This window comes from Bacteroides faecis MAJ27, from assembly GCF_900106755.1.
GTDB lineage: Bacteria > Bacteroidota > Bacteroidia > Bacteroidales > Bacteroidaceae > Bacteroides > Bacteroides faecis.
In genome coordinates, this window is record NZ_FNNN01000018.1 from 57,672 (window position 1) to 115,342 (window position 57,671).

Below are 57,671 nucleotides of genomic sequence, written 5' to 3' on the forward strand. Positions count from 1 at the left end.
TAATGATAGTTGCGGCTTTAAGTCTTCAGTCTTATTTGCTACCACTGCAAAGGCTTGGAATGAACAGCAAACAACTGATTTTGTGGATGACAAACCGGAAATCAATCCGGAAACAGGTGAAAAAGCTGATTCTATTCCTTTGGTGGTGCGTTTGATTCGCCAAGTAGGTGATAAAGAACAGCGTATCTATGTATGTGGTGATGCTGATTGTATGGCGAACAGTGAATTGACTACTAATCGGAATGATTTGAGCACTTCTAACTTTACGCTGATTACCGAAGCTTTCCGTGAATTGTCTTATAATCAATTCCCCGTAAATGATGATCGTCCTCATCCGTATGACGATAAACTGTCTATTTCTGGTCAGGGAGCTTTAGTTTTGGTTCGCATCTTATTTATGGGAATTATTCCTGTAGGATTGTTAGCGGGATATATCATCACTTGGTGGCGTCGTCGTAAAAAATAATAGATAAAATAAATTTTGTTGGATTACAATATATAACTAAACACAACACAGCATTTATGAAAAAAAAGCGAAGTTTTATTATGGGCTGCTTATTATTGGTAGCTATGCTTCCGTACACTTTCTTTGCTAGTGCACAGACTAAGGTTACTGTTAAAGTAGAGGACAATAGTTACCGGGTTATTAGAGGTAAGGTTACAGATGCGGAAGGCCATTCCTTACCCGGTGTGAATGTAAGGGTAAAAGGTGTGCAGGGAGGTACAGTTGGTGACATTGATGGGAACTTTATGCTTAGTGCCCCACGGGAAGATGTCGTATTGATAGTCTCTTATATCGGAATGGTAACTCAGGAAGTTACAGTAAAGGGTAGTCAGAAAAAAGAGATTCAAATTCATATGAAGGAAGATGTGAATGAGGTGAATGAGGTTGTAGTAACAGGGTATGCAACTTTGAAAAAGGAAAGTTTTACCGGAAATACTATAACTGTTAAAAAAGAAGAATTGCAAAAGGTTTCCAAAACCAATGTGATTGCTGCACTTCAGGCTTTTGATCCATCTTTCCGTATTGCGGAAAATAGTATGTGGGGATCTGACCCTAATGCTCTTCCTGAAGTATATTTGCGTGGTAAGTCTGGGATTGGAATTAAAGAATTAGATGTGGATGTAACTTCTAAATCCTCTTTGAAAAACAATCCGAATCTTCCGACTTTTATAATGGATGGTTTCGAAATTAGTGTTACAAAATTGTATGACATGGATCCTTCTCGTATAGAAAGTGTTACAATTTTGAAGGATGCTGCAGCTACAGCTATGTATGGTTCACGTGCCGCTAATGGGGTTGTAGTAATAACAACTGTAACTCCTAAACCGGGGAAATTGAATGTTGCTTATAGCTTAACTGGTGAGGTGGAAATGCCAGACTTGAGTGATTATAACCTGATGAATGCAGCGGAGAAATTAGAGGCTGAAAGATTAGCTAATTGTTTTGTTGATAACGAAGGTGAACATAAGTTTCAGGACTTCTATAATAAAAAATTGTATAATGTAAAGAATGGTGTAGATACATATTGGTTAAGTAAGCCATTACAGACTTCTTTTAATATGAATCATAGTCTTTATGTTGATGGAGGTTCTGATAAATTACGTTTTGGAGTGGAATTGAGTTTGAACAAAAACGATGGTGTAATGAAAGGCTCCAAACGAGATGTATGGGGGGCCGGTGCATATATACAGTATACAATCGGAAATCTTGTTGTTCGAAATCATTTTACGTATGATGTGAATAGCTCTAAAGATTCACCTTATGGTTCGTTTTCTGATTATACCACTCAATTACCATATGATGTTTATGAGAATGAAAATGGTGAGTATATGAAGGAATTGACTAGATGGGGGAATAGGACAGTTACTTATAACCCATTATATGAGGCAACTTTAGGTAGCTATAGTAAATCTTCTTATGAACAAGTTATAAATAATTTGAGTGCACAGTGGAATATTTCTAAATATTTATTGTTTAAAAGCACACTTGGGCTTACACGTCAGTTTAGTAACAGTGAAAATTTTCTTGATCCCAATTCAATGAAGAATGATCCGATTTTGAGTAATACAAATCTTTCTGCCGGTACATTGGCTACTGGTTCCGGTGATAGCTTTGTTCTTGATTGGCAGGCATCTTTAGCTTATAACCGCTTCATTGGAAAACATAATATCAATACTTCAGTTGGGATGAATATTATGGAAAGTAAGGAAAAGAGTCTTTCTGCTAATTATAAGGGTTTTCCTTCAGGTAGTTTACATTCACCTAATTATGCAGAGGAGATTGTAAGTAAACCAACACAGAGTGAAGAACATTCGCGTCTGATGGGTTTGATCGGTTTGGTGAATTATAGTTATGATAATATTTATTTGTTTGATGCTAGTATTCGTATGGATGGCTCATCCAAGTTTGGTACTGATAGAAAATATGCTCCATTTTGGAGCTTTGGTACCGGTGTGAATTTACATAATTATAAATTCTTTACGAACATGGATGTTTTTGATTTGTTGAAGCTCCGTGCTAGTTATGGGCAGATTGGTAAGGTGAATTTTGCATCTTATGATGCAAAAACAACATATCGTATTCTTTCTGATCAATGGTACAAAACGGGTTATGGGGCTGTATTATATGCTTTAGGAAACAAAGGGTTGACTTGGGAAACAACCAATACATTAGATGTGGGTATGGAAGTCAGTTTGTTTAAGCGTTTGTTGTATTTGAGAGGTAGTTATTATATTAAGAGAACTGTTGATTGTATTAACTCTGTTACTATCCCTAGTCATTCTGGTTTTACTACTTATATGGATAATATTGGTGAAATTGAGAATAAAGGATTTGAGTTGGATGTACGTGTCAATTTTATTCGTACAAAGGACTGGAATCTTACTCTCCTTGCCAACTTGGCACATAATAGGAATAAAATTGTGAAAATTGCAGAGAGTTTAAAAGCCTATAATGATAAAGTAGATGCATTTTTTAGTGATCCAGCTAATTCCAATACCCAAGTGGCGTCAAAGAGCTATAAAAAATATTCGGAAGGTGTATCGCAAAATGCAATTTGGGCGATGAAATCACTTGGCATTGATCCTGCTACTGGAGAAGAGCTCTTCCAAAATCCGGATGGAACTGTTACTAAATATTGGAATTCTGCTAATCAGGTTGTTGTTGGTAATGAAGAACCTACTGCGCAGGGGACTTTTGGCTTAAACTTGACTTGGAAACGTTTTAGTCTCTACACTACTTTTATGTATGAGTTTGGAGGACAACGTTATAATAGAACTTTGGCTGATAAGATAGAAGGTGTAGATATTGCAAATGATAATGCAGACAGAAGAGTATTGACTGAACGTTGGAAAGAACCGGGAGATCTGGCCTCTTTCAAGAGAATTCAAGTGAGTAACCGGGAAACTGTTGAGGTAACCAAGCCTACTTCACGTTTTGTGCAAGACTATAATTGGGTGAGTCTTAATTCTATAGCATTGGAATATGATGTCAATCCAACGTTAATCAAACATATTGGATTAAGTATGTTGCGTTTTGGTGTTGGCGCTAATGAACTGGCACGCTGGTCCTCCGTTGAGTTGGAGAGAGGATTGAGTTATCCATATTCAAGAACTATTAATTTTTCATTAAAAGCAAGTTTCTAATAGATTATGAAGGAAATGAAAATATATAAATTAATAATATCTATTTTTCTGTTTGTCGGGCTTAGTTCTTGCAACGATTGGTTGAATATTGAGCCTAAAGATACCACAACAGAAACAGATCTTTTTGCGACCGGTGATGGATATCGTGTAGCTCTGAATGGTGTATACGCACAGATGGCTGAGTCAAGTCTTTATGGACAACAATTAAACTGGGGATTTCTAGATGTAATTGCTCATATGTATATGCTTTCTGAGTTGTCTAGTGAATATGCACTTTCTGCAAAATATAGTTATACAGATGAGAAGGTTAAAAGTATCATTGAGGGTATTTGGTCCAAAGCATATAATAATATAGCTAATTGCAATAATATAATCCAGCGTATTGACAATGAACCTGCTGGAAAGTTTGCTGAGGGAGAAATAGAGAAAAATGTGATAAAAGGTGAAGCGCTGGCATTGCGTGCCTACCTTCATTTGGATATACTACGATTATTTGCTCCTTCTATGATGAATGTGGAGGAAGATAAGCAATTGTATATACCTTATGTGACAACTTATCCATGTACATTTCAACCTTATACCAGTAACCAAGATGTGCTTAATAAAGCAATTGCCGATTTAAAGATTGCCAAAGAGTTGGTAGGGAGTTATGATTTAGCAAATATAGTTCAATTAAGTCCTATAAATCGCATAGAGAATGGAGGAGCGGATGATATCTTTTTTGCTTACAGAGGGTATAGAATGAATTATTATGCCGTTTGTGCTTTGTTAGCAAGAGTTTATAATTATGCAGGTATGCATCAGGAAGCTTTCAATGAAACAGAAATTGTTATTAATGCTTTGTGTGATAGCTATGGAAGTAAATGCTTTACTTTTACTCCTTCTTACACTCTTCGTAATGGCAATACAAAATTGTATGAAGAAATAATATTCTGTTTGTCTAATGATCAGCTATGGACAATTTATAAACCTTATTATGGTGGTGAAATGTCCCTTTATTTAAATGCTTGGAGTGCAGACGATTTATTTGATGATAATTCGGATATTCGTAAAAAATTAGTTACGACATTAAATTATTATCCGGTTAGTATAAAGAATGTTGAGGCTAGTGGAACACTTGCAAATTATTCGAAAGATATAATTCCTATGATTCGTTTAGGGGAAATGTATTATATCCGAGCTGAGTATTATAATAGTAAAGGACAGACAGATGTTGCTTTTGAAGAGATGGATGTTTTGCGTGCGGGACATAGTTGTACGAAGGGAAGATTATCAGGTGATTTTAATCAGGCTTTAGTCAATGAGGCACGTCGTGAATTTATAGGGGAAGGACAATTGTTTTTTTATTTTAAGAAATTCAATATCTATCCAAATTCTAAGTATATGACGTCAGAGTTGCAATTTGTTTTGCCGCGTCCGGATAATGAAAACTTATAACTACAAACCAAATATTAACGATATATGAGGAAATACATATTTATATTAGGTATAATCATTCTTTCTTTATGCGCTTGTAGCAAGGAAGGATTGACACAATATGATGCTGCAAAGAATTATCTTTATATTCCGAATGATAAATATATGGATACTACCTTCGTTACATTTAAACATCACCCTGGAATAGATGATTATGATGTTTTTTTTGAAGTACGATTAGTTGGAATACAACTCATTGAGGACAAATCGTATTCTATAGAAGTTGTGAAGGATAAAACAACCGCCAAGGTTGAAGACTATACTTTGGATACCGAACAGATATTTCATGCTGGAGTATTGAAAGATCAATTAAAAATAACCTTGCATAATACAGCTCATCTGCTTAATGAAACGGTACGTGTTACACTTCGTTTGACTCCCAATGAGAACTTTGGCGTAGCTGATTATTTAGGAGAAAGTGAGTCACGTGCTCAGAGTCTAACGGCATCTGTTACTTTTGATAACCAAATCAGTAAGCCAACTTGGTGGAATAGCGATATTGAAATGAATTATTTAGGTGAATGGACACCTATTAAATATGAGAAATTCATTGAAAGTTGTGGTGGAGAGGTGCTTGATTTATCAGAATATGAAGGGTATCAGATAATGGAGTTAGCAGTAAAGTTCAAAAATGATATTGAGAAATATGGTTGGAAAGATAAAGATAATGAGTTGATAGATCTTCCTATTTATTAAAATTGAAAGAATATGAAAAATAAGATATTTCTATTTATATGCTGTGTCACTTTTTTATGCTCTAGTTGTTATGAGGATAAAGGAAACTATGACTATAAAAATCTGTCAAAGATCGAAGTTGAAAAATTTTTGAAAGAAGATGGTACTAGTATTAATGTAAATTCCAGTATGAGTGTAACTATAGGAGGAATGGTGTCTGTTCGTCCTGTATTGACTATAGTAAATGAAAGACCTAATATGAATTTTAATTATACTTGGACTTTCAAAGATCAGATAATTGGAACTGATGAAACGCTAAGTTGGAAAAGTGATATATTGGGCAGTGGAGCTGTATTGCTTGATATAGAAGATATTGAGAATGGAACTCATTTTATTACAGCTTTTTATCTTACAGTAGGCGAACCTTATCAGGCGGAAGGTTTCTTAATCTTAAGTGAGAAAGATGGAATACCTTGTCTGAGTCTTTTAAAAGGAATATATTATGACGATGTTTCTGATTATGAACTTTTGACAGGATTGTATCAAAAAGAAAATGGGAAATCACTGCCGAATGATGTGTTTAAGCTTCATGAGCATTTCTGTAAAGGGAGTTATGGTTCTCAAATAATGGCTGTTTGTAAAACTGATCTAGTAGATATTAATGCCTATACTTTTAAAGAGGCAATGAGAGCTGAAACCATTTTTTCAGGTGAAGTACCTCAAATTAGTGATGTAATGTTTATGCAATGGCTTGATTTAGTGACTGATAAAGATGGATGCCTTTACCAACGTAGAAAAACAACCAATGAATTATTTCATTCTCAACGTTTTCTTTCACAACCAATGATGTTTAAGGGTGAAACGTTGAAGAATATTCGTATCATACCGGATGATTTTTCTAGCTATAGAAATTTCTTGTTATTATATGATAATCATAAGAAGCGCTATCTAGTTATATCAGACTTAGTCGGTACTAATTGGTCGGCTAGTTCAGATGTTACTACCATTGGCAAAATAGAAGAAGCTAATTATTCAGGCGATGAATGGCCGGAAAAATTTACTCCATTGAATAATATGAAAGAATGTAATGTGATCCACACAGGATTTTTCCGGGATAATCGTAACACATATGTCAATTGGTTCTTTTCTATTTTTGAAAAGAATAGTAACTATTATTATCAAAAATTTATGATAGAGCGAGCGTATACAAGTGATGGTACCTTTAAAACTAGTGTGAATGAGGGGCAAGAAGGAAAAGTACCAGCTTTATTTGGAAATATATTCAATGAGAAGAGTATTATAGCGGTTTTGGAATATTCTGAAGGTTATGGATTAGATTCATCACATCCCTATACATTTGTTTCAAGTGGAAATAGTTTATATTTATACGATATTGACAATTTGGATGAGGATATTAGCTTTAAGAAATTGTTAGATTTTGATAGTCCTGTGACAGCTTTGGATACATCGTGTCCAGGTGGTAATTACTTGGGTGTAGGCTTAGAAAATGGAGAATTTTATGTTTTAAGAATGAATCAGGCTAAAAATCATTGTGAGGATCAAGACTATCTTGTTCGTTGGCATGTGCCTGCTGGAGAATTAGGTAAAATAAAGTCTGTACGTTATAAGACAGATGGTAATGGAACACAGTTCTAAAATCATTATATAGTTCTTGGTTATTCAAAATAATCAAGAACTATATCAGTTATTCATTCTATCAGGTGCTATCTTGATAGAATATTTTTATATATGCAGCGGTGTTTGGAAAATGATTGATTAGTATGCTGCCCTATACTTTCCTTCCTCCCTATCTTCCAGCATATTCAAGTAAGAAGTATAGCGTGATTCGCTGATAAGATGTTTCTCCACCGCTTCACGTACAGCACACCCCGGTTCGTGTCGATGTGTACAATTTCCATATTTGCAATCGGCAGATACTTTGAATATTTCAGGAAAATAATGTCCGATCTCTTCCTCTTCCATATCGAATGTTCCAAATCCTTTGATTCCTGGAGTATCGATAATATATCCATCTCCGTCGACAGAGAACATTTCAGAGAAGGTAGTCGTATGCATACCTTTATTATGATAGGTTGAAATTTCACCGGTCTTCGTTTCAATTCCCGGTAGAATAGCGTTAATAAGAGTTGATTTCCCCACTCCGGAATGTCCGGAAAAAAGGGTGATCTTTCCTTCTAACTCTTTTTTAATAGTGTCAACTCCGGTTCCTTTCTTTGCGGATACTTTGAAACAAGGATAGCCGATATGAGTATATAAGTTAATCAGAGCATCCAGATAATGGAGTTCATCTTCGTCATAAGCATCCACTTTATTGAATACCAATTTGACGGGTACGCGATAAGCTTCGGCAGAGGCAAGAAAACGATCAATAAAGATGGTTGAAGTTTCGGGGTAATTGATAGTTACTACCAACATACATTGGTCAAGGTTGGCAGCAAGAATGTGAGATTGTTTAGAAAGATTGGAAGAACGGCGAATGATGTAGTTCTTCCTATCTTCTATTTCATTGATAAAGGCAGTACCTTCTTGGTTGAGTATAATCTGAACACGATCTCCCACAGCTACGGGATTGGTGCTACGAATACCTTTTAACCGGAAATTACCTTTGATTTTACATTCAATAAATTGTCCGTCGTCGGTTTTCACTTGATACCAACTACCCGTGTTCTTGATTACTAATCCGTGCACTTTATCTTTTTAGTTTATTAAACGGTCATGATTTCTTTATCCTTGTCGGCAAGCATATCTTCAATTTGTTTGATATACTTATCGTGGATCTTTTGTAGCTTGGCTTCTGCATTCTTCTGTTCGTCTTCTGCTAGTCCGTCCTTTACAGCTTTCTTCAGAGCGTCGATACCATCACGACGAGCGTTACGTACACTCACTTTGGCTGTTTCGCCTTCAGCTTTACACTGTTTGGCTAGTTGTTTACGACGTTCTTCCGTCAAAGGAGGGATACCAAGACGGATAATTTCACCATTATTTTCAGGCATAATGCCAAGGTCAGAGTCGATAATGGCTTTTTCGATGACACGGAACATGCTTTTGTCCCATGGTTTGATGGTGATACTACGAGCATCCGGAGTGGATAAAGCAGCTACGTTGCTGAGGGCTACCATACTTCCATAAGAGTCTACGCGGATACCATCCAACAGTCGGGTACTCGCTTTCCCAGCGCGGATATGTGCCAATGCTTCTTCCAGATACATTATGGCCATATCCATTTTTTCTTGTGCATTGTCAAGGCAAGTCTTTACGTCTACCATATTTTTGATAATTAAAGTTGCTATTTGGTTGATTGATTAGCAAAAGTATACTATTTTTTGTTTATCTGCAACAGCATACTCATCTTTTTTATAAGCGACTTGCCGAGGATAATCAAGGTAACGGCAGTGATAATCATTAAAATGCCGGCCATTAATCGTGGAGTCAGTTTTTCGTGAAACAGGAGGACTCCGAAAAATAGTGCTGTTACAGGCTCCAAAGCACCTAATATAGCGGTAGGAGTGGAACCTATATAATGGATCGCTAATGTTGTGCAAATCAGTGATACAGCAGTGGGAAGAATAGCCAAAGCCAATACATCTGCCCACAATAATGGGGATGGTATCATCTGTAATTCCGTGCAGAAATTTAAGCGGACTATATAAACTGATAGTCCGAATAGTATCGCATAAAACGTAAGCTTGGTGGTCGGCAGTGTCTTTAACGAAGACCGGTTGACTCCTACGATATAAATGGCATAAGAGAGGGATGACAGTAAAACAAAGATAATTCCTATGGTGGAGAGTGGCTTATTCCCATCACCCTGGTAGAGTAGGGCAATGCCCGAGAGTGCCAGTAAAATAGAGAAGACAGTAATTGCGGAAATTTTCTCTTTGAAAAATACTCCCATAATAACAGCTACCATTACCGGATATACAAATAGAATGGTAGAAGCAATTCCGGCATCCATATAATTATAACTCATAAATAAAAGCAGAGATGAAAATGAAAATAGTAGCCCCATGATTACCAAAGGAAGGATATCTGCTTTCCGGAGGGCGAAAGGCTGTCCTTGCAGTTTCATTAAAATACCGAGTACGATCGCAGCAAGCGCATAGCGATAGAATAAAACAGTATCAACGCTCATGCCAACTGCATAAAGCGGGAGTGCGAAGAGAGGATTCATGCCGTAGCTTGCAGCGGCGATAGCTCCATAGATAAAACCTTTGGTCTTGTTATTCATTTATGTATGCTTTCTAAAAAAATAGCGTGCAAAAGTACGGAGTTCGCAGATGATAAACAAGTATTTAGTGGGTTGATAGTATAATTTAATCTTTTAGGTATTATGGAATGACTTTAATCTTGAATGAGATTAGTCTTTAGGCCATATGTGACTAAACTTGTTTATATATATTTATTTGTCTGCCTATTGCCAGACAAATAAATATATATAAGAAGATTAGCTGACAGGAATACAGCTATTGGGAAATTGTGTGAAAAGGAATAATAGTTCTATGGCGCTGTTTGGTCTTTCGACCGAAAGGACTAAACCTTAGTTGTGCACTACTGTTCCGATTTCTTCTCCGCTGATTACTTTTTTCAGGTTACCTACCGTATCCATGTCAAAAACGACAATCGGCAGATTATTTTCTTTGCACATGCAAGTAGCGGTCAGGTCCATTACTTTCAGACCACGTTTCAGAACTTCATCATAGGTGATGTCGCTGAATTTGGTTGCAGTGCGGTCTTTCTCGGGGTCGGCAGTATAAATGCCATCTACACGGGTACCTTTCAGCATAACGTCCGCTTCGATTTCTATTCCTCGTAATGAAGAGCCGGTGTCTGTAGTAAAGAAAGGATTTCCCGTACCGCCGGACATGATAACGATTTCACCGTTTTCCATACATTCGATTGCTTTCCATTTACTGTAAAATTCACCGATTGGTTCCATACGGACTGCTGTAAGTACACGGGCTTTCACTCCGGCTGCTACTAATGCAGAACTGAGTGCAAGGCTGTTGATAACAGTTGCCAGCATACCCATCTGGTCACCTTTCACGCGGTCGAAGCCTTTGTTAGCCCCACTTAATCCACGGAAGATATTTCCGCCGCCGATAACGATACCGATTTGTACTCCCTGTTCATGGATTTCCTTGATTTGTGCGGCATATTCCGCCAGTCTTTTTTCGTCAATGCCGTATTGTTTTTCCCCCATCAGGCTTTCTCCACTGAGCTTCAGCAGAATTCTTTTATACTTTGCCATAATCTTTTTACATTTAGTTTACTGCAAATATAGAGATAATTTGTTGGATAGACCTCATAGTTGTGCGATAACTTTCATATCGCTTTCTTCACAATTTCTCTTCCAATGAAGGTTTGTACGATTCCCCTCAATGACAGGTAAGTGATGAAAGCCAGCCATAAAGCATGGTTTCCCAAAAGATTGTGGAAAGCGTAGTAGATAATAAAAAAGCTGACGGAAGCAACTAGCATTGAATAAAGCATCTGCCGGGTTGCAGTGGCGCCAATGAATACCCCGTCCCATAAAAAAGCGGAGAAACCTGCCAATGGAATAGCAAGTGCCCAATAAAAATAAGTATCTGAGGCATTGATTACTGAAATATCATTTGTCAGTAACCCGAGAAACCCTTTTCCACCTGTTGCGTATAAAAGGGTGAATGCAGCAGATAGTCCGATGCCCCAATAGAAGAGATGGTTTACTGTATTGCGGAGAGCCGTTTGATTTCGTGCACCGATATAGCGTCCGGCCAATGCTTCTCCTGCATAAGCAAAGCCGTCCATGATATAAGAGAAAAGCGTGAACAGCTGCATCAGTAGTGTGTTTACTGCCAGTACGACTTCTCCTTGTGCCGCTCCAGCCGACGTGAAGAACATTGTCACAATCACCAGACAGAGAGTACGGAAGAATATATCACGGTTTACCTGGAAGAAACGGTACATCGCCTGCTTTTGTATGATGTCTTTCCATATGATACGTTTTCTGAGGGTACTGTAATAACGCATATATAATAGTATGGCCATAAAAAAGCCTGCATACTGTGCGATAAGAGTCCCGGTAGCCACTCCTGCCACTTTCATATCCAGAAGGTAGACAAAAGACAGACTGGCAATGATATTGACTATATTCTGTGTAATGGCAATATACATCGGGAAACGTGAGTTTTGCATTCCGATAAACCAGCCTGCAAATCCGTAAAGGCCCAGCATTGCCGGAGCTCCCCAAATGCAGATATAGAAATAGGTCATTGCCAGTTGCTTGACTTCTTCCGTAGTTTGTATAAGCGTAAATGCCAGATGAAGAATGGGGTATTGGAGAATCAGCAAGCAGACAGCAATAAATAGTCCGACACCAACAGAGCGTATCAGTAGCCGGTTGATCTCGTTTAAGTCATGCTGGCCGTATGCTTGTGAAGTCATACCGCTTGTTCCCATGCGCAGAAACCCAAAGATCCAATAGATGATATTGAATAACATTCCTCCCACGGCAATCGCTCCGATGTATGCCGGAGAACCGAGATGCCCCACGATAGTGACATCGATAAGTCCCAGCAATGGTACAGTAATATTCGAAATAATCGATGGTACGGCAATCTGTAATATTCGTCTGTTTTCGGAGGTAGTTTTCTTCTTTATCATCTTGTAGAAACACTTTTGTTAAATAGATTGTTCTTTTTGCGGACAAAGGTACATCTTTTATTTTTTTATTGTATATTTGCGTGTCACGAACTAGAAACAATGTAACTGATTATGAAAGCCTTAACTATTCTTCTTTTTTCTTTGTTTTCGTTGCCGCTGATGCTGAATGCACAGACGGTCGATGAGATGTTGCATAAAGTTTCGGCGGCTATTGAAGCTGGTCAGCATGGACAGGCGGTTAGCTATTTCCGCCAGGCTATCAGTCTGAATATAGACCGATCGGAAATGTTCTATTGGACGAGTATAGATAAGAGCAGTGATATTAGCTCGAAACTCTCTAATGAGTTAGCTCTTGCCTATAAGAAGAATCGGAATTATGATAAAGCCTTTTTGTTTTATAAAGAGCTGTCGCAGAAGACCCCTGATAATGTAGATTATCTGGAAGCCGTTGCCGAAATGCAGGTATGTCGTGGGCAGGAGAAGGATGCGTTGCGTCTGTATGAGAATATATTGAGGTTGGATGCTGATAATCTGGCAGCCAACATTTTTCTCGGCAATTATTATTATTTGATGGCGGAGAGAGAGAAGAAAAAACTGGAGAGTGATTACAGAAAGATTTCTTCGCCGACGAAGATGCAGTATGCACGTTATCGGGATGGGTTGTCGAAACTGTTTGCTACCGGATATGAAAAAGCACGAAGTTCCTTGCAGAAAGTAGTGTTGAGGTTTCCATCGACGGAGGCTAAAAAGACATTAGATAAGATCTTGTTGATAGAGAAAGAGGTGAATCGCTGAGCGGTTCACCTCTTTCTCTATAATAACAATGTATGCAATCTTATTTTATCATACCGATGCGGTTCAAATTAGGTGTAGCTATTATTTGTGCTTGTTCTTTAGCTTGATTTGCTGCCCTTGTAGGGGTAGTGGTTACTAAGTCCGTTCCTGAAATCAAACTGATTGCTTTGGCATATAAAGGATCACTTTCTGTACCAAAGTCTCCATACCCTTCGAAATATTCTCCGTTAGGCTTATTTTCATTTATTTCGTAGTCAGGTGTAAAACCGTTCTCAAAGTCTCCAAAGCCTTTAGCATTGTATGCCTGGAAAGTTATAGGGAAAAGCAGATATTTGTCTGTATCAACAGTCAGTTCTACTCCTTCCATTCCTACGTTTTTCCCATGTGTAGTAGTGCCGATTAGAACAACTTCGATATCAATTCCTCTCAGTGCATTGATTACTAATTCACTTGCAGATGCAGAGTCGTCGGTAACAAGGCAGTAGATTTTCCGTAGATTTAAACCTCCGTCAGAGAGAGAAGTATTTAAATTGTCATACAGAGAATATACAAATTTTTGAATAGGACGTTGATTGTTAAGGGCTTTCATGCGCCCATCATTATATCGGTATGAAGCGAATGTCTTTCCAATGCAAAAATCTCCGGCGATGCAACTGGATATGAGATTGGCTGATGTAACATCTCCTCCTCCGTTGTAACGGAGATCTAGAATTAACTCTTCTATACCTTGGTTTTTAAATTCTTTGAATACATCGAATAGTTCCTGATCAAAGCCGGATTCAAAGGCCGAATATACCAAATAACCGGTCTGTCCGTTGACTTGGTGATGAATGATTGGATTTACATAAATAGGTCCGGAGTCTATTGTATATACTTTTCCATCTTTGTCTTTAACTTCTATAGAAGTTGGAGAGGACGGCTGCATCAATTTAGAGTAATACGTTTGCACATTAGACGTTGTTATCTTTTGATTGTTTATTTCGGCTATTTCCATTCCACGTTTTAGCCCTGCTTTATCGGCAGATGATCCTTTATGTACTCCTTGTATGACAAAAACAATATTGGAAGTATTACGGGTTTGAACGGCTACAAAGTTTACGAACCCATAATTATACTCTAAGTTTTTTTTCTCCTTGGCACTTCGGGAAGATTGTAAATCCGGATCTAGCTTTTGGATAAATGAAAATAATGAATAGGTACCATTACTATTGCGTTTTTTGTCCAATGTATTAGTAGTCATGCTTAGCAATGTGTTTCTTAAAAAGGCATCATAAGCTTGCTTGAAATTGGGAGTTAGTAATTTATAATCATCATTCCACAAGTATTTTTCCTTCAAATATTGATCTACGCTATAGTTGATTTCGTATCCTTCTACATTATCATTACTCAACTGGATTTTTATATTGCTGGTAGAGGAATATCCATTTACTTTAATCGTAATGGTACCTTGCTCCTGAGAAGACTTGTGTACCGTAATTTTTATGGTGTTTTTCCCGGAGTTTCCTGCATCATTATCTAATGATAATAATGCGGCAGAACTGTTTTGAGCAGTCCAGCTGGACAGAGTTGTGAAAGTAAAAGTGAGGGTTTGCTCTGCTGAGGCAAAATATGTTTGGTTAGTAGACCAGCTTTGTTCTGTAATTCCACTACCTCGCAGTAGAGTGTCATCATCTTTACATGATATGTTGAGGAGTAATAAAACGGTCAAAAGACCAAGTAACTTGACATACTGTATTTTCTTCATAAAATTAAAGGTGTTTTTTATATAGCAAACTCAAAGGTAATGTTTTCTTCTTTAGGATGTATGTATTATATCAATAAATATTCTACCTCTTTAAACATATAGCCTCTTTTTCTCAGCGTTTCGTCTTCCAGTATGAGTCTTCCTTCGGGCTCTACACAAACAATTCTCGCAAAGAATTCTCCATCAGGGTCTTTATACCGATGCATCCCTTCTTTTCTGAAAAGCGCTTTTTCATATCGGTTGGCTATAAATTCAGTATCATCGTTTCGGAGTAATTCATAATAAGATTGAACGCGGAGCATGATATTTCTGAGAATCCCGAAAATTTCATATTGTTTTCCTGTGATTTGTTGAAGCGAAACCGGGTTTGGGGCTGAACTGTGGAATGCTTCCTGGTTCACGTTGATTCCGATGCCGGAAATGCTTTGTCTGATAGTACGTCCCATCAGATCATTTTCGATCAGCATGCCACATATTTTTTTATTTTTCCAGTAAATGTCATTCGGCCATTTGATGGAAATATCGTCCGTATAGCTATCCAGTTCCTCTTTAATAGCCAGCGACATAACTTGGGAAATTAAAAACTGCCGGCGCGCTTCCAGAAACTCTGGAAAAAGAACAAAACTGAAAAGAAGATTTTTCCCGGGCTCAGACTCCCACGAATTGCCACGTTGTCCACGTCCGGATGTCTGGAAGTCGGCAACTACCGTCGTGAATTCTGCAACTTCCTGCTGTTTGGAACAAAGAGTCTGCAGATAGCTGTTTGTAGAGTTTGTCTCACTGATATGAATCAATGGAACAGGAAATAGTGTATCAAGGGAGGGCATCATATTCAGCACGCAGTTTTTTAGTGAATTTTTTGATGACCTCTTCATAAGAATGATCAACGAGTTCTTTGATAAGTTTGTCATCCGCATCCATACCGAAGTTGATTCTATTCCAGTATTTCTTGTTGAAATGGCTGGCACCTTCGATACTTGTATAATAGTCACGCAATTCGATGGCACGTTCCGGGTCACATTTCAGTGCGATAGAGTTTGCTCCTTCCAAGTCGATGAGGGCAAACATTTTATTCATCACCTTTATTACAAGTGATACGTCATCGAATGGAAATGATTCGGTTGCCCCTTTTTTGCTTAAACAGTACTCCCTGATAGTTTCTACATTCATAAGTCTTTCAATTCTATGTTTTTGCTCTTTATTAAAATACTTGTTCTATATTAAAATAAAGGAGGATAAAAAGCTTCCTTTATATGGTCTATTCTGAAATTTCCGTTCTCACTGATTACAGTTATAATATCAAAGCGTACCGGAACATCTATTTGAAATAGTTTCATGTAGGTGTCTGCTGCACGCACCGTTCGTTTAATCTTTGGTAAATCTACCGCCTCTTCCGGTTGGGCAAACAGAGTATTACTGCGTGTTTTTACTTCTACTATCACCAGTTCATTCTTTTTAGCAGCTACGATATCCAGCTCAAGGTGTCCCTTTCTCCAGTTCCTGTGGCGGATAAGATAACCATGTTCTTCGAGATAGGCTACTGCGGCATTTTCCCCTGCTTTCCCTAATTCATTGTGTTCAGCCATCTTTTTTTGCAAATTTACAGCTTTTATTCTTTGTTTTTACAGAAGTAAAAGTAATTTTGCAGAAGATATGAGAAAAAGGAGCAAAAAGTGCCTGAAAATGCATGCTGAGTATACCAAACGGGAACGGCGAATGAGCATTTTGTTAAGCGAAGACGAGCAGCTGATTGTCGATCGTTATCTGGAAAAATATAAGATAACGAATAAGTCGCGCTGGCTTCGTGAAACGATTCTTATGTTTATCCATAAAAATATGGAAGAAGATTATCCTACCCTCTTCGGAGAACATGATATGAGACGCTGATTATGACACTGGACGATACTTATTTTATGAAACAGGCATTGATAGAGGCAGGCAAGGCTGCAGAGCGGGGAGAAGTTCCTGTAGGGGCAGTGGTTGTCTGTAAAGAGCGAATCATTGCCCGTGCCCATAACCTGACAGAAACATTGAATGATGTGACAGCCCATGCTGAAATGCAGGTTATTACTGCTGCGGCCAATGTGCTTGGCGGAAAGTACCTGAACGAATGTACACTGTATGTCACCGTAGAGCCCTGTGTGATGTGTGCCGGTGCTATTGCCTGGGCACAAACGGGAAAACTTGTTTTTGGTGCGGAAGATGATAAACGCGGGTATCAGCGATATGCGGCACAAGCGCTGCATCCTAAAACGGTAGTTGTAAAAGGTATCCTTGCAGACGAATGTGCTGCACTGATGAAGGAATTCTTCGCATCCCGAAGAAAATAAATTGCATTATTTTACTTCCTCAAAATCCACGTATTCACCATCATCCTGAGTGAATATTTTCTTATGTTTGGTTCTCGGTCTGTTTTCAGAGAAAATTTCTTCTTCGTTATCTGTACGGTTATCGATGTTCTGAGTGTAGCCGGGACGGCTTTGCTGCTGGTTGTTTTGTCCACTATCCGTCTGCTTCGTCCGGGAAGACGAACCACGACCAAGCCCGAAGATGGCTCTTAATATAAATCCGACAATCGAAAGGCCAAATATGACAATGGCAGCCAGAAAAAGAAGTAAAAATAAAAATATATGCATTGGGCGATGATTTTATGTTGTAACTTCGATGAAACTCATAGTACAACAAACGTGCCAAGAGATTGTTTATTTACTTTTTCTTGTAAAAAGTGAAAGTAAAATATACCAGACAATGATTGCTGCGAAGCTGCTAATACCCAAGAAAATGAGGAATGGGATACATACAATCAAGAAAATGAAACTGATTTTATTAGTACTCCATGAAAGATTCTTAAACTTCAGCGAGAACATCGGTATCTCTGACACCAGTAACCATGAAAACAGACAAACCAATAGAAGAATGTAGACAGGATGGCAGTTTTCGGAGACCAAGAAGTCATGTGCTCCCACGACGAAAGAACCCCAGAACAAAGCGTTTGCCGGAACAGGGAGGCCAATGAAAGAACTGGTCTGGCGGGTATCATTGTTGAACTTTGCCAGTCGCAACGCTGAGAATACGGAAATCAGGAAGGCTGCATAAGGCAGGTAAGGAGCTATGAATTCCATACTTGCCGGATAGTACATCTCTTTTAATAAGGAGAATACAATCAGCGAAGGGGCCACACCGAAACTTACATCATCAGCAAGTGAATCCAAGTCTTTTCCGATGATTGAGTGTGCATTCAGAACACGAGCCAGCATGCCGTCGAAGAAATCGAAGACAGCGCTCAGAATAATAAAAAGCAGTGCCAGGTCATATCGGGCTTCGAAAGCCATGACACAAGCGATACAACCGGAGAAAAGGTTCAGGCAGGTTACTGTATTCGGAATATTGTTCTTTATAACATTTGTCATTGTGACCGAATTATTTAAGTTTGGCGATAACCGTTTGGTTACCGGTCGTTAGTTGTCCCATGTTGACACAGACTTCCGTGCCGAGGGGCAGATATACATCCACACGGGAACCGAATTTGATGAACCCCATGTGTTCGTCGATATAGCATTCTTCTCCTACTTCAGCGTAGGTGACAATGCGGCGTGCCACGGCTCCCGCAATTTGTCGGGTCAGCACTTCCACTCCTTCCGGAGTTTCTATAACTACTGTAGAGCGTTCGTTCTCCGTACTTGCTTTGGGCAGCCATGCTTTCATGAAATTACCGTTGTGGTGGGCTACTTTTTTAATAGTGCCGTCCACCGGGTACCAGTTCGCATGTACGTTTACGATGCTCATGAAGATAGAGATCATCAGTCGACGGTCATGAAAATATTCGTTTTCGTCTACTTCTTCAATGACTACGATTTTGCCGTCGGCAGGAGCAACGACTATTTTCTCCGTATCCTTCCCGAAAAGTCGAATCGGACAGCGGAAGAAGTTAACCATCAGCAGATATACTGCAATACTGGCTACTGCTACCACATAAAAAGGAATTTTGCAATCTATTCCCCAGTAAAGAGCCGCATTGATCAGTAGCAATAGCAAAAAGCTAGCCCATAATATATGTGTTCCTTCGCGGTGAATACGTATCTTTTTTAATTTCTTTAGTCGGCCCATGAATGCTGTTTAATGATATTGTGTGCAAAAATATACTTATTTTAAAAAAACAGCAAGTAAATGAGCAGAGAAATGCGAGTGTTGATAACTTTTTGAGGATTATTTTTGTTTATAACGCGGGAGGTAGTAATTTTATGCCTTCAAATTAACTACTTATCATTATGCAGGATTTCGTTCATTTACACGTTCATACGCAATATTCTCTACTGGATGGTCAGGCAAGTGTCGCCCGTCTGGTAGATAAAGCCATGAAAAATGGGATGAAGGGTATTGCCGTGACCGATCATGGAAATATGTTCGGCATCAAGGAATTTACGAACTATGTCAATAAGAAGAATAGCGGTCCGAAAGGGGAAATCAAGGATCTGAAGAAGCGGATTGCAGGGATTGAAGCCGGCACAGTGGAATGTGAGGATAAGGAGGCGGAGATAGCTGCCTGCAAGGCGAAGATCGTGGAGGCGGAGAACAAGCTCTTTAAACCGATTATCGGTTGTGAGATGTACGTCGCCCGCCGTACGATGGACTTGAAAGAAGGGAAGCCGGACCAAAGCGGTTATCACCTGATTGTACTTGCCAAGAATGAGAAAGGTTATCATAACCTTATTAAATTAGTATCGCACGCGTGGACGCGCGGGTACTATATGCGTCCGCGTACCGACCGCAGTGAGCTGGAGAAGTATCACGAAGGTCTGATTGTCTGCTCGGCGTGTCTGGGTGGCGAGGTGCCGAAGCGTATTACCGCAGGGCAGTTTGCCGAAGCCGAAGAAGCGATCCAATGGTATAAGAACCTGTTTGGTGATGACTACTATCTGGAGATGCAGCGCCATAAGGCGACTGTACCCCGTGCCAATCATGAATGTTATCCGCTACAGGTAAATGTGAACAAATACTTGCAGGAGTATGCCCGGAAGTATAATATCAAGCTGATCTGCACCAACGACGTCCATTTTGTGGATGAAGAGAATGCCGAGGCGCACGACCGTCTGATCTGTCTGAGTACAGGCAAAGACCTGGATGACCCGACTCGTATGCTGTATACCAAACAGGAATGGATGAAGACCCGTGAAGAGATGAATGAACTCTTTGCAGATATTCCCGAGGCACTAAGCAATACGCTGGAAATTCTAGATAAAGTCGAATATTATTCGATTGACCATGCACCTATCATGCCTACCTTCGCTATTCCCGAAGACTTCGGGACAGAAGAAGGATATCGTGCCAAATATACGGAGAAAGACCTGTTCGATGAGTTTACACAGGACGAAAATGGTAATGTGGTGCTGAGCGAAGAGGAAGGACAGGCCAAGATCAAACGTCTGGGGGGATATGAGAAACTGTATCGTATCAAACTTGAAGGCGACTATCTGGCAAAGTTAGCATTTGACGGTGCGAAAAGAATATATGGCGACCCTTTGTCGGAAGAAGTGAAAGAACGGCTCAACTTCGAGTTGTACATCATGAAAACGATGGGTTTCCCTGGATACTTCTTGATAGTGCAGGACTTTATCAATGCCGCACGCTCGGAACTGGGCGTATCGGTAGGGCCCGGACGTGGTTCGGCTGCCGGTTCGGCAGTGGCTTACTGTCTGGGTATCACCAAGATCGACCCTATCCAATACGACTTGCTGTTCGAGCGTTTCTTGAATCCGGACCGTATTTCGTTGCCCGATATCGATGTGGACTTCGATGACGACGGTCGTGGTGAAGTGCTTCGCTGGGTAACCAATAAATATGGTCAGGAAAAAGTAGCGCATATCATCACGTATGGTACGATGGCTACCAAACTGGCTATCAAAGACGTTGCCCGTGTACAGAAACTTCCTCTCTCGGAGTCCGACCGTCTGGCAAAGCTGGTTCCGGATAAAATCCCGGACAAGAAGTTGAACCTGCGGAATGCCATCGAATACGTCCCCGAACTGCAAGCGGCTGAGGCATCGTCCGACCCGTTGGTGCGAGACACTCTTAAGTATGCCAAAATGCTTGAAGGTAACGTTCGTGGTACCGGTGTGCATGCCTGCGGTACGATTATCTGTCGTGACGACATTACCGACTGGGTGCCTGTAAGTACGGCCGACGATAAGGAAACGGGCGAAAAGATGCTCGTTACCCAGTATGAAGGTTCGGTGATCGAGGATACCGGATTGATCAAGATGGACTTCCTCGGATTGAAAACATTGTCTATTATTAAGGAGGCGGTTGAGAATATCCGTCTGAGTCGTAGTCTGGAGATAGACGTAGACCAGATCGATATTACCGATCCGGCAACTTACAAATTATATAGTGACGGACGTACCATCGGAACATTCCAGTTTGAATCTGCCGGAATGCAGAAGTACCTGCGCGAATTGCAGCCTTCTACCTTCGAAGATTTGATCGCTATGAATGCCCTCTATCGTCCGGGTCCGATGGATTATATTCCGGACTTCATCGACCGTAAGCATGGCCGTAAGCCGATTGAATATGACATTCCGGTGATGGAGAAATATCTGAAAGATACGTATGGCATTACGGTCTATCAGGAACAGGTGATGCTTTTGTCACGTCTGCTGGCGGACTTTACCCGTGGTGAGTCCGATGCTCTTCGCAAAGCGATGGGTAAGAAGCTGCGTGATAAGCTGGATCACATGAAGCCTAAGTTTATCGAAGGCGGACGCAAGAACGGGCATGACCCGAAAGTACTTGAAAAGATTTGGACCGACTGGGAAAAGTTTGCCTCTTATGCGTTCAACAAATCGCACGCTACTTGCTACTCTTGGGTAGCTTATCAGACAGCCTATCTGAAAGCGAACTACCCGTCGGAATACATGGCGGCTGTCATGAGCCGAAGTTTGTCCAACATTACCGATATCACGAAGCTGATGGACGAATGCAAGGCAATGGGTATCCAGACGCTCGGTCCGGATGTGAATGAGAGTAACCTGAAGTTTACGGTCAACCATGACGGTAATATCCGTTTCGGACTGGGAGCGGTGAAAGGCGTAGGCGAAGCCGCTGTGCAAAGCATTGTAGAAGAACGTAATGCCAACGGACCATTCAAAGGTATCTTTGATTTCGTACAACGTGTCAATCTGAATGCCTGCAATAAAAAGAATATGGAATGTCTGGCGTTGGCGGGAGGTTTCGACAGTTTCCCTGAATTGAAGCGGGAGCAGTATTTTGCCGTCAACTCTAAGGGCGAAGTATTCCTCGAAACCTTAATGCGATACGGCAACCGCTATCAGGAAGACAAGAGAGCTGCCATCAATTCATTGTTCGGCGGAGCGAATGTCGTCGATATCGCCACCCCCGAAATTCCTCAGGGAGTAGAGCGCTGGGGCGACCTCGAACGTCTGAACAAGGAACGCGACCTGGTAGGTATTTACCTTTCCGCCCATCCGCTGGATGAGTTCGCGATTGTGCTGGATCACGTCTGCAATACCCATATGGCAGATTTGGAAGATAAAGCAGCTCTGGCAGGCCGGGAGATTACAATGGGGGGCATTGTGACCAGTGTCCGTCGTGGAGTCAGCAAGAATGGTAATCCGTATGGTATTGCCAAGATCGAAGATTATTCGGGCTCTACGGAAATACCTTTCTGGGGAAATGACTGGGTGACTTATCAGGGATATCTGAATGAAGGCACGTTCCTGTATATCAAAGCCCGTTGTCAGGCCAAGCAATGGCGGCAGGACGAGCTGGAAGTCAAGATCACTTCAATGGAACTTCTGCCCGATGTGAAAGAAGAATTGGTGCAGAAGATCACCATTATCATTCCTCTGTCAGTGTTAAATTCGGGACTTATTACCGAGCTGGCGACTTTGACCAAAGAACATCCCGGTAATACAGAACTCTATTTCAAGGTGACGGACGATACGGACAGCCGTATGTCGGTCGATCTGATTTCCCGTCCGGTCAGGCTTTCGGTAGGCAGAGATTTAATAACATATTTAAAGGAGCGCCCCGAACTTGGATTCCGTATAAATTGATTATCTTTGTAGCGCAAATCTACAAACGAAGTAATACATAATAATTAATACTTAATACTTAAAAAGAAATGGCTTTAGAAATTACAGACAGCAACTATAAGGAAATCCTTGCAGAAGGAAAGCCTGTTGTGGTGGATTTTTGGGCTCCCTGGTGTGGCCCTTGTAAAATGGTGGCTCCTATTATTGAAGAATTGGCTGCGGAGTTTGAAGGACAAGTCATCATCGGTAAATGCGATGTGGATGATAACAGCGATGTGGCTGCCGAATACGGTATCCGCAACATTCCTACTGTTTTGTTCTTCAAGAATGGTGAGATTGTAGACAAGCAGGTAGGCGCAGTCGCCAAACCGGTATTCGTGGAAAAAGTGAAGAACCTTCTCTAGACTTTGTCTAATATTTAATACTTATTACTTAATACTTACAACCATGGGACTGGAAGATGATTTTTTATTAGAAGATGCCGATGACGAAAAGACCGTCGAGTTTATCAAGAACTATCTGCCTCAGGAACTGAAAGAGAAGTTCGAGGATGATGAACTGTACTATTTTCTCGATCTGATAGACGAGTACTATTCAGAAAGTGGCATTCTTGACGCTCAGCCCGATAACGACGGCTACGTAAACATCGACTTGGAAGAGGTCGTAGCTTACATCGTGAAAGAAGCCAAGAAGGACGACATGGGAGAATATGATCCCGAAGAAATCCTTTTTGTAGTTCAGGGAGAAATGGAATATGGAAACTCTCTGGGGCAGGTGGACTAATTGTCGCTAGTCACCACTGTAGATAAATGAAAGGAATAATAGCCTGAAAGACGTGAATCTTTCAGGCTATTTCTTTTTGTCTTTACTATTTGAAATTTCAATATTTTAATATAAAAAGGAACAAAGTTGTGTTTTTATTAATACCTTTGTTCTATATCGTTTTAACCAATAATCTCGCCTTATGAAGATAAAATTGCTGACATTACTACTTTTTATGGTAACTTCCGTGACAGGACAACAAACTTATTTTATCTCTTCCTGTGGAAATGACTCTGCCGACGGTTCATTGGACAGTCCCTTATTGCATATTCATGAAGCTATCGAAAGAGGAGAGAATTCCGACGATCAGGAGATTCATGTCTATATTCGGGAAGGAAAGTATTATTTGGACACATCCTTGGTTATTGATGCCGATAAGTGGAAGAATAAAAGACTGACACTGTCAGCTTATAATAATGAATCGGTTGTTCTAAGTGGAGCCAGGAAACTTTCCCTCAATTGGGTGAAACAGAAAAACGGAATATGGAAAAGCAAGACAGAAGCCGGTAAGGGTGATCAACTGTTTGTTGACGGAGAAAAAAGGATTCTTGCCCGTTATCCTAATTTTGAAGAAGGTGCCATTTTTAATGGAACGGCTGCCGATGCGATTGCACCAGCCCGTGTCAAGAGATGGAAATCTCCCGAAGGTGGTTTTATCCATACGTTACATGCCAGAGACTGGGGGGATATGCATTATGTAATTACAGGAAAAGACGACAAAGGTGTTCTTTTTGAGGGCGGATATCAGAATAACCGTCCGTCAAATATGCATGATAAGTATCGGTTTGTGGAAAATATATACGAAGAACTCGATGCACCCGGAGAATGGTTTCTAGATGGAAAAGCCGGATATTTGTACTATTATCCTTATTCGGATGAAAATATAGATGATGCGGTGTTTGAAATAGCTGAAATTCCAAGTTTGATTAAAATTAAAGGGGTTGAAAATGAGTGGATTAGTGACGTGACGATAAGAGGAATTTGCTTTAGCCAGACCTCCCGTACTTTCATGGCCGACTATGAGTCGTTATTGCGTAGTGACTGGGCAATTTATCGGGGAGCAGCCGTTTTTATAGAGAATGCGGAGCGTTGCCGTATTGAGGATTGCGAATTTACCGGTTTGGGTGGTAATGCCATTTTTCTTAGCCGTCACATCGACGACTGTGTTGTCAAAGGGAACTATATTCATCAGATTGGCGCGAGTGCGGTATGTATCGTAGGAGATACTTCTACTGTACGTTCGGGAGTGTTTAAATATGAACACTCCGTTCCTTATGAGTTGATGGATAAAGTACCCGGTCCGAAAAATGAATTTTATCCTCGCCAATGTCTTGTGGAAGACAATCTTATCCATGATATTGGACTGATAGAGAAACAGGTGGCCGGTGTTCAGATTCAAGTGGCAAGAGGAATCAATGTACGACACAATACCATATACCGAGTTCCGAGAGCTGCTATCAATATCGGAGACGGTTCGTTCGGAGGACATGTTATTGAATATAACGATGCGTTTGCCACTGTATTGGAAACAAGTGATCACGGGGCATTCAATTCGTGGGGAAGAGACCGTTTCTGGCATCCTTCCTATGAAAAAATGAGTCTTATGGTTGCAGAGCATCCTGAACTGATTTTGCTGGATGCCCTTTTCACTACTTATATCCGTTATAACAGGTTCCGTTGTGACCACGGTTGGGATATCGATTTGGATGATGGCAGTTCGAATTTTCATATATACGGGAATGTCTGTTTGCATGGAGGAATTAAATTGCGTGAAGGTTTCAATCGTGTTGTGGAGAATAATATCTTGATCAACAATACTCTGCATCCCCATTTATGGTTTCAGAATTGCGGTGATATTGTCCGGCGTAACGTGTTTACACAAGCCTATCTTCCCATTGAGTTAAAAAGTTGGGGGAAGATGGTCGATTATAATTTTTTCTCTTCGGAGAATGCTTTGAAGCAAGTGCAAAAAGATGGCACCGATGCACATAGTACAAGCGGAACACTCCTTTTTGACGATTATCAACATTATAATTTTGCTTTATCGAATACTTCCAAAGCCTTTGAAATTGGTTTTGAGAATATTCCCCAGAATGTTTTCGGAGTGTATTCTCCTCGTTTGAAACGGAAGGCTGAAAAGCCCGAACTTTCCGAGCTGCTTGTTTCAGATTCTGCCAATACCAATCAGACCTATTTGTGGGAAAAGACCGAAATCCGATTGGTCAATGGTTTGGGCGATCGGTCAGCTTATGGTTTGCCTGATGAAAAAGGATGTATTATATTAAAAATGAATAATGCAGTCAATATACAGGATGCAGGATTGAAAGAAAATGATGTAATTTATTCAATTTATGGAGAAGTTATTGATTCTGTAGAAACATTGGTACGGTTGACTAATAAATATAAATGGAGAAAGGCACTACTATTGGAGTGTTTTAGAAATCAGCAGAAGTTGAAGGTTTCTTTAGTTTTAGATTAACTGTTTTTTGAGCTGGAAATTAAAGAGGGATATTCTCAAACTGCTAGAAATAAGACAATTCATTCGTTATGTGGAAAGACGACAGCTTGTGTAAGTTCTTATTTTAAATTTCCTCCAACGCATAATACTGATAATCCCTAAGTACCGTTTGAAGGAACTTTTCCTGATTATTCTCTCGTGGGGTAACAGATAAGATTTCCTGTACCTTTTTGGCGAGTAATGTGACGCGCCTTACCCGATCCTTTTCACCGGATTCCAATGTCCGGGTGATCACATTCACCTGTTCCAGTGATAAATCGGCAGATTGTGGATACGTTGGGTGATAATTTTTAGTCAGATAATCAAATTCATCGAGGCTGACGTGTATCTTGCGATAATTCTTCTCTTTAATCACCATCGTTCCGGCTGCCAGGTCACCCAGTCTCTGACTGTTTTTAGTCAGCAGGACGACTAAGAGCCCCAATCCTCCTGTAGCAGGACCATCAATAATGAATAGAAGCCAACGCAACAGATAAGCACTGATGCTGGGAGTAGAACCGTCTGATTTTACGACACGTATATTCATCAGACGTTTCCCGAAACTTTGTCCGTGATTGAACATCTCACAGAGAAACGAGTAAAAAAGTACAGGCAAATAGACGAGGCACAGAAAGAAGACCGTGCCGACTCCGGAGGATAAGTGCAGTTTGACAATGAGTGTCGTTACAGAATATAGATAAATCACGATCAGAAAATAATCGATGACCAAAGCCAGCAATCGTTCGCCGATACTGGCGGGCGTTTGGCTGATTCGAACAAACTGACCGGTAATAATCGTAGATTCTGCCATTCTTGGTTAAACATTTTTAGGTTTAAGTTGCAAATATATCATAATTCTTTTACTTTTGCTTTCGGTTTCGGACAAAACTTATCCGAAATCTCTGAAAAGCATGAAGGAAGTAACGTTTATCCGTCGGAATATCGAGAAATGGAAAGAGACCGAGAAGGTGGTGGAACAGGCTGCAACTCTGTCCCCTGACCAACTGGCCGACGCCTATACGGAGTTGACTGCCGACCTTGCTTTTGCCCAGACTCATTTCCCGACTTCCCGCATTACCATTTATTTAAATAATCTCGCTTCAGCCCTGCATAATGAAATCTATCGGAGCAAACGCGAGAAGTGGACACGGATTATCACCTTTTGGACGCAGGAAGTGCCGCAAACCATGTACGATGCCCGCCGGGAGTTATTAACTTCCTTTATTATCTTTGCGGTCTGCATGCTGATCGGGGCTGTTTCTGCTGCCAACGATTCTGAGTTTGTACGTCTGATATTAGGAAACAGGTATGTGGATATGACGCTGGATAATATCGCCAGAGGTGAACCGATGGCAGTATACAATGGCTCTCCCGAAGCTCCGATGTTTTTGGGCATTACAATCAATAATGTGAGAGTATCTTTCCTGTGTTTTGCATCGGGTATATTGACCAGCTTTGGTACAGGCTTCATTCTCCTTCAAAATGGAATCATGGTAGGGGCATTTCAGACGTTCTTTTATGAACATGGTTTGCTCAAGGAGGCTGCTCTTGCTATCTGGTTGCACGGGACGCTTGAAATATGGTCGATTATAGTAGCCGGTGCCGCCGGACTTGCTTTAGGTAACGGCTGGCTGTTTCCCGGAACTTACTCCAGGCTGGAATCGTTCCGCAGAGGAGCGAAAAGAGGGTTGAAGATTGTGATCGGTACGGTACCTGTGTTTATTATGGCAGGATTTATTGAAGGCTTTATCACCCGCCACACTGAACTTCCCGATATGTTGAGGCTCGGAATCATCCTGACATCCCTTGCATTTATTATCTTTTACTATATTTACTTACCAAATAGAAAAAAAAATGGAATCACAGAAACCTAAGGTTGCAATGTACGTGAAACGTTCCTTTGGTGAAAAGTTGAACGCTTCTTTTGACTTCATAAAAGAGAACTGGAAACTGTTGTTGAAGTTCATTACTTATCTGCTTTTGCCGGTAAGCCTTATTCAGGCATTGAGCTTGAACGGGCTGATGGGAGGAGCGCTGAAAATATCTGCAGTGGCCAATACTACTGCCATGGCTGCCAGTCCGAGTTCCTTAGTGGGATTCATGTCCTATTACGGTCTATATATGCTTGTCTTTATGATAGGGACTATCTTATTGACTTCCTTGATCTATGCAATGATCCGGACTTATAATGAACGGGAAGAACGATTGGAGGGAATCACATTGGGGAGTTTGAAACCTTTGCTGTTTCACAATATAAAGAAATTGCTTATACTGACACTTTTCGGTATCCTGCTGGTACTCATCGTGGGGGTTGTGATAGGTGTTCTCGCTGCTTTATCCCTGTTCACTTTGTTTCTGACCATTCCTGTTATTATTGCATTCACCGTGCCGCTTGCCTTATGGGCGCCCATCTACTTGTTTGAGGACATTACCGTGATGGAGGCTTTCAAAAAAACATTCCGACTCGGGTTTGCCACATGGGGAGGCATCTTTCTGATCTCTTTAATTATGGGAATCATAGCCAATGTATTGCAGAGCGTTACCATGATGCCGTGGTATATCGCTACGCTGGTGAAATATTTCTTCTCTATGAGTGATGCGGGAAGTGAGACGACCGTATCGGCAGGATATAGTTTTCTCCTTTATCTGCTTGGCATTGTTCAGGCATTCGGTGCTTATGTTTCGATGATCTTCACCTATGTCGGATTAGCCTATCAGTACGGACACGCTTCGGAGGTAGTAGATAGCGTCACTGTAGAAAGTGATATCGATAATTTTGATAAACTCTAAACTAATATTTAAGAATAGATGCTGACATCCCCGGCTGATACATTGGTTTGCGACACCGTGCAGATTGCCAAATGGCAATCCAACCCGGCGTATGACTACAATCGTGAACTGATTACGCCTGAAATTAATGTCTTTGAATGGTTTCGCAGGCAGTTTGGGGAATTGTTACAAAAGATATTCGGCAGCCGTTTTGCCGAAGAATATTCCGGACTTATATTGATCTGTCTGGCCATTGTTATTTTGGTGCTTATTATATGGTTTCTTTATAAGAAGCGTCCGGAGTTATTCATGCGTTCGCCTAAAAATAAGCTCCCTTATGAGATAGAGGAAGATACGATTTACGGTGTCGATTTTCCGGGAGGGATTGCCGATGCGCTGTCCCGTTCCGATTATCGGGAGGCAGTGCGGTTACTTTATTTGCAGACGTTGAAGCGGCTTAGTGATGAGAAACGCATTGACTGGCAGCCCTACAAAACACCGACACAATATATCAATGAAGTACGGATACCCGTATTCCGCCAGTTGACCAATCATTTCCTGCGGGTACGTTACGGTAATTTTGAGGCTACGAGGGAACTTTTTGACTCTATGAAGTCTTTGCAGGAAGAAATAGGGAAAGGGGGGAACTCATGAAGGGGAGCCGTTGGTTTATCATCTTTATAGGTGCTTTTCTGCTAGTGATGTTTGCCATAGAATATCACTTGCCGAAGAAGTTTGTATGGACACCTACCTTTAGCCACTATGATGAGCAGCCTTTCGGATGTGCTGTGTTCGATAGCCTGCTGACTGTTTCCTTGCCTTCGGGATACACGCTGTCCCGAAAGACCTTTTATCAGTTGGAGCAGGAAGATACAGCCCATCATAAAGGAATACTTCTGATAGCCAGTAACCTGCCTTTCAGTAAGGTCGATATTGATGCTCTGCTCAAAATGGCAGACCGGGGGAATAAGATCATGCTGGTAAGCAGCTCTTTTACTAAGCTTCTGGAAGACACCTTGAAGTTTGATTGCACTTATTCTTATTTCAGATCGGTCGATTTGAAGAAATATGCCGCTTCGTTGTTAAAGCGGGACAGTATATATTGGATCGGTGATCCGAAAGTCTATCCGCAACAGATATTCCGTTTTTATCCGCAGTTCTGCAAATCCTATTTTCGTCAATATGACTCGTTGCCGGTACGGAAATTGGCCGAGATTGATTTGGCAAAAGATATGGGGAATGCATTGGATGAACTGGACTCTACGACAGTTTCCCGCAATTATCATCCGTTGGTAGCTATGGTTCGTCCGTGGGGGAAGGGAGAAGTCGTTTTGGTTTCCACTCCTTTGCTTTTTACCAACTACGGAGTGCTGGACGAGAAAAATGCGACTTATATATTCCGTATATTATCGCAGATAGGAGAGTTGCCTGTCGTCCGTACCGAAGGATATATGACAGAAACTGCTCAGACGCAGCGATCTCCTTTGCGTTATTTTCTGTCGCAAAGACCGCTTCGCTGGGCGATATACCTGTCGATGTTTGCCATATTACTCTTTATGGTGTTTACGGCGCGAAGACGGCAGCGGGCCATACCCGTAGTGCATGAACCGGAAAACAAATCCCTTGAATTCACCAAGCTGATAGGTACGCTTTATTACCAAAAGCATGACCATGCGAATCTGGTTCATAAGAAGTTTACCTATTTTGCAGAAGTGTTGAGGAGAGAGATTCAGGTCGATGTGGAAGAAGTGGCGGATGATGAGCGCTCTTTCCATCGGATTGCTCAGAAGACAGGGATGAGTGTAGAAGAAATCAGTAAGTTTATCCGCGAAATCAGACCGGTGATTTATGGAGGACGGGTCCTTTCCGGTGAGGAAATGAAGGGATTTATTGACAAAATGAATGAAATAATCAATCATATTTAAAGAAGATATTTATGGAAGAGAATACAGAACAGCGAGTAGATTTAACTCTCTTTTCCGGGAAGATACAGGAATTGAAAGATCAGATTGCTTCCGTTATTGTGGGTCAGGAACAGACGGTGGATTTGGTACTGACGGCAATCCTTGCCAATGGTCATGTGCTGATAGAAGGAGTGCCGGGAGTGGCAAAGACATTGCTTGCCCGCCTGACAGCCCGCCTGATTGATGCGGATTTCAGCCGTATCCAGTTCACACCGGACTTGATGCCGAGTGACGTATTGGGTACCACTGTGTTCAATATGAAAACCAATGAGTTTGACTTTCATCAGGGACCGATCTTTGCTGATATCGTACTGGTGGACGAGATCAACCGTGCTCCTGCCAAAACACAGGCAGCCCTGTTCGAGGTGATGGAAGAGCGTCAGATCAGCATTGACGGTATTACTCATAAGATGGGAGAGCTTTATACCATTCTTGCTACACAGAATCCGGTGGAACAGGAGGGAACCTATAAACTTCCCGAAGCGCAGCTCGACCGCTTTTTGATGAAAATAACGATGGATTATCCTTCGCTGGAGGAGGAAGTAAATATTCTGGAACGTCACCATACGAACGCTTCATTAATTAAGCTGGACGATATCAAGCCTGCCATCACCAAAGAAGAGCTCTTGTCACTGCGTGCTTTGATGAATCAGGTATTTGTAGACCGTACATTACTCCAGTATATAGCATTGATTGTGCAGCAGACGCGTACCAGCAAAGCCGTATATCTTGGTGCTTCTCCGCGTGCTTCTGTGGCGATGCTGCAATCTTCCAAAGCGTATGCCCTTTTGCAGGGACGCGACTTTGTGACACCGGAAGATATTAAGTTTGTTGCTCCGTATGTACTTCAGCATCGTCTCATTCTGACGGCAGAAGCGGAAATGGAAGGATATTCTCCGGTAAAAGTAACCCAACGTTTGATCGATAAAGTAGAGGTTCCCAAATAATAACCGGATCTCTATAATTCGTAACTTAAAACTCAGAACCTGAAATTGTACTTAACCCGTCGTTTCTATATTGCCCTTATTCTGGTTATCCTGTTGTTGGGTAGCGGATATCTGTTTGCTCCGTTTTTTAGATTCGGGCAGTGGGCGCTCTTAGCCTTGTTTCTATTTGTGTTGGCAGATGGATATGCTCTCTATCAGACCAAAGGGATTCAGGCATCCCGTCGATGTGCTGACCGTTTCTCCAATGGGGATGATAATGAAGTGAGTATCCGTGTCGAAAGTACTTATCCGCGTCCGATCTCGTTGGAGATCATAGATGAAATACCTTTTATCTTCCAGAATCGGGATATCAGCTTCCGGACGACTCTCCAGCCGGACGAAGGGAAAACGATCCGTTATCATCTTCGCCCGACCCGTCGCGGCGTTTACTCTTTCGGACAAATCCGCGTATTTGTAACCGGTAAGATCGGTTTGCTTTCTCGTCGGTACACGTGTGGGAAGCCACAGGATATCAAAGTATACCCTTCCTACCTGATGCTTCACCGGTATGAATTGCTGGCAATGAGTGATAATCTGACCGAACTGGGTATCAAGCGTATCCGCCGGGTAGGCCATCAAACGGAATTTGAGCAGATTAAGGAATATGTAAAAGGAGATGATTATCGGACTATTAACTGGAAAGCGAGTGCCCGCCGGCACGAGTTGATGGTGAATGTTTATCAGGACGAACGTTCTCAACAGATTTACAGTGTGATAGATAAAGGCAGAGTGATGCAGCAGGCTTTTCGGGGAATGACTTTGCTTGATTATGCTATCAATGCTTCACTGGTACTTTCGTATGTAGCGATGCGGAAAGAGGATAAAGCAGGGTTAGTGACCTTTGACGAGCATTTTGATACTTTTGTTCCGGCTTCCAAACAGCCCGTCCACATGCAGACGCTGCTTGAAAAGCTGTACAGCCAACAGACTACTTTCGGTGAAACGGATTTCTCGGCTCTTTGCGTGCATTTGAACAAACATGTCAATAAGCGTAGCCTTTTGGTTCTATATACCAACTTTGCCAGCATCAGCAGCATGAACCGCCAGTTAGCTTATTTGCAGCAGCTTAATCGTCAGCATCGTTTACTGGTTGTTTTCTTTGAGGATGCCGACTTGAAGGCGTATATAGAAAGTCCGGCCCGAGATACAGAAGATTATTACCGGCATGTGATTGCAGAAAAGTTTGCTTTTGAGAAGCGACTGATCGTTTCTACATTAAAGCAGAACGGCATTTATTCGCTGTTGACAACTCCCGAAAATCTGTCGATTGATGTAATCAATAAATATCTGGAGATGAAATCGCGGCAATTGTTGTAGCAGAGTTTCGTCTCAAATTACTGGTGATTTCTTGTTTAAAAAGGGGATTGTCCCATTGCCTTTCGGGTTTCTACAAAGAAGAATACAGCCATCCCTATGATAATGACTCCCAATATGCCGTAGAAAAGCCGTGCTCTGCCACGTCCTACATTCCTGACAATTGTTTGGGCGTTGCGTGTGGTGAAGAACCAGTTCCAGTTCAATAATGAGGCTAGCAGGGAGGTGATTCCCGCTAGCGCAAAAATAGCTTGTACGATGTATTGTCCGGTCATAGTCTGATCACTCTGCTTCCGTCTTCCAGTTCTTCAATCGTAACCTTTATAGCATCCCCCGGCAGCAATTCTTCCACCAGTTCCGGCCATTCGATGAAGCAGAGGGCACCGCTGTAGAAATAATCTTCGTATCCCATGTCATACACTTCGCTTAACTTTTTGATGCGGTAAAAGTCGAAATGATAGATCAATTCTCCGGTTTCGTCCGAACGATATTCATTGACGATAGCGAAAGTAGGAGAACTGATGACGTCTGATACACCCAGTTCCTCGCAAAGAGCTTTGACGAATGTTGTTTTGCCTGCTCCCATTTTGCCGTATAAAGCGAAAACAGTGTTATCACCCATAGCAGCGATAAATTCGCGGGCTGCTTCGTGGATACTTTCCAATGATTGAATCTTGATTTCCATATACTATTCTATTATTATGACTGTTTCTTGCAACAACTCTTTCCGATCTTGCAAACGGCATAAATCAGGATGGAGAAGAATATAATCGAGGCTCCCGAAGGAACTTTCCAATGATAAGAGATAAACAGACCGCCCAGACATCCCAGAAAACCGATACCTATGGACAGCCAGATGATTTTTTTGAAACTGTACGTGAAGAGGTTTGCCGTCATTTGCGGAATGGTGAGCAGTGAAATGGCCAGAACGATGCCGACCATGCGCAGACAAGCAACGATGGTCAGGGCGATAAACATCATCAGCACATATTCGAATACCTCTACCGGAATCTTTTGAGAACGGGCAAACTCACGGTCGAATGCGATAGATACGATTGGACGGATAAACAGATAAAAGAATCCGGTCAGTATGAATGCCAGTATGCCGAGCATCCACAGGTCCGCCTGATTGATGGTCAGGATATTACCGAAAAGATAGGCTGATAAGTCCGGAGCAAATCCCGGTGACAGGAAGCTGAACATGATTCCTAAAGCCATTCCTAATGTCCAGAACACCGCGATCGCGGAATCTTCGCGCATATCTTTCCGCCGGCTCAGCCACTCCACGCCGAATGCGGATAATACGGAGAAGACGGCGGCTGACAATATGGGAGAAATTCCCGCGAACAGTCCCAGCCCTATTCCTCCGAAAGATGCGTGAGTAATTCCTCCACTGATAAATACCAGGCGGCGGGTGACAATGTAAGTACCGATAATCCCGCAGGCGATGCTTGCCAGTAAGCTGCCTAGCAGAGCATGTTGGAAGAATGTATATTGTAGTAAATCCACTTCTTTAGTTATTGATTACAAGTTATATGATAAATAACAAATTCCACGCGGCTACTATCGACCGATGACAGATGATGTGCAGGCGGTCAGGCCTCTTTGTGTCCTGCGGTTCTTCTTTCTCCGATGATCAGAAAAACTTCATCTTTGAGGTCATCCGGCAGTTCAATGCCGCGAAGCTGTAAACTGCGTACCCAGCCTGCTACATCGATATCCTGCATAGTATATAACACATCCCTGAATTGGTTTGTTTCTTCTTCCGTATAAGCATCCGCCTCTTTTCCGATGAACAGATCCAGTTCTTCGTCATCGTAGTACTCTATTTTTTTGCTGACAGCAGCCAGCAGGCTGTCCTTTTCGCACACTTCGTGTTGTCCGCAGCATTCTGCATCTACTTCTTTCACTTCCGGCATGTGATCCAGTTCGCCTCTTTCTATTTTCTTTTTCAGTCTGTTGTTGCGGATATAGCCGGCTATCAATGCAATGATACCTAGCAACACTAGACCTATAATAAGTATCCACATAGTCTGTACTGATTCAAATTTCTGCAAAGTTACTTATTAATTTGCATTCTATCATGGATGGTATCTATTTCTTTTCTTACTTTTGTGCGTTACTAACTTAAATATACATAGATGGTGAAGCATAGAAAGTGGATGATTTGCATATTTATAATATGTTTGATTGATGGACTTTCTTCTTGTGCGGAAGATAGAAGTGTGATTGGGGATGATTTTGAGATACCAAAGTTGACAGACGAAAATACGATTGAATTTACTGTAGATGTTCTCGGTGAGTGGACGCAACTGGAAGTATTTGGCGGTGGCGGCAGAATGGCTATCGAGTGGGGAGACGGAAGACTGCAGAAGATCGAAGATCCCGAAGCGGGACTGATTACATATAAATATGGCAACAGAAGAAGTTACCGGGTGAGAATATGGGCGGAAGAGCTGGATTATTGTAATCTGGGAAGTTTGCTGCTTCCCGTAAAAGACCTTCGTATAGGGAACTTGCCTAAAATGAGAGATTTGGCTCTTACCAGTTTTGCCAATACCCGGGAAATTTACCTGAGTCGTTCCTGTCCCAATGTGGAGAATGTGAACATAGGCAATTGTGCTGATCTGGAGTATGTCGATATAAGTCAGTGTGATAGCCTGAAGTCGGTATTGATTGGCGGAAACCCGAAACTGACATCACTCGATGTGACTGATAAATGTAAACTTAAAAATCTGAATTGCTCCGGCAATCAATTGAGTTCTCTTTCGCTTAAAGACTTACCCCAGTTGAACAGTCTCGATTGTAGCTACAATCCGGAATTGAGCAGGTTGGAATTTGATGAGAAAATGGAGATTAGCACCTTGTTTATAGGTCATTGCAACTTTCAGAATCTGGATTTCCTGGACAGGCTGCCTTTGTTGCTGGAGTTTGTCTGCCGGAACAATCAATTGAAAGAGCTGGAATTGCCGGAATCTCTTTGGATAAAGTATCTGGATTGCAGCAATAATCAGCTGACTCGTTTGTCTATTTCGGAAAACTGGTTATTAACGAGGGTCGATTGTCATTCCAACCGGCTGGACAAAGAAGCATTGAATCAATTATTTGAAATGCTGGGTACGGCCAGTGATTATCCTCATTCTAAATCATATCTTTCTTACTATGATAATCCGGGCGAGTATACTTGTAATCAGGAGATGCCCGTAAGAAATGGGTGGACTATAGAAGAAAAGGGTGCTCAATAAAATATCTGTTTAGAGATAGATTCTGCGTTTTTTTTCTATTTTTGTATCATGACTCTAAATGATACATCACGATGAAACAAAGTAAGTTATTGTTGGGCTTAATAGGAATATGTCTTCTGTTTGGATTCAGTTCTTGTGAGGGAGAAGATAAGAGTGTATTCGGTGATGATTTTGAAATCCCTGAATTGACGGATGCGAATACTATTCAGTTTACGGTCGATGTTACTGGTGAATGGAAAGCGCTACAAATAATTGTTGGCGGTGGAAGGATGGCTGTCGAGTGGGGAGATGGTCGATTGCAAAAAGTAGAAAATACAGATGCCAACCCTGTGATACACTATAAATACGGTAATAGTAAGACATACCGGGTGAGAATATGGGCAGAAGAACTGGAGTTTTGTAGTGTCGGAAATGAAGCAACTCCTTTTAGTGATCTTCGTTTGGGGTATTTACCAAAGATGAAAACTCTGAATCTTAATAGCTTCTTGGATACTCCGGAATTGGACTTAAGTACTTCTTGTCCGAATGTGGAAACCATTAATATTGGAAATTGGGCAGATTTGGAACGTATAGATTTGAGCCAGTGTGTGAAAATTCAAACAATAGATGTTTATTCCAATCCTGAATTAACATTACTAAAATTGGGACAACTTCCCGCATTGAGATCATTGAAGTGTATTTTTAATGATGCGTTGGTTTCTCTTTCCTTCAAGGGGCTAACTAACTTGAGTGATGTACAATGTGGTTCTAATCCGCAGTTGTCAATCATTGAAACAGGTGAAAAGATAAATGTGAGAAGTCTGTCAATAGGTGATTGTGCTTTCCGGTCCTTAGAATTTATAAATAGCTTTCCTTTATTACAAGAGTTGAGTTGTAGCTCAAATAATTTAACCTCTCTGGATTTATCAGAACTTCCACTCTTACGATCTGTTGATTGCAGTGATAATAAAAAATTGGTTCACTTGCAAATACCGGAGCAAAATTCGGTTAATCCAATATTGCAGAATTTGGATTGTAGTTTTTGTTATTTGGATGAGAAAGAACTGAATGCGATTTTTTGTGTATTACCTGTTGCTCCGAATCCCTATCCTGAATATCCAAGTGGCTATGGCATTACTTTCAATGGTAACCCGGGATCGGAAAATTGTGATCGGAAGCTTGTTGAAGATAAAGGATGGAATATTTTCGTCAATCCGGAAGATTTGATCAATAGATAATTGTGAATTGTTTTTTGCCTATTTAAAATCATGTATATTATGAAAAAGCAGGTTTTACTTTTTTCTTTGTTATGTGGCGTAACATCATTCGTGTGTGCCCAACTTCCTGTAGAAAAAGGCTTGAACACTATCAGCCGTTCTTCCGCCGAAGCGACTATCGGCTTTTTGGCAAGTGACGAATTACAGGGACGTGAAGCCGGATTCCACGGCTCCTATGTCTCCTCCGAGTATATAGCATCTTTATTGCGATGGATGGGAATACAACCTCTGAATGAAAGTTATTTCCAGCCTTTTGATGCTTATCGCAAAGAACGTCAGAAGAAAGGGCGTTTAGAAGTGCATCCGGACTCTATTGCGAAATTGAAACAGGAAGTTCATCAAAAACTGTCCATGAGAAATGTACTGGGAATGATTCCCGGTAAAAATACGAAGGAGTATGTGATCGTCGGCGCCCACTTTGATCATTTGGGAATAGACCCTGCGCTTGACGGAGATCAGATTTATAACGGAGCGGATGACAATGCTTCCGGCGTATCAGCGGTACTGCAGATTGCAAGAGCTTTTGTTGCCAGTGGACAACAACCGGAGCGGAATGTAATCTTTGCCTTTTGGGATGGAGAAGAAAAAGGCTTGCTTGGTTCTAAGTACTTTGTGCAGACCTGTCCTTTTGTCTCGCAAATCAAAGGATACCTGAACTTTGATATGATAGGTCGTAACAATAAACCGGAACAACCGAAACATGTTGTCTATTTCTATACAGCTGCTCATCCCGCTTTTGGCGACTGGCTGAAAGAGGATATTAAGAAATATAGTTTACAGTTAGAACCGGACTATCGCGCCTGGGATAATCCGGTAGGAGGGAGTGATAATGGAACTTTTGCCAAAGCAGGCATTCCTATTATCTGGTATCATACGGACGGACATCCCGATTATCACCAACCATCCGATCATGCCGACCGATTGAACTGGGATAAGATAGTGGAAATCACTAAGGCTTCTTTTCTTAATATGTGGAAGATGGCAAATGAGGTGTCATGGTAGAGCTTTTTTATTTAATAGGCTGTCGCATGCACTAATATATGTTGCGTTTTTATTCACATACTCTTCCATGTCTTTGGGTTTCAAATGAAAAAAAACAGGGGCAATTGGAGCTGTTTTATTCTCAGTTGAGATGATCATAACTTTTGATCTCTGTTGATTTTATTTGGCTTTAAGTCTGTTTTCTTACGTTGATTTATTGTTTCTACTTGCTGATCAATGACCATAGCTTCTCCAGCCACCCTTTTTCTACTTTGGAGAGTATCTCGGTCGTTTTTTTGATTGTCTCCTGACTCAACTTGTATTGTTCGATTATTGCAGCCTGTTGTTTTTTCAATAGTTCGATTGTTTTTGTCTTATGCTGAAGGTCTTGTTTTTGCAATTCGATGACTTCTAGATAAAGTTTACAGATTTCAGCCTGATTGTTACAGAGTTGTTCCAGTGTATAAATGTAATCTTCCGTGCGAAAAGTCTCGTGCCAGCGCAAGAATTTCTGAAGGCTCTCTTCGTCAATGATAAGAGTTGTCTCTGTAAAAGATGCAGTGATTGCTTTCGTTTCTGCCCACAAACAGAGGTCTTCTTCCTTGACTTCGTATTTGTGTATGGCTCTGTCTATGCTAATCCATTTCGGCATAGTGTTTCTTTGTTTATGTGTTTAATAAAAAAGAGTAAATAACTCTTGGCAAGTGTGGTGCAACAAGCATCCCTGCATTTTGCTTTCCGGTCGGAGGGCTGTGGGGTATGGGGATGATGCGGGGAACCGACCGGATACAAAATAGGCATGGATGCTGTTGTACCATTATCCGGTTTCGAGGTCTTAGCAAACCCTTTAGAAAGATAATGATAACAACAGACATCCACGCCAATCGTTTATATATAACACATCTTTAACTGATATGTTGATATACAGCTATCCACGTGGAGTATCTGTTGTATCATCTCTCTTCTAAATGAAATTGCTAAGTTTCGAAACCGAGAGACAATACGTTACTTACTCCGATATGAGTAATAAAACCACTTTCTGTCTTTTTACATCTCGCTGATGTGCAGAAAGTGTATGACAAAGATATATGTTTTTTTCGGAATAGTATGGAAAAACGGAAATAAATAAAAGAAGTTTGGCACTTAATCTGTTTCTCGTCTGATCATTGCATTGATAACTCAAAACTCCTCCATAGTAATTGGACAGCTGTTTTGCTCTCATGCTCTCACTATTCGTCTGTATCCTTTTATTCATCGCTGTTACAGCGATGAGAGATCCAATGGTAGCAGAGTGAGAGCAACTGCTTGCTCTCACTCTGCATGCGTTCGTTAATACATAATTATCTTAATGTTATGGTTTGATTTTCAATATGTTAATGTCTGATGTCTCAACTATTAATGATTGACGTATTAGTTATTAATAATTGAGAAATCAGGTATTAATGGTTGATGTCTCATACATTATTGGCTTGTCATAACCTGACTTAGGTTGACTCTTTAGTGTCTTATCCCTGTTTTTGGTTGACAGATTTTATACTAAACTCTATATTTGGTTGACTCTCTTTTGTCTTAAGCCTAAAAGCGGTTGACCTTTTTGTTTTTTACTTGAAATGATAAAATTATTGGTTCTTTTTGAAAGAACAGGTGGATTGAAACTACTGTTACGACCGGGTAAACCGGAATCATGTGGTTTATTAAATTTAGACGATCGGTGTTTCAAGAAGTTTCAAACGCTTGAAACACTTTGTTCCAAGGTTTGAAACACTTTGTTTCATTACTTGGAACACTTTGTTTCAAGGCATGAAACACTTTGTTCCAATGGTTGGAACTGGTCTTGGAACTACAGCTTGATAATGTTTCGTCCGATGATGATTGAAACTAGTTGTACTTGGAAGTGACGGCAATAACTGCCATTACCTTGCTGTCACGATGCTATGTGTTGATTATAAATCTGTTATCTCGATATAGTGATGGGTGACGGTAATATTTGAATAATACCGATATCGTATTAATAGCTTATATCAACGCAAATATAGGTTGTATCATTTGTTAGATTGATTGTGTGAAATGATTAATTATTAGAAATACGACTTATGGATGGGTATTTGCTGAAATTATTTATGTTGAAATTCGAATACTAGTAGTTTTTATGTTTGTTATGAGAATAGAAAAGTATATGCAATATATTGTTTGGCATGTTGTAAAATATATATTGTTTTGTTGATTTTTTGATTTAGTATTTGTATATTGCACAAAGTTTATAAAATAATAGCCTACACTCAAAAAAGACTACTAACCTTAAATTTAATATGCAAACAAAACTATTATTATTTATAATTGTAATGTGTAGTTGCGCTTCTAATAAATATGAGCGAAAAGCATGGGAAACATTAGAGAACTCAGATGCCAATAAGGTTGAGTTAACTAATTTTCTTAAATACTATAAGGCTGCCGGTGATAATGAAAAATATGAGGCAGCATGTTATTTAGTAAGTAATATGCTTGGTAAACATACTACTGATCAGGATCTTATTTATGATATAAAAGTTATAAAGGCGGATTCTCTCGTTTGGTCATTAGAGAGATCCTTTGCATTGCGAGAAGAAAGTAAATTCCTGAAGGATTATAGTTTCGATCAATTTATAGAGTATATTCTCCCATATAGAATCGCTGATGAGCCTTTAGAGTTTTATTGGAAAGAAGACTGTAGGAAAAGATATATACCAAATAGTGATACTGATATTATAGCGGCTGCCAAATCTATAAATGAGCAAGTTAAGTTAGAACTTTCTCCAGATAACTATGGTGATCTTCCTAAATCGTATTCTTTTCTAACTTATAATGGATATGGTAAGTGTAATGATCGTTCCACTTTGTTAGTTATGGCTTTAAGAGCGAATGGAATTCCAGCGGCCTATGAGTTTGTACCATATTGGGGAAGTAGCAATAATGGACATTCTTTTGTGTCAGTAATTTTGCCTGATGGAAAGATTTATCCATTACAAAATACTAATAAAATAACTAATGACAGTTATATTTCACGGAAAACGCCTAAAATATACCGTCGAATGTATAAATTGCAGTTACGCGAAGAAGCCATTGTTGATCTTCCGGAATTATTTAAATACAATGATATAGCTGATGTGACAGAATTGCATGGGATCGGTTCTCGTGATGTACAGATTTCCCGAAATTTGACTGATAAGACAAGTGTTTATTATTTGTCTGTTTTCTCACCTGCTGGCTGGATACCACTAGCAGCTTCTTCATCAACCAACTTCTCTTATGTAGGAACTGGTACAAATACTATGCAGGATAAGACTAAAGAGGCTCTTGATTTAGGAGATGGCATAGTCTATTTACCTATACAATGGACAAATGATGATATAATACCTGTAGGTGCTCCACTCATTGTGTCAGATCATAGTGTGGTGGCGATAAGCACAGATAGTTCACAGAGTGAGAGGGTTGTATTAAAACGAAAATATCCATTAAATCTGCGAATAGTAGATTTTGCTAAGTTGATGGTTATGGGTATTTTTGAAGGAGCGAATAAAGCGGATTTTTCTGATGCTGAAAATCTGTATACAATAACTGATATTCCTAAAAGTAAAATGCAAGTTATAGAAATTTCAACGGAAAAGAGTTTTCGATATGTGCGTTATATAAGACCAAAAGGTACATTTAGTATTGCAGAGTTTAGTTTATATCATTCAAATGGGGAGCCTCTACCTTTTCTTCCTATTGCATGTGAGGCTATACGTGAAGATCCTACTATGGTGAATGTATTTGATCGGAATCCTCTTACATATTATCAGGTTGCTGGAGGCGTAGATATGTGGGTTGGTGCTGATTTGGGCAAGCCTGTGAAAATAAGTAAGATTGGATTTGCACCACGTAATGATGATAATGCTGTAGTTTCAACAGATACTTATGAATTATTCTACTGGCAAGACGGATGGATAAGTCTGGGAAAGAAACAACCTGATGGTGATAGTGTCGTGTATGATAATGTTCCTATAAAGGCTTTATTATGGCTTCGTGATTTGACAAAGGGCCGTGAAGAACGTCCTTTTACTTATGAGAATGGCAAACAAATATGGTGGTAGTGGTATTTTAATTATTAAAAATTTCATTTTATGAGAAGAACTCTTTTATCTTTATCCTTACTTTTAATAGGAAGTATAGGCTATTCCCAAGTTGATATTCCGGACGTTGACATAAGTAAACGTAAGGAATATGTGATGAAAAACTATAATGTTGACAGCAAAAAGGCTGACAGATATGAGGATATACTACATTCTTTACAACAAGAGAAGGAGCAACTGAGAAATACAAAAATCAGTTCTATCCAGTTTAAGGCTGATCAAAGAAAGCTTTATAAAAAGTATGGGACTTTTATTAATCAAGCATTTTATGATGGGAAAGATAGAAGGTGGAGCTTTTGTACACAAGAATTAGAACATTATCATGTGTTTAGTGAAAGCAAGTTTATTCCTTATGAGCAAATGCGTGCCTTATTTGATACAGAGAAGGTGTGGCTGAATAAGCGTGAACGGATGTCTAAGGAATCAACAGATGAATCAAAAAAATATGAGAACAATGAAGCTTTGCTTACTGAACTTAATAAAAACATAAAGCAAATACTAGGAGAAGAAAATGGTAGCTGGTATATTGCTTATAAAAGAACGGTTAATAGAGCATTGGGTAACATGGATAAGTATGGAGCGTCGTATAATGAAGCTTTCGCAATAGCACAGATTGAAGAAACTTATAAACAGAAGCGAGTGGATATACTTAATAGCAGTAAAAAACATGCTGATAAGGAGGTCGAAATGATGAAAAATGATAAGGAAATGTCGAAGCAAATAGCTGTTGCGGTTCCCTTGGTTTTTGAAAAATGGAAGAAGGTGAATAATGCAATGTTGGACTATACATTGATATCCAAGTATGGATTAAGCCAAGAAAAACTGGCAGATTTTAAGAAAGCATATAGTAAATATGCAATAGAGGAATACAAAATTTTGAATCAGAAGAAACTATCTGATGCTGATAAATATATTGAATTATCCAAATTGAGTGAAGAATTCTGTAAAACGGTTACTTCTTTGTTTAGTGCTGCTAATTATACAAAATGGAGTGGTTGGTGGAAGTATAATTTTGAGAGAAAAATGAAGAGAAAAGGACTAAAATAATAAATATATGAGAAGGTTAACTTACATTTATGCAATTTTATTCATAATGGCGATTGTTTTTGTTGTAGTAAACTGTACTGATGAAGATTTAGTAAAGAATGGACAAGAAAATATGGAGGAGTTCAGTATACAAGAAGCTAAAGATTATTTTCAAGTGCAGATGGCCGAGAATTTAATATTGAGTCGTTCTTTAAGCTCTGAAGATAATAAAACTGTTTCTCCTGGTGATTTTATCCCTGACTGGGATATAGCCGTCGGTGCTTCGATGAATGAACTTGCGAGTTATAGCATTCCTATCACTCCAACGTGCCGATTTAAGGCAATTTATGTAGACATATATAATGGTATACCTTCAGTTGGAAAAGTCAATGTATATCAGAAATTAGTAATAGTGAAGGACACTAAAAGTAAGAAGCTGTCTCAATACATCCTTACATTAATACCATCGAAAACGCATGATAGTAAATATGGAAAAAAAATATGTGACAATTTTGTAAATTGTGCTGGCAAGGGTGGCTTTACAGGTGTTGCAATATATTCTAGTGTTTATTCTCAGGTTACTGTACGAATAAATATCTATAAAAATGGCACGAAGATGAAGGGTGTGTTTTTATTAGACAATTCTGTAAAAGATATATCTTCGGAAAAAATAGAACTGGCTCGAAGTCTTGTTTCGATGGTAGCTATACAAAAAATGAATACGGTGTCAACACGTGGAGAGGATGCAGGATGGGATATTGATTATGGGTGGCTTGATGAAGTTGTTATTATCCCAGACCCTGATTGGGACGCAGGAAATGATCAATGGCTAGAAGATACACGTCCTGGAGAAGTAGTGGATCCAGACCCTGAGCCGGATCAAGGACAACCAGAAGAAGACTTGGTTGATAATGGACAGGAGAATAACCCAGACGAAAATATACTTCCTTTGACAGAACTGGAGAAGCAGATGGTAAACAGAGTTTTGTTAGAGTTAGAAAAGTTGAAAAATGTCAATGTTCAGAATTATCAGATTCAAAAAATAACTTTCTGTCATGTTCCTGCTAAAACAATGAATGGAATTCTATTACTATGTGAAATGTTTTTTCAATCAGCTCAGTTACAGGATATTGATAGGATGGCTATAATTTGGCATGAAATACATCATATTGATAAGAAACACTATTCAACTTCGCTGGAGTCACATCAAGTCATAGGTGATCCTATCATTTTAAATGTACCTCCTGAGATTGAGCAAATAATAAGAGACAGAATGGCGCAAGAATTTGAGGGTACTAATATGACTCCGGCGACCATAGAGGCGTGGTATCAACAGTCTATTACTGTTACCCATTTTAATTCTCCTGAATATTATGAGAATGAAATTGAGACGCATAGAAATGAACGAGAGAACTTTCCAAATGTTTCTGAGTTCTATGAGAATGAAAGAACCTATTTGGAATGGTATTATGAAGAAATGCTGAGAATAGCCAATGAACAATTAAAAAAATAAGTTTATGAATATGATTAAGTATGTGGTATTTAGTTTGCTGTTGCTAGGGATTCCTGTAATAGGCCAAGGGCAAGATGTGAAAATAAGCATGATGCATATAAAGCAGAATAATCTTTTGATTCTTAATTTAACTAATAATACAGATAAAGAAGTAGTAATAATGAATCAAAGTAGTTTAAATGAATTAAGCGGAAGTCGTATTACAATTATACAAAATATTGATGGAAAGCGATTTGAAATATTGTTCCCTTTATTTGATACGGAAGAGGGCAAAAGAGTACCAGTTAAAACTTTAAAGCCCAAAGGGAAATTATCGGTTTCATATTACTTTAATAAAATGAATTTAAGTAACGTGAAAAGAGCCGAAGTGCAAGTAGTGGTATTTTTCAAGGATGAAAATACGGGTAGAATGATAGCCAAAAATTATTATAGTGAACTAAATTTATAGTAGGGAATCAATTCTCCCTTCTGTATAATCATATAGAAGGGAGAATAAATTAAGTTTTTTATAATTCTATTAGAATGAATAATAGTGTATCTAGGACAATGTGCATACCTGTAAGAGTACATGATTTATTTCTGATATTATTTTGTCTTTTATTCATTATTAATAGGAATATTCCTATTGATATTTCATCATTGTGGAGGTTCTCATTATTGTGTATTGTGTATGTAATATCACGCATAATTCCTATAAGATATTATAAGTTCCTATTTTTCATCCTCTGTTTTTGGGGCGTTGTGGAAGTTGCTTTCTCTATGTTGCAAAAAGCGTTATGGTTAACGAGCAATCATTTTGATTTTACAGTAACTGGAACATTTGGTAATCCAGGACCTTTGGGATGTTTGCTAGCTGTGTCTTGTCTTATTCCTCTATATTACATTGGTAAATATCTGCAAGATAAAAAATATAATTTGGTTCTGCTGTTTCTCATTATAGCTTGTTTTATCTTGTTTGGAATATTTCAAACAGGATCACGTGCGGCATTAGTGTCTATATTTACCGGTGCTCTGTTTTTATTCTACCCGTATCTCATAAAGGATGGGCGTTCTGTACTAGGTTCTATTCTGGTAAAGATTCTTATTCTGTTAACTATATTTGTTTTAGTTGCAGCTGTCTATTTTCTTAGGAAGGATTCTGCAGATGGTCGTTTCTTGATATGGTACAATACAGCTTGCATGATTAAAGATTATCCGTTTTTGGGTTTTGGATCAGGAGGATGGTTGGCTAATTATATGCATTATCAGGCTGATTTTTTTATTAATAATCAGGATTCGACATATGCGATGTTAGCGGATAATACTTTTTACCCATATAATGAATTTCTGTACATGATGGCTGAACAGGGATTAGTAGGTATGTTGCTTGTATTGTCAATTATTTATGTTTTAGTTAACAATAAAGAGGTTAGTCCTATTGATCGTGTTTTGAAGTCTTTGTTAGTAGCTTCTCTTTTCTTTTCGTTCTTCTCCTATCCTGCAAGTATATTTTCATTATGTATCGTTTTTACTTCTATAATAGGAATGCTGAAAAGCCCCATAGTCAAATGTATTATACTGTCATCCTTTAGAGTGTATGTGTTAGCTAGTCTTTTTGTTGTTTTGGTAGTCGGGATTTCTTCCTGGTCTTATTCTATCTATAATAAGGCTTATAAGAGAATTTTAGTATTGGCTAATAATGAACAGACTCTTGATCATTGCTCAGATTTAAATAAATTATTTCCATTGTTCTGCTATAATCCACAATTAATGTATCTTTATTCACAAGTATGCAAAGGTAAATGTTCTTTAGATCAAGAATTGTCATTATTACAAGCTGCGTCCAAAGTTGCACCAACAAGTGATCTTTATTATAAAATCGGAGATATATGGAGGAGTAAAGGAGACGTTTATGAAGCGGAAAAGTTTTATAAGTTATCAATTTCGATGATTCCACATCGCATCACTCCAAAATATCGACTTTTCTTGCTTTATATAGAGCAAAAAGATATGGATTCGGCAGTAAAGCTAGGTAATATTATATTAAGGCAGCCTGTAAAGAAGGAAGGGACTAAAATATTACGTATGAAAATAGAGGTTCAGGAGTACTTAGATAGAGCGTATCATAATGGTTTTATATAATTTTTATATATACTCCTCTGTTACCTTTTTCCGAAAGTAAACTCTTTGCAATATTCTTCTATATTTACATTCTGCAATAAAGAGCAGAAGGAATCAGTCTGAATAACCCTGCCACATATCTCCATCTTCTGGAGATGAAGGCTATCTTTTTCTTTTTTGATATCGCTCTTTTTATTTGTTTCACTGCTTTGTCGACAGGAGTAACCCAAAACAATCCTTCTCCTTTCGCCATTGCTGTATCTACAAACCCCGGGCGGATGTCTGTTGTGTAAATGGGGAAGGGCAGCTTTGCCGCTTTTTGCCGAAGTCCCTCCATGTAGTTGATTTGATATGCTTTAGAGGCATTATAAGCCGGGGCAACACCGCTGCCGCGTGTTCCGCCTACGGAGGAGATCGTAATCAGATGTCCGCCCTTTTGTTGTTCAAAATACCGGAATCCCCAATCGGCTATATTGGTAAATCCTACCACATTGGTCCGTAAAGTCGGTTCTTCGAGCTGATAGGAGAGTTGCGGATTCAGCTCCCCCGTTCCGGCACTGATAATCAGCATATCCATGTCTCCCATTTCTTGTACAAGCGTTTCCAGCGATGAAATGGTAGTTTCTGTGTGAGTGATGTCACATACCTGATAGAATAGTTTATCTTTATCTTGTGCGCAAATCTCTTTTAACAGATTCTCACGGCGGCCAGTGATGCCGATAAGGCAGTCTTCGCAGGCATATTGTTCTGCCAATCCGCGACCAATGCCGGAGGTTGCACCTACAATTATTATTTTCTTCATAAATCCAACAGACTATGTTTGCCTGCAAAGGTAGGAGAGGAGCATGAATAAAATCTTGATTGAAATCAAGAATTTACTTCTGAACTACTTTTCTCCGGATACGGCTCAACGTTTCCGGACGAATCAGGAGGTAGGAGGCAAGCTCCTTTAAAGTAATCAGTTTCAGTAAGTCGGGACAACGGTTGATAATATCAAGATAGCGTTCTTCCGGTGTCAGACTGTACATGGAAATCATCCGGTCATAGATTTCCCATAAAAGAGTTTCCGCTATTCGGCGTCCCAGTTTTTGGTGGTCGTTATTGATATCGTAGAAGTCAGCCAGTTGGGTATGGCTGATCACATATACCGAACAGTCACATAGTGCTTGAATATCTACATTAGATTTGTCCTGCAACTGAAAAGCCGGATAGTTTCCGACAAATGAATGGTCGAATGTATATCCGACAATGCTGCTTTCGCCTGAACTGTTGGTGCAGCAATAGCGGAAAGAACCGGAAACGACAAACCCCATTATCTTACAGATTTCTCCTTGCCGGACAAAGTATTCTCCTTTTTTATAAGAAATCTCTTTTCCCTGCTGTAATACGAAATCTACAATAGGGGAATAATTGATATGGGAAGTATATTTGTTGAAATCTTCCACAGCTTGGCGGCAGTTAGCCTTCGTTTATGACTTGAAATCCGGCCTGTTTCAGATCTTCCCAATAACCGGGATACGATTTGGAAACGACTTGCGGGTCGGCAATCAACAGGTTGGGGCAGGATATGACTGCCGGTGCGAATGCCATCGCCATCCGGTGGTCTTCGTAAGTTGCAATCACAGGAGTCTCTTCCGGTTCGCAACGTTCGCCGTTCCACATCAATACGCTGTCATTTTCTTCTTCGATGAGGTAGCCCAGCTTTTTAAGTTCGGTTCTCAAAGCGGCGATGCGGTCCGTTTCCTTTATTTTCAGACTTTGCAAACCCGTGAAGCGGAAAGGGATATTCAATAAGGCACAAGTGACAACGAACGTCTGTGCCAGGTCCGGGATATCAACGAAATCTTCTTCCAGTCGTTCCGGTGCCTTGCCTGTCTTTTTTATCTTCACTCCCTGAGGGGTAAATTCCGTAGTTACTCCCAGACGGGAGAAAACCTCTGCTCCCCGACTGTCTCCCTGGTAGCTGTTGTGGAATAGTCCCGGCAGTTCTATCTCTGCTTCGCGAGATAAAGCAGCGATCTGATACCAGTAGGAAGCAGCGCTCCAGTCACTTTCTACGGTGAAGGAAACACTCTGATACGGCTGCGGAGCTACGGAAATGCTGTTGGGCGAAGTCCATGCAGCCTTGGCTCCGAAGTCCTGCATTAATTGCAGTGTCAGATTGATATAAGGACGGGAAATGATTTCTCCGGTCAAGTGTAATGTCAGTCCGTCTTTCAGTACCGGGCCTATCATCAACAAGGCAGATATGTATTGGGAACTGACATTTCCCTTTAGCGAGATTGCATTTCCTTTCAGTTCTGCACCTTTGATGCGGAGAGGAGGATATCCTTCGTTGTGTACGTATTCTATTTCAGCTCCCAATTCGCGAAGGGCATTCACCAGAATCTGTATCGGGCGTTGCTGCATACGTGCGGTGCCTGTAATGGTCCGCTCTCCCGGAGTTGCACTCAGATAAGCAGTCAGAAAGCGCATGGCGGTGCCGGCTGCCATGATGTCAATCGTTTCTTTTCCTTCGGTCAGGGCTTTTATCATGACTTGGGTATCATCGCAATCGGACAGATTTTCCGGCGGATAAATACCTTTGCCCAGCGCATTGATGATGAGTGCACGGTTACTGATACTTTTAGAAGCCGGCAACTGGATCGTCGCCTTTACCATCGAAGGGGAAATAAGTTTATAGAGCATCATTCTAAGTATATTCTTTGTTATGAAGTACAAAAGTAGAGATTTATTCGGAGACTTCCAACTGCTTCCTGCTCTTATCAAGTGAGTTGAAGTAATATCGGTATCGGTGTTTCTGCTGATCGTTTGCTTATCAGTTAATCGTTTTATGATGATTTGTAGCAAAGAAACTTTATATTTGTAGCAAATAAAATAATCAACTATGAATATACCGAATATTCGTTTGCTGAACCAGCAGTTAGTAAATCCGCTTTTCCACGAACCAAAAGAGTTGGTGTCATGGATGGGAGCTATGCAGGCACAAAATTACCCCATGGTGAAGTGGGCAGTGGGAATGCGTTTGAAATCAGCTACGATTCAAGCGGTAGAGAAGGCTTTGCGCGAAGGGGAAATTCTGAGAACTCATGTGATGCGTCCCACGTGGCATCTGGTGGCGGCAGAGGATATCCGCTGGATGCTGAAACTTTCGGCACAACGTATTATTTCGGCCAATGATTCTTTTGCGAAAGGATACGATCTGGATATCCCTGATGAACTGTATGCAAAAGGTCATCAACTGTTGGAGAAGATTCTGTGTGGAAAGAAAAGTCTGACAAAGCAGGAAATCGCCGAACACTTTAACCGTTCGGGAATTTTGGCGGATAACCACCGTATGACCCGCTTTATGGCACGTGCGGAGCAAGAAGGCATTATTTGTAGTGGAGAAGATAAAGGAAGTAAATGTACGTATGCGCTTCTGGAAGAACGGGTGCCGCCGATGCCCGAGTTAACGAAAGACGAGTCTTTGGCACGTTTGGCACGGAGCTACTTCCGCAGTCACTCGCCTGCTGTTTTGCAGGACTTTGTCTGGTGGTCGGGGCTGCCGGTTTCGGATGCAAAGCAGGCTATTTATCTGATAGCATCGGAACTGACAACTGAGCAATGGAAGGAGCAGACATGGTATATTCATGACGCTTGCCGGACTCGCGGCAAACTGACGGATGATATACATCTTTTGCCTTCTTATGATGAATATTTGTTGGGATATAAGGACCGGACGGATGTTTTACCTCTTGAACATTACCCCAAAGCGTTTACCAACAATGGACTATTCTTTCCGATTATCCTTCATAAAGGGCAGGTTGTCGGGAACTGGAATAAATCGGCAAAGAAGAAAGGACTCGATTTGGAATATTCGTGTTTCAGGCAGGAAGCCGATATGGATGAAGCAATGTTGCATCAGGCAAAGCAGAAGTTTGCTCAATTTCTTGGGAAATAGCTTTATTCTTCATAAGAAAAGATACTGTCCGGGAAAATAAAAGAAGGTAATCTCTATTCTTTCATTTTCTCGGACAGTATCTTTGGGAATGTGACAGAAAAGGTATTCCGCTATGTTATCCTTTTATTGGTTCTTCTTATCTATTTACTTGCTTGTTTTTTAGCCCATTCCAGTCTTCGTTGATCTGCCAGCGGAGTTACCTTGAACTCTTCGAATATAGCCGTGAATCCTTTTCCATCCGGACAAGCTCCCATCAGCCCTACCATGACCGGACAGTTATCCTGTAACCAGCAAGTACGCATCATCGTGTACTCCTTATCGTCACGGGAGAAGAAGATTTCCACTGCATCCAGCCGGCGGACTGCCTTGATCCATAAGGAACGCGGGGCATCCGGTAGTTGCACTACGCTCCAGTCGCTTGTGTGGTGTGTAACTACAGCGCTGACATTCTGCTTGCCGTCTACGTATTCAACTCCTGCCTTTATCCAGTTCTCGTGGTCGATGCGCAGCATCAATCCCATTTGGTCGAATGTGGTCACATAGTTGCCCGTTATCTTCACCTTTACTTCAAACTCCCCACCGTAAGTGGCATAGTAGAAAGGCCCGTCATCTACCGTAAATCCATAGTGGGAAATCCGCCAGAAGTCCGTCTTGGCAGGTACGTCCATCACCAAAGTTTTGCCTTCCTTTATTTCCCATTGTTGAGGCTCATTCAGCCAGTTCATTTTATTCAGACTTTGTCCCATAGAAGAAGTTGTTGCTGCCAATAACGCGATTGACATGATTTTGATTTTCAAATGTTTCATGGTCGTTTCTTATTTATTTATCTTTGTGGTGCAAAGATAGGCCATACCTGTTCGTGCGACAATACTGAATAATAACCATTTTATACGATGGACGTACTGCAAAAAGAAATAGATGAAGTTTATGCCACGCAACCGACAGCACATGAAACGCTGGATTACGGGGTAGTGGAACAACACCAGCGGTTTATCCGTTCACTGACGGAGATTAATGGAGGATGTGCCGTCATTTCCGATCTTTCGAACCGGAAGAGCTACGTTACTGTTCATCCATGGGCTCATTTTCTGGGACTTACTCCCGAAGAGGCTGCTTTAAGCGTAATTGATTCGATGGACGAAGACTGTATCTACCGGCGTATTCATCCCGAAGATTTGGTGGAGAAGCGTTTGCTGGAATATAAGTTTTTTCAGAAGACTTTCTCCATGTCTCCCGATAAACGGCTCAAATACCGAGGAAGATGCAGATTGCGCATGATGAATGAGAAAGGTGTTTACCAGTATATTGATAATCTGGTGCAGATTATGGAGAATACTCCTTCCGGAAATGTATGGCTGATCTTCTGCCTTTATTCCTTATCTGCCGACCAGCGACCGGAACAGGGCATTTATGCTACTATTACACAGATGGAAAGTGGAGAAGTAGAAACATTATTCCTTTCGGAAGAGCACCGCAATATCCTTTCGGAACGCGAAAAGGAAATACTGCGCTGCATACGGAAAGGACTGTCGAGCAAAGAAATAGCTGCGACTTTTTATATCAGTGTAAATACTGTCAACCGCCACCGGCAGAATATTCTGGAGAAACTTTCTGTCGGCAACTCGATAGAAGCCTGTCGGGCGGCGGAATTGATGAAATTGCTGTGATATTCTCTTCTTTCAGGATTTGTCCGGCAGCGTATTCATCCAAGCAAAGGTAGTAAGTCATCGAATCTTTTCACCTGTTTCAGGCGCTCATGCGTGAACGTGTCTGTCACTTCGTGCTTCCACATCACTTCAAAAGGAATATGTACTCCGTATCCGCCCAGAGATAATACAGGCTGAATATCTGATTTAAAGGAGTTTCCCACCATCAGGAGTTCGGAAGGGGCTATTTGCAGGATATTCAGCAACCGGAGGTATTCTTTCTCCGTTTTGTCGGACATCACTTCGATGTGGTCAAAGTAAGGGGAAAGTCCCGAACGTTCCAGTTTATTCTCCTGGTCCAGCAAATCTCCTTTGGTGGCGACCACTAGCTTGTATTTTCCCGTTTCTTTCAGTGCTTTCAGTGTTTCCTTTACCCCCGGCAGCAGTTCGATAGGCATTTTCAACAAAGATTTCCCTAAATCGACAATTTCTTGAATGATGTCGGTGGCAATCTCCCGGTTGCTGATTTGTAGTGCCGTCTCAACCATCGAAAGGGTAAAAGCCTTGGCGCCATATCCCAGAATTTGCAGGTTGTTCATTTCTGTTTGAAATAAAGCTGCTGAGATTTCTTTGGGAGTGCCATAAGATTTCAGTAGATGTGTATATTGTTTTTCTACTTCCTGAAAGAAAGGTTCATTGCTCCACAGCGTATCGTCCGCGTCAAAAGCTATGACTTTAATAAGTTCATTCATCGGTTTTGTCATTAATAGAGAACTAAAATGAAATGATCTGCATTCCGTTTATATTTTGCGGACAAAGTTAATATAAAAGGGGGAATAAAGGCACTCATTTTGTTTTTAGAACCGAATCTTCCTGTTTTTTCATATAAATCCCTATCTTTGTTACCCATTTTAATTTTGAATTTTAACAGGAGATACAATAATGAAAATAGGAGATAAAGTACGCTTCCTCAGTGAGGTAGGCGGTGGAGTCGTAACAGGATTCAAAGGAAAAGATTTTGTATTGGTAGAAGATGCGGATGGTTTTGACATTCCGATGCCGATACGTGAATGTGTCGTGATTGAAGCGGATGATTATAATATAAAGCGTAAACCCGGTGCGACAGCTCCGAAGCAGGAGGAACCTGTGAAACCGGTAAAACCGGAAATGCCGGTTATACAACGCCAGCCGGAGGTGCGTGGCGGAGATACGCTGAATGTGTTTTTGGCTTATGTGCCCGAAGATGCCAAGGCGATGATGACTACTCCTTTTGAAGCCTATCTGGTGAATGACAGCAACTATTATCTGTACTACACATATTTGAGTGCGGAGGGAAAGGCCTGGAACAATCGCTCGCATGGACTGGTAGAACCGAATACCAAACTGCTATTGGAAGAGTTTACCAAAGATGTGTTGAATGAGATGGAACGGGTAGCTGTCCAGCTGATCGCTTTCAAAGACGGAAAGCCTGCTGCCATCAAACCTGCCGTTAGTGTGGAGCTGCGGATCGATACGGTGAAATTCTATAAACTGCATACGTTCAGTGCTTCCGACTTCTTCGAAGAACCTGCTTTGATTTATGATATTGTGAAAGATGATGTGCCTGCCAAGCAGGTATATGTATCGGCAGAAGAGATTCAGTCGGCTTTATTGCAGAAAAAGTTTGTCGATAAACCGAAGTCACAGCCTATTGTAAAGCCGAATCACGGTCAAGGCGGGAGAAATGGAATTATTGAAATCGATCTTCATATCGATTCTTTGTTGGATGATACGAAAGGCATGAGTAACAGTGAAATACTGAACTATCAGCTGGATAAATTCCGGGAAGTGATAGAAGCCAATAAAGATAAGCGTGAACAGAAAATTGTGTTTATCCACGGAAAAGGAGACGGAGTACTGAGGAAAGCTATTCTTGATGAGTTGAAACGGAAGCACAGCAATTACCGTTATCAGGATGCGTCTTTTCAGGAATATGGTTTCGGAGCTACTATGGTAACTATTAAATAATATCGGTATACTTGCCGGAATACAGTCTGACAGGTGGGATGAGATAAAAAAAGAAGGGTGGGGAGCTCAGTCGGCCTCCACCCTTTCTCTTATTATATAATTCAGTCTGAAGGAATATTGCTGTTAAAATGATATTGAGCAAAGAAAGGTGACCAGAAATGGGACACTGAAATCAACGACAAAACCATGAAAGATAGAAATGATTACGAATTCTTTTCCGGAACATCGGGTGATAATAGGAAGAGTAGTGTCCATGGTGGTAGCTCCGCCTACGGAGATAGGAGCCAGTTTACCGAAATACTTCACAAGTAACGGGGCACCCAGCAATGCTATAATTTCACGCATGATATTGGATAGCAATGCGATTGTTCCTAATTCCGGGCCTTTATATTCGGTGATGAATATACTGGAGAGGGAATAGTAACCAAATCCGGCTCCCACTGCCATACAGTCTAAAGAGGTTCTTTGACTCATGAAAATCCCCGCTACGGCACAACCTGCCAGCGTTCCCAGTATCGTCATGACAGGAAGAAACATCAGGCGGGGATTCAGGGAACGGAAACTTTTCAGTGTATTGGGGTCATTACCGATACTGATGCCTACGCAGAACATCAGTCCGCAGAGGGCATAATAACTTAGTTTGCTATCGGTAAAGTCATAAGGAATCAGATGGTAAAATCCACAAAGAGTACCAATGATAAAAAATGAGACGATAATCAGACTTCCTTTCATGCTTCTGTCTCCTTTCTCCTGTTTCTTATATATAACAGGTACCAGAGTCCCCATGCACACAGGACACTGCCAGTCACTGCTGCCAGTGTGATAATGATTGCTTCGAGTCCCAATGTATGTAATCCTTTGATGATAGCCTCGTTTCCTCCCACATCAATTCCGAGGAGAAAGAGCAGGGTCCATATCAGGAGAGTGATTATCTTATGTATCCATAATAGCCTTTTATTACGCAACAGGTAGCCGACGAGCATCCCGGTTAGCATAATTCCAATGATAATAAACATAGTAAAACGTCAGTTTTTGATTTTGCTGCGAAGGTAGTAAAATAGTTAACGCTGCCATGTCCTGATCCGTACTTTTTTACTGACTTCCGTGCTGATTCCTACCATTCCGGTACCTCCATGTACATTACTGGGGTATCTGATGGGTTCGTTGATCGTTTCATCGTAAACATCAGAATCTACTAAATTGAGAGCTTTCAGGTAGTAATATTCCGTTTCTGTGATGCTTAATAAACGGATGATGACATCCAATGAATCATAATATCCATATCCGTCGGAACCAGAACTGCTATTAACACTGGGACTGTTGTAAACCGTCATGGTGTAGGATGAGTTTCTGAACCGTGAATCATCAAACACGCCGTAAATGTTTTTGGCTGTGTCGAATAGTCCGTTGTCTTCGTCATCTCCTGTTGACGGTTGTCCGTCTGTCAGCACAACATCTTCGCGACCGATAAATGAATAGCCAAGCTGTCTTGTCCAATAAATATAGTCCTCTCCTCCTTCCTCATGGTTGTATCCCCATAGTGTCAATTGCTTGTCTACTACTATACGGTAGTAATTCTCTTCGTTGGGACGATCGCGGAAAGTAATTTTGTAACGCATGTAGTCTTGAGTGAAGCCATTTTGTGTTAAGGGGACAGTGAGCGTATCAATGTTTTCTATTTCATCAAGACGCTGTGGCACGGTAACTTCTGCCCAGGCATGATATTTTCCGTCATCTGTAAGGGCATCGATGCGTACCACGTCACCGGGAGAAAATGTCCCGTTCATGTTGAAACGGCATTGCTGGTCATAATCTGTTTCCGGAGGGAGAGGACGCAGGGTCTCTCTGATTTGTCCGTTGACGCGCACTTCAACTGTGGCATTTTCAATGTGGGTGCTATTGTCTTTTCCCGTAAGGTTGAGAAATAAGACATTGGTCAGGCTGTCGGCATTGATAAAGGCATTCATTACCAACTTGGGAGGATTATCTTTTATATTAAAAGGAAGCTCGTTCTCACAAGATACTGTTGACAGTATGATAACTAATAGGATAAGTGGATGATATGTATAAGTTCTCATGTTGGTTCAGAATTTATAAGTGTAGGTAAAAGACGGAATACAGGGCAATAGGGTGTATTTTTTGATGACGGCTTTTCCATCATAATTATATGCACGGTATACCCATGCCGGATTCATGGAGTTGTATGCATTATATAAGCTAATATTCCAGATACGCATTCCGTGTTTGGTCTTTCTGTTGAAATTGATTCCTATATTCAGTCGGTGGCTTGCCGGTAACCGGTAATTATTGCGATGTTCTACATAATTAGATTCTCCGATATTGGGAGAGTTGTTGTAAGCAGGATTGTAGTAGTCCTCGTATCCTGGAGTATAACCATTGTT

Annotated in this window: 56 protein-coding genes (2 of these 56 cut by a window edge); 29 read left to right on the forward strand and 27 right to left on the reverse strand. The window is 40.6% G+C overall.

What is annotated here, in order from left to right; translation table 11 throughout:
- The 5 genes in view from BLW31_RS15665 to BLW31_RS15685 are tightly spaced (at most 56 nt apart) and all read left to right on the forward strand, a layout consistent with a single transcriptional unit that may run on beyond the window.
- A protein-coding gene (locus BLW31_RS15665) for a Gldg family protein (RefSeq protein ID WP_010539457.1) crosses the window boundary here: on the forward strand, window positions 1-466 show its end. The gene continues 1,859 nt to the left of window position 1, outside the view; only the last 466 of its 2,325 coding nucleotides appear in the window; the start codon falls outside the window, past its left edge; it ends in the stop codon at window positions 464-466.
- Window positions 467-522: 56 nt separating this feature from the next.
- Complete coding sequence (locus BLW31_RS15670; protein WP_029425718.1) at window positions 523-3,648, forward strand: SusC/RagA family TonB-linked outer membrane protein; 3,126 nt, start codon at window positions 523-525, stop codon at window positions 3,646-3,648.
- A 6-nt stretch (window positions 3,649-3,654) separates the two neighbouring features.
- Window positions 3,655-5,085, forward strand: coding sequence for a RagB/SusD family nutrient uptake outer membrane protein (locus BLW31_RS15675; protein WP_010539455.1), 1,431 nt, complete (start codon window positions 3,655-3,657; stop codon window positions 5,083-5,085).
- Window positions 5,086-5,109: 24 nt separating this feature from the next.
- Window positions 5,110-5,820, forward strand: coding sequence for a DUF4843 domain-containing protein (locus tag BLW31_RS15680; protein ID WP_010539454.1), 711 nt, complete (start codon window positions 5,110-5,112; stop codon window positions 5,818-5,820).
- Between the two features lie 12 nt (window positions 5,821-5,832).
- Window positions 5,833-7,455, forward strand: coding sequence for a PKD-like family lipoprotein (locus BLW31_RS15685; RefSeq protein ID WP_010539453.1), 1,623 nt, complete (start codon window positions 5,833-5,835; stop codon window positions 7,453-7,455).
- 120 nt (window positions 7,456-7,575) lie between these two features.
- Here BLW31_RS15685 and rsgA read toward each other — a convergent pair whose 3' ends face one another.
- The 5 genes from rsgA to BLW31_RS15710 form a co-directional block, all read right to left on the reverse strand.
- Window positions 7,576-8,508 (reverse strand): ribosome small subunit-dependent GTPase A, encoded by a 933-nt coding sequence (gene rsgA, locus BLW31_RS15690; RefSeq protein WP_010539452.1) that lies wholly within the window; start codon window positions 8,506-8,508, stop codon window positions 7,576-7,578.
- Between the two features lie 17 nt (window positions 8,509-8,525).
- A complete protein-coding gene (frr, locus tag BLW31_RS15695; RefSeq protein ID WP_010539451.1) occupies window positions 8,526-9,086 on the reverse strand; it encodes a ribosome recycling factor in 561 nt (186 codons plus the stop codon).
- A gap of 50 nt (window positions 9,087-9,136) precedes the next feature.
- Window positions 9,137-10,048 carry a DMT family transporter gene (locus tag BLW31_RS15700; protein ID WP_010539450.1) on the reverse strand — a complete coding sequence of 304 codons (912 nt, stop codon included), beginning with the start codon at window positions 10,046-10,048 and terminating at the stop codon, window positions 9,137-9,139.
- A 309-nt stretch (window positions 10,049-10,357) separates the two neighbouring features.
- Window positions 10,358-11,068, reverse strand: a complete 711-nt coding sequence (gene pyrH / locus BLW31_RS15705) for a UMP kinase (RefSeq protein WP_010539449.1) — start codon at window positions 11,066-11,068, stop codon at window positions 10,358-10,360.
- 74 nt (window positions 11,069-11,142) lie between these two features.
- Window positions 11,143-12,462, reverse strand: coding sequence for an MATE family efflux transporter (locus BLW31_RS15710; protein WP_010539448.1), 1,320 nt, complete (start codon window positions 12,460-12,462; stop codon window positions 11,143-11,145).
- A 111-nt stretch (window positions 12,463-12,573) separates the two neighbouring features.
- On the opposite strand from BLW31_RS15710, the gene BLW31_RS15715 reads away from it, so the two are divergent.
- Window positions 12,574-13,257 carry a tetratricopeptide repeat protein gene (locus tag BLW31_RS15715; RefSeq protein WP_010539447.1) on the forward strand — a complete coding sequence of 228 codons (684 nt, stop codon included), beginning with the start codon at window positions 12,574-12,576 and terminating at the stop codon, window positions 13,255-13,257.
- A gap of 40 nt (window positions 13,258-13,297) precedes the next feature.
- Here the strand turns inward: BLW31_RS15715 and BLW31_RS15720 are convergent, their stop codons facing one another.
- From BLW31_RS15720 to BLW31_RS15735, 4 genes are all read right to left on the reverse strand, one after another.
- On the reverse strand, window positions 13,298-15,001 hold the full coding sequence (locus BLW31_RS15720) for a S41 family peptidase (RefSeq protein ID WP_010539446.1): 1,704 nt from the start codon (window positions 14,999-15,001) through the stop codon (window positions 13,298-13,300).
- Window positions 15,002-15,066: 65 nt separating this feature from the next.
- Complete coding sequence (locus tag BLW31_RS15725) at window positions 15,067-15,831, reverse strand: biotin--[acetyl-CoA-carboxylase] ligase (protein WP_022300899.1); 765 nt, start codon at window positions 15,829-15,831, stop codon at window positions 15,067-15,069.
- A complete protein-coding gene (locus tag BLW31_RS15730) occupies window positions 15,815-16,171 on the reverse strand; it encodes an MmcQ/YjbR family DNA-binding protein (RefSeq protein WP_010539444.1) in 357 nt (118 codons plus the stop codon). Before BLW31_RS15730 ends, BLW31_RS15725 begins: the two co-directional genes overlap by 17 nt.
- 50 nt (window positions 16,172-16,221) lie before the next feature.
- Window positions 16,222-16,587 carry a YraN family protein gene (locus BLW31_RS15735; RefSeq protein ID WP_010539443.1) on the reverse strand — a complete coding sequence of 122 codons (366 nt, stop codon included), beginning with the start codon at window positions 16,585-16,587 and terminating at the stop codon, window positions 16,222-16,224.
- A 67-nt stretch (window positions 16,588-16,654) separates the two neighbouring features.
- Here BLW31_RS15735 and BLW31_RS15740 point away from each other — a divergent pair, with 67 nt between their 5' ends.
- Together BLW31_RS15740 and BLW31_RS15745 are read left to right on the forward strand one after the other, a co-directional pair.
- Window positions 16,655-16,888: a hypothetical protein gene (locus tag BLW31_RS15740; protein WP_008759602.1), complete on the forward strand. Its 234-nt coding sequence runs from the start codon at window positions 16,655-16,657 to the stop codon at window positions 16,886-16,888.
- 2 nt (window positions 16,889-16,890) lie between these two features.
- Window positions 16,891-17,331: a nucleoside deaminase gene (locus tag BLW31_RS15745; protein ID WP_010539441.1), complete on the forward strand. Its 441-nt coding sequence runs from the start codon at window positions 16,891-16,893 to the stop codon at window positions 17,329-17,331.
- A gap of 6 nt (window positions 17,332-17,337) precedes the next feature.
- Here BLW31_RS15745 and BLW31_RS15750 read toward each other — a convergent pair whose 3' ends face one another.
- The 3 genes from BLW31_RS15750 to BLW31_RS15760 form a co-directional block, all read right to left on the reverse strand.
- Complete coding sequence (locus tag BLW31_RS15750; RefSeq protein ID WP_010539440.1) at window positions 17,338-17,637, reverse strand: DUF4834 family protein; 300 nt, start codon at window positions 17,635-17,637, stop codon at window positions 17,338-17,340.
- 66 nt (window positions 17,638-17,703) lie between these two features.
- Window positions 17,704-18,411 carry a CDP-diacylglycerol--serine O-phosphatidyltransferase gene (gene pssA / locus BLW31_RS15755; protein ID WP_010539439.1) on the reverse strand — a complete coding sequence of 236 codons (708 nt, stop codon included), beginning with the start codon at window positions 18,409-18,411 and terminating at the stop codon, window positions 17,704-17,706.
- Window positions 18,412-18,421: 10 nt separating this feature from the next.
- On the reverse strand, window positions 18,422-19,108 hold the full coding sequence (locus tag BLW31_RS15760; protein WP_008759606.1) for a phosphatidylserine decarboxylase family protein: 687 nt from the start codon (window positions 19,106-19,108) through the stop codon (window positions 18,422-18,424).
- Between the two features lie 161 nt (window positions 19,109-19,269).
- Between BLW31_RS15760 and dnaE the strand changes: the two genes are divergently transcribed.
- The 4 genes from dnaE (at window position 19,270) to BLW31_RS15780 (ending at window position 26,353) form a co-directional block, all read left to right on the forward strand.
- The gene (gene dnaE, locus BLW31_RS15765; protein ID WP_010539438.1) at window positions 19,270-23,073 is read left to right on the forward strand and encodes a DNA polymerase III subunit alpha; all 3,804 of its coding nucleotides are present in this window, start codon (window positions 19,270-19,272) and stop codon (window positions 23,071-23,073) included.
- 68 nt (window positions 23,074-23,141) lie between these two features.
- On the forward strand, window positions 23,142-23,456 hold the full coding sequence (gene trxA, locus BLW31_RS15770) for a thioredoxin (protein ID WP_008759608.1): 315 nt from the start codon (window positions 23,142-23,144) through the stop codon (window positions 23,454-23,456).
- Between the two features lie 43 nt (window positions 23,457-23,499).
- A complete protein-coding gene (locus BLW31_RS15775) occupies window positions 23,500-23,835 on the forward strand; it encodes a hypothetical protein (protein ID WP_010539437.1) in 336 nt (111 codons plus the stop codon).
- A 181-nt stretch (window positions 23,836-24,016) separates the two neighbouring features.
- Window positions 24,017-26,353: a right-handed parallel beta-helix repeat-containing protein gene (locus tag BLW31_RS15780; RefSeq protein WP_022301558.1), complete on the forward strand. Its 2,337-nt coding sequence runs from the start codon at window positions 24,017-24,019 to the stop codon at window positions 26,351-26,353.
- 103 nt (window positions 26,354-26,456) lie between these two features.
- Here the strand turns inward: BLW31_RS15780 and BLW31_RS15785 are convergent, their stop codons facing one another.
- Complete coding sequence (locus BLW31_RS15785; protein WP_010539435.1) at window positions 26,457-27,182, reverse strand: RDD family protein; 726 nt, start codon at window positions 27,180-27,182, stop codon at window positions 26,457-26,459.
- 100 nt (window positions 27,183-27,282) lie between these two features.
- Here BLW31_RS15785 and BLW31_RS15790 point away from each other — a divergent pair, with 100 nt between their 5' ends.
- The 6 genes from BLW31_RS15790 to BLW31_RS15815 are packed head-to-tail and all read left to right on the forward strand — an operon-like array spanning window position 27,283 to window position 33,407.
- Window positions 27,283-28,245, forward strand: coding sequence for a stage II sporulation protein M (locus BLW31_RS15790; RefSeq protein ID WP_029425716.1), 963 nt, complete (start codon window positions 27,283-27,285; stop codon window positions 28,243-28,245).
- The gene (locus BLW31_RS15795; RefSeq protein ID WP_010539433.1) at window positions 28,226-29,161 is read left to right on the forward strand and encodes a hypothetical protein; all 936 of its coding nucleotides are present in this window, start codon (window positions 28,226-28,228) and stop codon (window positions 29,159-29,161) included. Before BLW31_RS15790 ends, BLW31_RS15795 begins: the two co-directional genes overlap by 20 nt.
- Window positions 29,162-29,179: 18 nt before the next feature.
- Window positions 29,180-29,794 (forward strand): DUF4129 domain-containing protein, encoded by a 615-nt coding sequence (locus tag BLW31_RS15800; RefSeq protein WP_010539432.1) that lies wholly within the window; start codon window positions 29,180-29,182, stop codon window positions 29,792-29,794.
- Window positions 29,791-31,065 carry a DUF4350 domain-containing protein gene (locus BLW31_RS15805; RefSeq protein WP_010539431.1) on the forward strand — a complete coding sequence of 425 codons (1,275 nt, stop codon included), beginning with the start codon at window positions 29,791-29,793 and terminating at the stop codon, window positions 31,063-31,065. Before BLW31_RS15800 ends, BLW31_RS15805 begins: the two co-directional genes overlap by 4 nt.
- 11 nt (window positions 31,066-31,076) lie before the next feature.
- Entirely contained in the window at window positions 31,077-32,051 is a 975-nt protein-coding gene (locus BLW31_RS15810; RefSeq protein WP_010539430.1) for an AAA family ATPase, read from the forward strand.
- Between the two features lie 45 nt (window positions 32,052-32,096).
- A complete protein-coding gene (locus BLW31_RS15815; protein ID WP_010539429.1) occupies window positions 32,097-33,407 on the forward strand; it encodes a DUF58 domain-containing protein in 1,311 nt (436 codons plus the stop codon).
- Window positions 33,408-33,442: 35 nt separating this feature from the next.
- Here BLW31_RS15815 and BLW31_RS15820 read toward each other — a convergent pair whose 3' ends face one another.
- The 4 genes from BLW31_RS15820 to BLW31_RS15835 all read right to left on the reverse strand — a co-directional run bounded on the left by BLW31_RS15820 (window position 33,443) and on the right by BLW31_RS15835 (window position 35,434).
- Window positions 33,443-33,679: an immunity 17 family protein gene (locus BLW31_RS15820; protein WP_010539428.1), complete on the reverse strand. Its 237-nt coding sequence runs from the start codon at window positions 33,677-33,679 to the stop codon at window positions 33,443-33,445.
- Window positions 33,676-34,089 (reverse strand): tRNA (adenosine(37)-N6)-threonylcarbamoyltransferase complex ATPase subunit type 1 TsaE, encoded by a 414-nt coding sequence (gene tsaE, locus BLW31_RS15825; protein ID WP_010539427.1) that lies wholly within the window; start codon window positions 34,087-34,089, stop codon window positions 33,676-33,678. The genes BLW31_RS15820 and tsaE overlap by 4 nt, the downstream gene beginning before the upstream one ends.
- A 14-nt stretch (window positions 34,090-34,103) precedes the next feature.
- Window positions 34,104-34,913: a metal ABC transporter permease gene (locus tag BLW31_RS15830; RefSeq protein ID WP_010539426.1), complete on the reverse strand. Its 810-nt coding sequence runs from the start codon at window positions 34,911-34,913 to the stop codon at window positions 34,104-34,106.
- Window positions 34,914-34,999: 86 nt separating this feature from the next.
- Window positions 35,000-35,434 carry a YidH family protein gene (locus BLW31_RS15835; protein WP_010539425.1) on the reverse strand — a complete coding sequence of 145 codons (435 nt, stop codon included), beginning with the start codon at window positions 35,432-35,434 and terminating at the stop codon, window positions 35,000-35,002.
- A gap of 111 nt (window positions 35,435-35,545) precedes the next feature.
- On the opposite strand from BLW31_RS15835, the gene BLW31_RS24485 reads away from it, so the two are divergent.
- The 3 genes from BLW31_RS24485 to BLW31_RS15850 all read left to right on the forward strand — a co-directional run bounded on the left by BLW31_RS24485 (window position 35,546) and on the right by BLW31_RS15850 (window position 38,907).
- Window positions 35,546-36,649 (forward strand): leucine-rich repeat domain-containing protein, encoded by a 1,104-nt coding sequence (locus tag BLW31_RS24485; protein ID WP_177176622.1) that lies wholly within the window; start codon window positions 35,546-35,548, stop codon window positions 36,647-36,649.
- Between the two features lie 71 nt (window positions 36,650-36,720).
- The gene (locus BLW31_RS15845; protein WP_010539423.1) at window positions 36,721-37,866 is read left to right on the forward strand and encodes a leucine-rich repeat domain-containing protein; all 1,146 of its coding nucleotides are present in this window, start codon (window positions 36,721-36,723) and stop codon (window positions 37,864-37,866) included.
- Window positions 37,867-37,905: 39 nt separating this feature from the next.
- The gene (locus BLW31_RS15850) at window positions 37,906-38,907 is read left to right on the forward strand and encodes a M28 family metallopeptidase (RefSeq protein WP_010539422.1); all 1,002 of its coding nucleotides are present in this window, start codon (window positions 37,906-37,908) and stop codon (window positions 38,905-38,907) included.
- A gap of 202 nt (window positions 38,908-39,109) precedes the next feature.
- Here BLW31_RS15850 and BLW31_RS15855 read toward each other — a convergent pair whose 3' ends face one another.
- Entirely contained in the window at window positions 39,110-39,538 is a 429-nt protein-coding gene (locus tag BLW31_RS15855; RefSeq protein ID WP_010539421.1) for a hypothetical protein, read from the reverse strand.
- Window positions 39,539-41,195: 1,657 nt separating this feature from the next.
- On the opposite strand from BLW31_RS15855, the gene BLW31_RS15860 reads away from it, so the two are divergent.
- From BLW31_RS15860 to BLW31_RS15880, 5 genes are all read left to right on the forward strand, one after another.
- Window positions 41,196-42,995, forward strand: a complete 1,800-nt coding sequence (locus tag BLW31_RS15860; RefSeq protein ID WP_010539420.1) for a transglutaminase domain-containing protein — start codon at window positions 41,196-41,198, stop codon at window positions 42,993-42,995.
- A 30-nt stretch (window positions 42,996-43,025) separates the two neighbouring features.
- Entirely contained in the window at window positions 43,026-44,081 is a 1,056-nt protein-coding gene (locus BLW31_RS15865) for a hypothetical protein (RefSeq protein ID WP_010539419.1), read from the forward strand.
- 7 nt (window positions 44,082-44,088) lie between these two features.
- Window positions 44,089-45,573, forward strand: coding sequence for a hypothetical protein (locus tag BLW31_RS24875; protein WP_010539418.1), 1,485 nt, complete (start codon window positions 44,089-44,091; stop codon window positions 45,571-45,573).
- Between the two features lie 4 nt (window positions 45,574-45,577).
- Window positions 45,578-46,021 carry a hypothetical protein gene (locus BLW31_RS15875; RefSeq protein ID WP_010539417.1) on the forward strand — a complete coding sequence of 148 codons (444 nt, stop codon included), beginning with the start codon at window positions 45,578-45,580 and terminating at the stop codon, window positions 46,019-46,021.
- Window positions 46,022-46,314: 293 nt separating this feature from the next.
- Window positions 46,315-47,694, forward strand: a complete 1,380-nt coding sequence (locus BLW31_RS15880; RefSeq protein ID WP_168166740.1) for an O-antigen ligase family protein — start codon at window positions 46,315-46,317, stop codon at window positions 47,692-47,694.
- A gap of 64 nt (window positions 47,695-47,758) precedes the next feature.
- On the opposite strand, the gene BLW31_RS15885 is transcribed toward BLW31_RS15880, so the two are convergent.
- The 3 genes from BLW31_RS15885 to aroA form a co-directional block, all read right to left on the reverse strand.
- On the reverse strand, window positions 47,759-48,475 hold the full coding sequence (locus BLW31_RS15885; RefSeq protein WP_010539415.1) for an SDR family NAD(P)-dependent oxidoreductase: 717 nt from the start codon (window positions 48,473-48,475) through the stop codon (window positions 47,759-47,761).
- A 73-nt stretch (window positions 48,476-48,548) separates the two neighbouring features.
- Entirely contained in the window at window positions 48,549-49,118 is a 570-nt protein-coding gene (locus tag BLW31_RS15890) for a Crp/Fnr family transcriptional regulator (protein ID WP_010539414.1), read from the reverse strand.
- 13 nt (window positions 49,119-49,131) lie between these two features.
- Window positions 49,132-50,361 carry a 3-phosphoshikimate 1-carboxyvinyltransferase gene (gene aroA, locus BLW31_RS15895; protein WP_029425712.1) on the reverse strand — a complete coding sequence of 410 codons (1,230 nt, stop codon included), beginning with the start codon at window positions 50,359-50,361 and terminating at the stop codon, window positions 49,132-49,134.
- 199 nt (window positions 50,362-50,560) lie between these two features.
- Here aroA and BLW31_RS15900 point away from each other — a divergent pair, with 199 nt between their 5' ends.
- The gene (locus BLW31_RS15900) at window positions 50,561-51,616 is read left to right on the forward strand and encodes a winged helix DNA-binding domain-containing protein (RefSeq protein ID WP_010539412.1); all 1,056 of its coding nucleotides are present in this window, start codon (window positions 50,561-50,563) and stop codon (window positions 51,614-51,616) included.
- 140 nt (window positions 51,617-51,756) lie between these two features.
- Here the strand turns inward: BLW31_RS15900 and BLW31_RS15905 are convergent, their stop codons facing one another.
- Window positions 51,757-52,422, reverse strand: a complete 666-nt coding sequence (locus tag BLW31_RS15905; protein WP_010539411.1) for a DUF1349 domain-containing protein — start codon at window positions 52,420-52,422, stop codon at window positions 51,757-51,759.
- A gap of 87 nt (window positions 52,423-52,509) precedes the next feature.
- Between BLW31_RS15905 and BLW31_RS15910 the strand changes: the two genes are divergently transcribed.
- Window positions 52,510-53,283: a response regulator transcription factor gene (locus BLW31_RS15910; RefSeq protein ID WP_010539410.1), complete on the forward strand. Its 774-nt coding sequence runs from the start codon at window positions 52,510-52,512 to the stop codon at window positions 53,281-53,283.
- 35 nt (window positions 53,284-53,318) lie between these two features.
- On the opposite strand, the gene BLW31_RS15915 is transcribed toward BLW31_RS15910, so the two are convergent.
- Window positions 53,319-54,014 carry an HAD family hydrolase gene (locus tag BLW31_RS15915; RefSeq protein WP_010539409.1) on the reverse strand — a complete coding sequence of 232 codons (696 nt, stop codon included), beginning with the start codon at window positions 54,012-54,014 and terminating at the stop codon, window positions 53,319-53,321.
- A 190-nt stretch (window positions 54,015-54,204) separates the two neighbouring features.
- Here BLW31_RS15915 and BLW31_RS15920 point away from each other — a divergent pair, with 190 nt between their 5' ends.
- Complete coding sequence (locus BLW31_RS15920; protein WP_010539408.1) at window positions 54,205-55,269, forward strand: DUF2027 domain-containing protein; 1,065 nt, start codon at window positions 54,205-54,207, stop codon at window positions 55,267-55,269.
- A gap of 123 nt (window positions 55,270-55,392) precedes the next feature.
- On the opposite strand, the gene BLW31_RS15925 is transcribed toward BLW31_RS15920, so the two are convergent.
- The 4 genes in view from BLW31_RS15925 to BLW31_RS15940 are tightly spaced (at most 45 nt apart) and all read right to left on the reverse strand, a layout consistent with a single transcriptional unit that may run on beyond the window.
- Window positions 55,393-56,001, reverse strand: coding sequence for a LysO family transporter (locus tag BLW31_RS15925; protein WP_010539407.1), 609 nt, complete (start codon window positions 55,999-56,001; stop codon window positions 55,393-55,395).
- Window positions 55,998-56,285: a LysO family transporter gene (locus BLW31_RS15930; RefSeq protein WP_010539406.1), complete on the reverse strand. Its 288-nt coding sequence runs from the start codon at window positions 56,283-56,285 to the stop codon at window positions 55,998-56,000. The genes BLW31_RS15925 and BLW31_RS15930 overlap by 4 nt, the downstream gene beginning before the upstream one ends.
- A gap of 45 nt (window positions 56,286-56,330) precedes the next feature.
- A complete protein-coding gene (locus BLW31_RS15935) occupies window positions 56,331-57,347 on the reverse strand; it encodes a DUF4249 domain-containing protein (protein ID WP_022301586.1) in 1,017 nt (338 codons plus the stop codon).
- A 6-nt stretch (window positions 57,348-57,353) separates the two neighbouring features.
- Window positions 57,354-57,671: the 3' end of a TonB-dependent receptor gene (locus BLW31_RS15940; protein ID WP_010539404.1), read on the reverse strand. 2,376 nt of this gene lie beyond the right edge of the window; 318 of the gene's 2,694 nt are visible here — the last part of the coding sequence; its start codon lies off the right edge, out of view; its stop codon occupies window positions 57,354-57,356.

Bases quoted from the DNA above. Each gene is read 5' to 3' on its own strand.
- BLW31_RS15795 (WP_010539433.1), top strand. From the start codon at position 28,226: ATGGAATCACAGAAACCTAAGGTTGCAATGTACGTGAAACGTTCCTTT.
- BLW31_RS15715 (WP_010539447.1), top strand. From the start codon at position 12,574: ATGAAAGCCTTAACTATTCTTCTTTTTTCTTTGTTTTCGTTGCCGCTG.
- BLW31_RS15775 (WP_010539437.1), top strand. From the start codon at position 23,500: ATGGGACTGGAAGATGATTTTTTATTAGAAGATGCCGATGACGAAAAG.
- BLW31_RS24875 (WP_010539418.1), top strand. From the start codon at position 44,089: ATGAGAAGGTTAACTTACATTTATGCAATTTTATTCATAATGGCGATT.
- BLW31_RS15760 (WP_008759606.1), bottom strand. From the start codon at position 19,108: ATGGGCCGACTAAAGAAATTAAAAAAGATACGTATTCACCGCGAAGGA.
- BLW31_RS15675 (WP_010539455.1), top strand. From the start codon at position 3,655: ATGAAGGAAATGAAAATATATAAATTAATAATATCTATTTTTCTGTTT.
- BLW31_RS15745 (WP_010539441.1), top strand. From the start codon at position 16,891: ATGACACTGGACGATACTTATTTTATGAAACAGGCATTGATAGAGGCA.
- BLW31_RS15750 (WP_010539440.1), bottom strand. From the start codon at position 17,637: ATGCATATATTTTTATTTTTACTTCTTTTTCTGGCTGCCATTGTCATA.
- dnaE (WP_010539438.1), top strand. From the start codon at position 19,270: ATGCAGGATTTCGTTCATTTACACGTTCATACGCAATATTCTCTACTG.
- BLW31_RS15925 (WP_010539407.1), bottom strand. From the start codon at position 56,001: ATGAAAGGAAGTCTGATTATCGTCTCATTTTTTATCATTGGTACTCTT.
- BLW31_RS15835 (WP_010539425.1), bottom strand. From the start codon at position 35,434: ATGTGGATACTTATTATAGGTCTAGTGTTGCTAGGTATCATTGCATTG.
- BLW31_RS15700 (WP_010539450.1), bottom strand. From the start codon at position 10,048: ATGAATAACAAGACCAAAGGTTTTATCTATGGAGCTATCGCCGCTGCA.
- pyrH (WP_010539449.1), bottom strand. From the start codon at position 11,068: ATGGCAAAGTATAAAAGAATTCTGCTGAAGCTCAGTGGAGAAAGCCTG.
- BLW31_RS15805 (WP_010539431.1), top strand. From the start codon at position 29,791: ATGAAGGGGAGCCGTTGGTTTATCATCTTTATAGGTGCTTTTCTGCTA.
- BLW31_RS15910 (WP_010539410.1), top strand. From the start codon at position 52,510: ATGGACGTACTGCAAAAAGAAATAGATGAAGTTTATGCCACGCAACCG.
- BLW31_RS15915 (WP_010539409.1), bottom strand. From the start codon at position 54,014: ATGAATGAACTTATTAAAGTCATAGCTTTTGACGCGGACGATACGCTG.
- tsaE (WP_010539427.1), bottom strand. From the start codon at position 34,089: ATGGAAATCAAGATTCAATCATTGGAAAGTATCCACGAAGCAGCCCGC.
- trxA (WP_008759608.1), top strand. From the start codon at position 23,142: ATGGCTTTAGAAATTACAGACAGCAACTATAAGGAAATCCTTGCAGAA.
- BLW31_RS15935 (WP_022301586.1), bottom strand. From the start codon at position 57,347: ATGAGAACTTATACATATCATCCACTTATCCTATTAGTTATCATACTG.
- BLW31_RS15730 (WP_010539444.1), bottom strand. From the start codon at position 16,171: ATGAATGTAGAAACTATCAGGGAGTACTGTTTAAGCAAAAAAGGGGCA.
- BLW31_RS15810 (WP_010539430.1), top strand. From the start codon at position 31,077: ATGGAAGAGAATACAGAACAGCGAGTAGATTTAACTCTCTTTTCCGGG.
- BLW31_RS15865 (WP_010539419.1), top strand. From the start codon at position 43,026: ATGAGAAGAACTCTTTTATCTTTATCCTTACTTTTAATAGGAAGTATA.
- BLW31_RS15725 (WP_022300899.1), bottom strand. From the start codon at position 15,831: ATGATGCCCTCCCTTGATACACTATTTCCTGTTCCATTGATTCATATC.
- BLW31_RS15685 (WP_010539453.1), top strand. From the start codon at position 5,833: ATGAAAAATAAGATATTTCTATTTATATGCTGTGTCACTTTTTTATGC.
- BLW31_RS15905 (WP_010539411.1), bottom strand. From the start codon at position 52,422: ATGAAACATTTGAAAATCAAAATCATGTCAATCGCGTTATTGGCAGCA.
- BLW31_RS15855 (WP_010539421.1), bottom strand. From the start codon at position 39,538: ATGCCGAAATGGATTAGCATAGACAGAGCCATACACAAATACGAAGTC.
- BLW31_RS15930 (WP_010539406.1), bottom strand. From the start codon at position 56,285: ATGTTTATTATCATTGGAATTATGCTAACCGGGATGCTCGTCGGCTAC.
- BLW31_RS15735 (WP_010539443.1), bottom strand. From the start codon at position 16,587: ATGGCTGAACACAATGAATTAGGGAAAGCAGGGGAAAATGCCGCAGTA.
- BLW31_RS15885 (WP_010539415.1), bottom strand. From the start codon at position 48,475: ATGAAGAAAATAATAATTGTAGGTGCAACCTCCGGCATTGGTCGCGGA.
- BLW31_RS15785 (WP_010539435.1), bottom strand. From the start codon at position 27,182: ATGGCAGAATCTACGATTATTACCGGTCAGTTTGTTCGAATCAGCCAA.
- BLW31_RS15680 (WP_010539454.1), top strand. From the start codon at position 5,110: ATGAGGAAATACATATTTATATTAGGTATAATCATTCTTTCTTTATGC.
- BLW31_RS15820 (WP_010539428.1), bottom strand. From the start codon at position 33,679: ATGACCGGACAATACATCGTACAAGCTATTTTTGCGCTAGCGGGAATC.
- BLW31_RS15860 (WP_010539420.1), top strand. From the start codon at position 41,196: ATGCAAACAAAACTATTATTATTTATAATTGTAATGTGTAGTTGCGCT.
- BLW31_RS15670 (WP_029425718.1), top strand. From the start codon at position 523: ATGAAAAAAAAGCGAAGTTTTATTATGGGCTGCTTATTATTGGTAGCT.
- BLW31_RS15780 (WP_022301558.1), top strand. From the start codon at position 24,017: ATGAAGATAAAATTGCTGACATTACTACTTTTTATGGTAACTTCCGTG.
- frr (WP_010539451.1), bottom strand. From the start codon at position 9,086: ATGGTAGACGTAAAGACTTGCCTTGACAATGCACAAGAAAAAATGGAT.
- BLW31_RS15710 (WP_010539448.1), bottom strand. From the start codon at position 12,462: ATGATAAAGAAGAAAACTACCTCCGAAAACAGACGAATATTACAGATT.
- BLW31_RS15740 (WP_008759602.1), top strand. From the start codon at position 16,655: ATGAGAAAAAGGAGCAAAAAGTGCCTGAAAATGCATGCTGAGTATACC.
- BLW31_RS15790 (WP_029425716.1), top strand. From the start codon at position 27,283: ATGAAGGAAGTAACGTTTATCCGTCGGAATATCGAGAAATGGAAAGAG.
- BLW31_RS15845 (WP_010539423.1), top strand. From the start codon at position 36,721: ATGAAACAAAGTAAGTTATTGTTGGGCTTAATAGGAATATGTCTTCTG.
- BLW31_RS15920 (WP_010539408.1), top strand. From the start codon at position 54,205: ATGAAAATAGGAGATAAAGTACGCTTCCTCAGTGAGGTAGGCGGTGGA.
- BLW31_RS15850 (WP_010539422.1), top strand. From the start codon at position 37,906: ATGAAAAAGCAGGTTTTACTTTTTTCTTTGTTATGTGGCGTAACATCA.
- BLW31_RS24485 (WP_177176622.1), top strand. From the start codon at position 35,546: ATGGTGAAGCATAGAAAGTGGATGATTTGCATATTTATAATATGTTTG.
- BLW31_RS15720 (WP_010539446.1), bottom strand. From the start codon at position 15,001: ATGAAGAAAATACAGTATGTCAAGTTACTTGGTCTTTTGACCGTTTTA.
- BLW31_RS15900 (WP_010539412.1), top strand. From the start codon at position 50,561: ATGAATATACCGAATATTCGTTTGCTGAACCAGCAGTTAGTAAATCCG.
- aroA (WP_029425712.1), bottom strand. From the start codon at position 50,361: ATGCTCTATAAACTTATTTCCCCTTCGATGGTAAAGGCGACGATCCAG.
- BLW31_RS15800 (WP_010539432.1), top strand. From the start codon at position 29,180: ATGCTGACATCCCCGGCTGATACATTGGTTTGCGACACCGTGCAGATT.
- pssA (WP_010539439.1), bottom strand. From the start codon at position 18,411: ATGACAAATGTTATAAAGAACAATATTCCGAATACAGTAACCTGCCTG.
- BLW31_RS15875 (WP_010539417.1), top strand. From the start codon at position 45,578: ATGAATATGATTAAGTATGTGGTATTTAGTTTGCTGTTGCTAGGGATT.